The 57,671-nt window shown below is 34.2% G+C and carries 42 protein-coding genes, 1 tRNA gene and 6 pseudogenes (1 of these 49 cut by a window edge); 15 read left to right on the forward strand and 34 right to left on the reverse strand.

Annotated features, from left to right (window positions below):
• Positions 1–213: 213 nt before the first annotated feature.
• The 3 genes and pseudogenes from OPR42_RS08780 to OPR42_RS00990 form a co-directional block, all read right to left on the reverse strand.
• Positions 214–648, reverse strand: coding sequence for a group II intron maturase-specific domain-containing protein (locus OPR42_RS08780; RefSeq protein WP_395461303.1), 435 nt, complete (start codon positions 646–648; stop codon positions 214–216).
• Between the two features lie 102 nt (positions 649–750).
• Positions 751–1,684, reverse strand: a pseudogene (locus OPR42_RS08785) (reverse transcriptase domain-containing protein); the annotation flags it as partial.
• A complete protein-coding gene (locus tag OPR42_RS00990; protein WP_264376161.1) occupies positions 1,650–1,778 on the reverse strand; it encodes a hypothetical protein in 129 nt (42 codons plus the stop codon). The gene OPR42_RS00990 and the pseudogene OPR42_RS08785, both read right to left, overlap by 35 nt.
• A 118-nt stretch (positions 1,779–1,896) precedes the next feature.
• Between OPR42_RS00990 and OPR42_RS00995 the strand changes: the two are divergent.
• Positions 1,897–2,707 (forward strand): annotated as a pseudogene (locus OPR42_RS00995) (IS630 family transposase).
• Between the two features lie 70 nt (positions 2,708–2,777).
• Here OPR42_RS00995 and OPR42_RS01000 read toward each other — a convergent pair.
• Positions 2,778–6,437, reverse strand: coding sequence for an ankyrin repeat domain-containing protein (locus tag OPR42_RS01000; RefSeq protein WP_265041546.1), 3,660 nt, complete (start codon positions 6,435–6,437; stop codon positions 2,778–2,780).
• Positions 6,438–6,895: 458 nt separating this feature from the next.
• On the opposite strand from OPR42_RS01000, the gene OPR42_RS01005 reads away from it, so the two are divergent.
• The 5 genes from OPR42_RS01005 to OPR42_RS01025 all read left to right on the forward strand — a co-directional run bounded on the left by OPR42_RS01005 (position 6,896) and on the right by OPR42_RS01025 (position 14,962).
• Positions 6,896–7,918: an IS110 family RNA-guided transposase gene (locus OPR42_RS01005; protein WP_264375440.1), complete on the forward strand. Its 1,023-nt coding sequence runs from the start codon at positions 6,896–6,898 to the stop codon at positions 7,916–7,918.
• A gap of 770 nt (positions 7,919–8,688) precedes the next feature.
• On the forward strand, positions 8,689–10,128 hold the full coding sequence (locus OPR42_RS01010; protein WP_264375774.1) for a hypothetical protein: 1,440 nt from the start codon (positions 8,689–8,691) through the stop codon (positions 10,126–10,128).
• A gap of 250 nt (positions 10,129–10,378) precedes the next feature.
• Positions 10,379–11,656 carry an IS4 family transposase gene (locus OPR42_RS01015; RefSeq protein ID WP_265041416.1) on the forward strand — a complete coding sequence of 426 codons (1,278 nt, stop codon included), beginning with the start codon at positions 10,379–10,381 and terminating at the stop codon, positions 11,654–11,656.
• 200 nt (positions 11,657–11,856) lie between these two features.
• Positions 11,857–13,815: an ankyrin repeat domain-containing protein gene (locus OPR42_RS01020; RefSeq protein ID WP_265041547.1), complete on the forward strand. Its 1,959-nt coding sequence runs from the start codon at positions 11,857–11,859 to the stop codon at positions 13,813–13,815.
• A 322-nt stretch (positions 13,816–14,137) separates the two neighbouring features.
• Positions 14,138–14,962, forward strand: coding sequence for a hypothetical protein (locus OPR42_RS01025; protein ID WP_264375772.1), 825 nt, complete (start codon positions 14,138–14,140; stop codon positions 14,960–14,962).
• A 61-nt stretch (positions 14,963–15,023) separates the two neighbouring features.
• On the opposite strand, the pseudogene OPR42_RS01030 reads toward OPR42_RS01025, so the two are convergent.
• Positions 15,024–15,155, reverse strand: a pseudogene (locus OPR42_RS01030) (IS256 family transposase); the annotation flags it as partial.
• 105 nt (positions 15,156–15,260) lie between these two features.
• Between OPR42_RS01030 and OPR42_RS01035 the strand changes: the two are divergent.
• Positions 15,261–16,096 (forward strand): annotated as a pseudogene (locus tag OPR42_RS01035) (IS982 family transposase).
• A 14-nt stretch (positions 16,097–16,110) separates the two neighbouring features.
• On the opposite strand, the pseudogene OPR42_RS01040 reads toward OPR42_RS01035, so the two are convergent.
• Positions 16,111–17,106: pseudogene (locus OPR42_RS01040) on the reverse strand (IS256 family transposase); the annotation flags it as partial.
• Between the two features lie 219 nt (positions 17,107–17,325).
• On the opposite strand from OPR42_RS01040, the gene OPR42_RS01045 reads away from it, so the two are divergent.
• A complete protein-coding gene (locus OPR42_RS01045) occupies positions 17,326–18,348 on the forward strand; it encodes an IS110 family RNA-guided transposase (protein ID WP_264375440.1) in 1,023 nt (340 codons plus the stop codon).
• 123 nt (positions 18,349–18,471) lie between these two features.
• Here OPR42_RS01045 and OPR42_RS01050 read toward each other — a convergent pair whose 3' ends face one another.
• The 12 genes from OPR42_RS01050 to uvrA form a co-directional block, all read right to left on the reverse strand.
• Positions 18,472–18,600, reverse strand: coding sequence for a hypothetical protein (locus tag OPR42_RS01050; RefSeq protein WP_265041548.1), 129 nt, complete (start codon positions 18,598–18,600; stop codon positions 18,472–18,474).
• Positions 18,601–19,240: 640 nt separating this feature from the next.
• Complete coding sequence (locus OPR42_RS01055) at positions 19,241–20,734, reverse strand: recombinase family protein (RefSeq protein WP_265041549.1); 1,494 nt, start codon at positions 20,732–20,734, stop codon at positions 19,241–19,243.
• Positions 20,728–21,162, reverse strand: a complete 435-nt coding sequence (locus tag OPR42_RS01060; protein WP_264375437.1) for a DUF2924 domain-containing protein — start codon at positions 21,160–21,162, stop codon at positions 20,728–20,730. Before OPR42_RS01060 ends, OPR42_RS01055 begins: the two co-directional genes overlap by 7 nt.
• Before the next feature lie 4 nt (positions 21,163–21,166).
• Positions 21,167–21,631, reverse strand: a complete 465-nt coding sequence (locus tag OPR42_RS01065) for an ankyrin repeat domain-containing protein (RefSeq protein WP_264375436.1) — start codon at positions 21,629–21,631, stop codon at positions 21,167–21,169.
• Between the two features lie 32 nt (positions 21,632–21,663).
• Positions 21,664–22,368: an ankyrin repeat domain-containing protein gene (locus OPR42_RS01070; protein WP_264375435.1), complete on the reverse strand. Its 705-nt coding sequence runs from the start codon at positions 22,366–22,368 to the stop codon at positions 21,664–21,666.
• Positions 22,369–22,535: 167 nt separating this feature from the next.
• Positions 22,536–23,696, reverse strand: a complete 1,161-nt coding sequence (locus OPR42_RS01075; protein WP_265041550.1) for a phage tail protein — start codon at positions 23,694–23,696, stop codon at positions 22,536–22,538.
• 29 nt (positions 23,697–23,725) lie between these two features.
• Complete coding sequence (tnpC, locus tag OPR42_RS01080; protein WP_264330462.1) at positions 23,726–25,078, reverse strand: IS66 family transposase; 1,353 nt, start codon at positions 25,076–25,078, stop codon at positions 23,726–23,728.
• 206 nt (positions 25,079–25,284) lie between these two features.
• The gene (locus OPR42_RS01085) at positions 25,285–26,034 is read right to left on the reverse strand and encodes an AAA family ATPase (RefSeq protein WP_265041551.1); all 750 of its coding nucleotides are present in this window, start codon (positions 26,032–26,034) and stop codon (positions 25,285–25,287) included.
• A gap of 117 nt (positions 26,035–26,151) precedes the next feature.
• Positions 26,152–26,643, reverse strand: coding sequence for a hypothetical protein (locus OPR42_RS01090; protein WP_265041552.1), 492 nt, complete (start codon positions 26,641–26,643; stop codon positions 26,152–26,154).
• Between the two features lie 298 nt (positions 26,644–26,941).
• Positions 26,942–27,901, reverse strand: coding sequence for an ankyrin repeat domain-containing protein (locus OPR42_RS01095; RefSeq protein ID WP_265041553.1), 960 nt, complete (start codon positions 27,899–27,901; stop codon positions 26,942–26,944).
• A gap of 494 nt (positions 27,902–28,395) precedes the next feature.
• Positions 28,396–29,100, reverse strand: coding sequence for a ComF family protein (locus OPR42_RS01105; RefSeq protein WP_264682192.1), 705 nt, complete (start codon positions 29,098–29,100; stop codon positions 28,396–28,398).
• Between the two features lie 51 nt (positions 29,101–29,151).
• Positions 29,152–31,965 carry an excinuclease ABC subunit UvrA gene (gene uvrA / locus OPR42_RS01110; protein WP_265041554.1) on the reverse strand — a complete coding sequence of 938 codons (2,814 nt, stop codon included), beginning with the start codon at positions 31,963–31,965 and terminating at the stop codon, positions 29,152–29,154.
• 325 nt (positions 31,966–32,290) lie between these two features.
• On the opposite strand from uvrA, the gene OPR42_RS01115 reads away from it, so the two are divergent.
• Together OPR42_RS01115 and OPR42_RS01120 are read left to right on the forward strand one after the other, a co-directional pair.
• The gene (locus tag OPR42_RS01115; protein WP_265041555.1) at positions 32,291–33,613 is read left to right on the forward strand and encodes an ankyrin repeat domain-containing protein; all 1,323 of its coding nucleotides are present in this window, start codon (positions 32,291–32,293) and stop codon (positions 33,611–33,613) included.
• A 60-nt stretch (positions 33,614–33,673) separates the two neighbouring features.
• On the forward strand, positions 33,674–34,672 hold the full coding sequence (locus OPR42_RS01120; RefSeq protein ID WP_265041556.1) for a pyruvate dehydrogenase complex E1 component subunit beta: 999 nt from the start codon (positions 33,674–33,676) through the stop codon (positions 34,670–34,672).
• 2 nt (positions 34,673–34,674) lie between these two features.
• Here the strand turns inward: OPR42_RS01120 and OPR42_RS01125 are convergent, their stop codons facing one another.
• Positions 34,675–35,031, reverse strand: a complete 357-nt coding sequence (locus tag OPR42_RS01125; protein WP_007302624.1) for a TrbC/VirB2 family protein — start codon at positions 35,029–35,031, stop codon at positions 34,675–34,677.
• Between the two features lie 199 nt (positions 35,032–35,230).
• Between OPR42_RS01125 and lepB the strand changes: the two genes are divergently transcribed.
• Positions 35,231–36,016 carry a signal peptidase I gene (gene lepB, locus OPR42_RS01130; protein WP_007302623.1) on the forward strand — a complete coding sequence of 262 codons (786 nt, stop codon included), beginning with the start codon at positions 35,231–35,233 and terminating at the stop codon, positions 36,014–36,016.
• A 3-nt stretch (positions 36,017–36,019) separates the two neighbouring features.
• Here lepB and OPR42_RS01135 read toward each other — a convergent pair whose 3' ends face one another.
• Genes OPR42_RS01135 through iscU form a run of 4 tightly spaced genes read right to left on the reverse strand, consistent with a single transcriptional unit; the run spans position 36,020 to position 39,125 of the window.
• On the reverse strand, positions 36,020–37,921 hold the full coding sequence (locus OPR42_RS01135; RefSeq protein WP_265041557.1) for an Hsp70 family protein: 1,902 nt from the start codon (positions 37,919–37,921) through the stop codon (positions 36,020–36,022).
• Positions 37,899–38,357, reverse strand: a complete 459-nt coding sequence (locus OPR42_RS01140) for an iron-sulfur cluster co-chaperone HscB C-terminal domain-containing protein (RefSeq protein ID WP_265022219.1) — start codon at positions 38,355–38,357, stop codon at positions 37,899–37,901. Before OPR42_RS01140 ends, OPR42_RS01135 begins: the two co-directional genes overlap by 23 nt.
• Positions 38,350–38,736 (reverse strand): HesB/IscA family protein, encoded by a 387-nt coding sequence (locus OPR42_RS01145; protein ID WP_006012614.1) that lies wholly within the window; start codon positions 38,734–38,736, stop codon positions 38,350–38,352. Before OPR42_RS01145 ends, OPR42_RS01140 begins: the two co-directional genes overlap by 8 nt.
• Before the next feature lie 5 nt (positions 38,737–38,741).
• Positions 38,742–39,125, reverse strand: coding sequence for a Fe-S cluster assembly scaffold IscU (gene iscU / locus OPR42_RS01150; protein ID WP_007302620.1), 384 nt, complete (start codon positions 39,123–39,125; stop codon positions 38,742–38,744).
• A 176-nt stretch (positions 39,126–39,301) separates the two neighbouring features.
• Here iscU and ftsY point away from each other — a divergent pair, with 176 nt between their 5' ends.
• A complete protein-coding gene (gene ftsY, locus OPR42_RS01155) occupies positions 39,302–40,213 on the forward strand; it encodes a signal recognition particle-docking protein FtsY (protein WP_265031077.1) in 912 nt (303 codons plus the stop codon).
• A 1,062-nt stretch (positions 40,214–41,275) separates the two neighbouring features.
• Here ftsY and radA read toward each other — a convergent pair.
• A complete protein-coding gene (gene radA / locus OPR42_RS01160) occupies positions 41,276–42,619 on the reverse strand; it encodes a DNA repair protein RadA (RefSeq protein WP_010404970.1) in 1,344 nt (447 codons plus the stop codon).
• Between the two features lie 66 nt (positions 42,620–42,685).
• Positions 42,686–43,957, reverse strand: a complete 1,272-nt coding sequence (locus OPR42_RS01165) for an MFS transporter (RefSeq protein ID WP_265041559.1) — start codon at positions 43,955–43,957, stop codon at positions 42,686–42,688.
• A gap of 650 nt (positions 43,958–44,607) precedes the next feature.
• On the opposite strand from OPR42_RS01165, the gene topA reads away from it, so the two are divergent.
• Positions 44,608–47,058 carry a type I DNA topoisomerase gene (topA, locus tag OPR42_RS01170; RefSeq protein ID WP_265041561.1) on the forward strand — a complete coding sequence of 817 codons (2,451 nt, stop codon included), beginning with the start codon at positions 44,608–44,610 and terminating at the stop codon, positions 47,056–47,058.
• 185 nt (positions 47,059–47,243) lie between these two features.
• Here topA and OPR42_RS01175 read toward each other — a convergent pair whose 3' ends face one another.
• The 8 genes from OPR42_RS01175 to OPR42_RS01210 all read right to left on the reverse strand — a co-directional run bounded on the left by OPR42_RS01175 (position 47,244) and on the right by OPR42_RS01210 (position 55,524).
• Positions 47,244–48,128, reverse strand: a complete 885-nt coding sequence (locus tag OPR42_RS01175) for a P44/Msp2 family outer membrane protein (RefSeq protein WP_265041562.1) — start codon at positions 48,126–48,128, stop codon at positions 47,244–47,246.
• 100 nt (positions 48,129–48,228) lie between these two features.
• Complete coding sequence (locus OPR42_RS01180) at positions 48,229–50,247, reverse strand: type IV secretory system conjugative DNA transfer family protein (RefSeq protein WP_265041564.1); 2,019 nt, start codon at positions 50,245–50,247, stop codon at positions 48,229–48,231.
• 30 nt (positions 50,248–50,277) lie between these two features.
• Complete coding sequence (gene virB11 / locus OPR42_RS01185; RefSeq protein WP_019236952.1) at positions 50,278–51,270, reverse strand: P-type DNA transfer ATPase VirB11; 993 nt, start codon at positions 51,268–51,270, stop codon at positions 50,278–50,280.
• A gap of 1 nt (position 51,271) precedes the next feature.
• Positions 51,272–52,783 carry a TraB/TrbI/VirB10 family type IV secretion system protein gene (locus OPR42_RS01190; protein ID WP_010404940.1) on the reverse strand — a complete coding sequence of 504 codons (1,512 nt, stop codon included), beginning with the start codon at positions 52,781–52,783 and terminating at the stop codon, positions 51,272–51,274.
• A gap of 16 nt (positions 52,784–52,799) precedes the next feature.
• Positions 52,800–53,591, reverse strand: coding sequence for a P-type conjugative transfer protein VirB9 (gene virB9, locus OPR42_RS01195; protein ID WP_254230093.1), 792 nt, complete (start codon positions 53,589–53,591; stop codon positions 52,800–52,802).
• Positions 53,578–54,258, reverse strand: coding sequence for a VirB8 family type IV secretion system protein (locus OPR42_RS01200; protein ID WP_007302609.1), 681 nt, complete (start codon positions 54,256–54,258; stop codon positions 53,578–53,580). Before OPR42_RS01200 ends, virB9 begins: the two co-directional genes overlap by 14 nt.
• Before the next feature lie 72 nt (positions 54,259–54,330).
• The gene (locus tag OPR42_RS01205; protein WP_149168819.1) at positions 54,331–55,416 is read right to left on the reverse strand and encodes a GTP cyclohydrolase II; all 1,086 of its coding nucleotides are present in this window, start codon (positions 55,414–55,416) and stop codon (positions 54,331–54,333) included.
• Between the two features lie 20 nt (positions 55,417–55,436).
• Positions 55,437–55,524: transfer RNA gene (locus OPR42_RS01210), tRNA-Leu, on the reverse strand.
• Positions 55,525–55,714: 190 nt separating this feature from the next.
• Between OPR42_RS01210 and OPR42_RS01215 the strand changes: the two genes are divergently transcribed.
• Together OPR42_RS01215 and OPR42_RS01220 are read left to right on the forward strand one after the other, a co-directional pair.
• Entirely contained in the window at positions 55,715–56,950 is a 1,236-nt protein-coding gene (locus tag OPR42_RS01215) for a metallophosphoesterase family protein (protein WP_007302607.1), read from the forward strand.
• Between the two features lie 15 nt (positions 56,951–56,965).
• Positions 56,966–57,306: pseudogene (locus OPR42_RS01220) on the forward strand (transposase); the annotation flags it as partial.
• Between the two features lie 155 nt (positions 57,307–57,461).
• Here the strand turns inward: OPR42_RS01220 and dcd are convergent.
• A protein-coding gene (gene dcd / locus OPR42_RS01225) for a dCTP deaminase (RefSeq protein ID WP_006012513.1) crosses the window boundary here: on the reverse strand, positions 57,462–57,671 show its 3' portion. Its footprint extends 348 nt past the window's final position; the window shows 210 of its 558 coding nt (coding positions 349–558); its start codon lies beyond the right edge, outside the window — the gene reads right to left on this strand; its stop codon occupies positions 57,462–57,464.

Consider the following 57,671-nt stretch of genomic DNA (forward strand, 5'->3'; position numbering starts at 1 on the left):
CCTCTCCCCACTCGACTTCAAAACCGGACTTCCCATCATCCGGCTTCTCTCTAATTTGGTATACATACTTCCATGTAATTGATCGTGGCAGTGCTTATGAAGCAAGGATAGATTTTTCATGTTATTATTGCAATCTTGATGATGTACATGTGTTAAACCTAAACCAAAGATAACAATAATTACATTTACCTTGCTGTAACTTCAGTAATTTTATTACTCGTGATCTGGTAATTTACTTAAACGATTTCCCCAATATGGCCAATCTCCATCATACGGAGATCTATTTCCATTTACTTTGATATGTCGTTTAATAGCATGATCCCTATGTCTAATAAGATATAATTTGTTATTTACCATATATCTCCAATTGTCGTTACCATACTTTTTAAAGTATTTTCTTTTAACCCAACACCTTCTTTTGTCATGGTGTCTATAGACAGCCCATTTCCAAAGTTTGTTATGCATAGAGTAGTCTAATAAATTAAAGACTTTGCTTGAGACTACCGAGATGTAATATTGGCTCCAACCCCTTATTATTGGATTAAGTTCTTTTATTACAGTTTCTTGTGGCGCTGCTCGCAACTCTTTAAGCTTATGTTTTATAGATAACAAGTGTTGACTTATAGATTTACGACTTGGTTTAATCAATAACTTGTAACCTCTCTTATTTTGACGTGTTTGATAATGCCTTATTGAAAATCCAAGAAAATCAAATCCTGGCTTTTCCCCATTTAGGGATTTCAGTGTATGTGCAATTCTTGTCTTTGATGACTTTAATTCTAGTCCAACGGGTTTTAGCCATTTTTCAGTTAGAACCTTTGCCTTCATCACAAGTTCCTCGCTCTCGTGTAATACCACAAAATCATCAGCGTACGTAATTACACTAACTGAATTTTGCGCCTGCTTGCGAGACACCCTGCTATATTTCTTTTTCGCATATTGGAAAAGTTCTTCCTTAAGTTCTTCTTTGATATTCTGTTCTAGTCCATATAGTGCTACACATGCAAGTAATGGAGAAATTGCTCCACCTTGAATTGTGCCACGTTTGGTAGGACTGAACTTTCTATCTTCCATAATGCCTGCTTTCAACCATCCTTTTATAATTCTCTTTAAAGTTGGTGTGGTATTAAGTTTTTCAAGCAGTACAGAATGTTTCAAAGCATCCGGAAATATCAGCATCTAGTATAAATGCTGTTTTCTGACCAAGTGCGATAAATATAGCTGCTATTGCATCATGACACGATCTACCAGATCTAAAACCGTAAGTGTTAGGCTCAAACTTTGCTTCCCATTCCGGTTCTAGTGCCATTTTAACAAGTGTTTGCTTTGCTCTATCTGCTATTGTAGGAATACCGAGCGGGCGATACTCCGATGGCCTATCAGATTTTGGGATCCATACCCGTCTTGATGGCTTTGCCTTCTCTCTTATATTTAAGGAATTTGCTAATAGCAATCTTTCCTTTTTATTAAGATTAGACTTTCCATCAATGCCTGAAGTCTTTTTCCCTTTGTTATCCTGAGTTACCCTTCTAACAGCGAGCATTCTTGCACTTGTTGACTTTAGTAATAACCTCTGAAGATTATGCATCTTCATATCATTACATTGTGAAGCTCGGTAAATTCGTTTTTGTAGCTTAAATGAAGATTTCTCAAGCTTGCGCCAAATTCCATTCATACTTAACATTTTGTTGGCTCATAACATATTCACTACTATTCACAACTTTACCTTCCAAATTAAAGTGTTTACGTCTGCATATCCCAAATATTACTTTAGGCATTAGCTTCTTAAACAATCCCTCCACATAGAAGCATTTAGTGGGCCACCTTCTTAGTTATAGCTCTTTTCATAATAGTCCAAACGAGGTAAAATAAGGTTTTATAGTAGTGAAGGTAAGGATGCCAGCAGCATATAGTTATAAAAAAAGCAATGGAAGCACTAGAAGAAGGAGAAAGCAGGGAAACGGTGGCAGCAAGATTTAAAATTGGAAGAACTACGTTATGGGAGTGGCAGCAAAGAAGAAAAGAAACAGGAGATTTTCAGTCAAAAAAACTTGGAAATGGAGGTTATAATCACAAAATTACTGACTGGAATAAATTTACTGAATTTGCTAAAAAATATGGTGGTATCGGAAATGGCTAAGCTTTGGAGCAATGTTAGTATCCCAACGATCCATCGAGCTCTTAAAAAAATTGGACTCACACGCAAAAAAAGACATATGGATACAAAGAAAGAAACGAAGAAAAACGCGCTGAATTTTTGAAAATTATAGCAACAAAAGAACCTCAAAACTTAGTTTATATAGATGAGTCTGGACACCGAGTTATGGATATTGCCAGAAGGGACAGAGGTTTTATGCTCTAAAATCTGGTAAAAAAATTCAACGAATCAGTATGATTGCAGCCTTAAACGGCAGAAAAATAGTTGTTCCGTTAACATTTGAAGGCCACTGTAATATGGATATCTTTAATAAATGGTTTGAGCAGTTTCTGACACCGATTTTGAAACCTGGACAAACTGTTATCCTTGATAATGCTACTTTTCATAAGTCTAATAAGATTTGCTAAAGGAGTTGGCGCAGAAATTTTATATCTACCGCCTTATTCTCCCGATTTTAACAAAATTGAGCATCATTGGTTTGCTATAAAAAACAGAGCTAGTCCTCTATTCACATCTTTTCGTCATGCTGTTGATTCCGCTTTTCTATAAGCTTTTCGGACTATTATGAAAAGAGCTATACTTCTCCTTTGATGGAATTTCTTCATATTTTATCATACCCTCAAATTACTCCATAACCATTACTAAATACAAAGCCTTGATCTGGAGTAGAATGTTTTAAAACAGAAACATCACAAAGATCTCCCTTAGATTGAGAGTTTTCTTTAGCACGTTTTAGTTTTTTAAATATTTTAGTGTTTTTATCTATATTCTTCTCAGCATAATCATATAAAAGATGCAGTAACTTTCCACCAGCGTTAATGGCAATTTCAATAGTCGTATTTTCATCATTACCATCTGGAGAGTAGTTTAAGCTTGGTTTGAAACCATGTTTCTTCTTTGATTCTAGTAACTCTTTTATCTCTTTGAGTAATTTATCTAGCTTACGCGTATCCTTTTCATTTGCCGCTTCTTTTACCTTATTAAACAACTCACCATCTTGAACTCTTTTTATAACACATTTTCTTTTATCTCCTTCATTTTTAACGGATTTGAGATCTATACAACCAATATTAATATTTGGGTCAGCAAGCAGAAGGTCAATAATCTTGGAATAGCTATTTTTTAGTGCTAACGACAAAGGAGTGTTACCTTCCTCAGTCTTAGCATTAATATCAGCTCCATAATCTAGGAGAAGTTTAACTGTTTCAACAGAACCAGATAATGCTGCTAAGTGTAAAAAAGTAGCATTTTGTATCCACTTAGCATTAACATCAACTCCATAATTCAGAAGAAGTTTAACTGTTTCAACAGAATCAGATATTGTTGCTAAATGTAGAGCAGTATATTCTTTGTACTTTCCAGCGGTCTTAGCATAAACGTCAGCCTTATTATTCAGAAGAAGTGTAACTACATTCCTAGCATCCCTGTGTGCTGCAAAATGCAAAGGAGTAAAATCTTGATAGTTTCCAGTAGCTTTATAATCAACATTTGCCCCATGCTTCAGAAAGAATTCAACTACATACTTATAATCCTTTCCTGCTGCAAGATGTAATGGAGTCTTACCTGAATCATCTTTAGCATTAACATCAGCTCTATAATCCAGAAGAAGTTTCACTATATCAAGGTGATTCTTTTCTGCTGCAAAATGTAAAGAAGTATATCCTGCATATTTTCCAGTAGCTTTAGTATGAATGTCAGCTCCTTTCTCTAGAAAAAGTGCAACTATATCATAGTGACCACCCACTACTGCCGCATTTAAAGGAGTAAAATCTTCCCTATCAATTTTAACATTAATCTCAGCTCCATTACTCAGAAGAGAGTGAACTACTTCATAATAACCATTTTCTGCTGCCCAATGTAAAGCAGTACTACCTATCTTATCTCTAGCATGAACATTAACTCCTTGCTCAATTAATCTTTTAGCCTTTTTCGGATTTTTATTTCTTAAAGCTAAAAATAATTCCTTTGTATTCTTTTCTAATCTTTTTGATTCCTTTTCATCATTTAGATCCTGATTATGCCTTACATTCTGAGGTTTTTTACTCTGACTAGTACTATCTTCTAAAGAAAGCTGTGGTTCCACCTCTTGAACTTGATGGCGTTTTTTAGCTTTCTTCTTTTTGTTTTTATTATGTCTACTTTCTTTACTCTGAGGTTTGCTAATATCATCTCCTTCATGTTCTGAGCTTTGTGAAGACCTAGAACTTATATCACTCTCTAACACTGAATTTGCACGCTTGTTTTTATCTAAGGCCTGATCCTTTTCATGATCTCTATTAGCTTTCAACGCATTCGTAACCTCTTCAGCATATTCTCTTTTTCCTTCCTTTTGCAATTTTGTTGCTATACGTTCAGCTTGCTCTATGTTTCCTTTCTCTATTAACTCTAGTGCCTTCTTTCTCCATTCCTCAGGACTCGATTTTTCTTGCTCAATATTTACATTATCTTCTTCCCCTGGTTCTATTATTTTCAATAAATTACTTTTATCATCTATAATGTAGACATTACTAGCAGCACGAGTAACTCCAACATACAGAGCGTTCATATAAAATTTATATTTCTCCAAAGACTTATCTTTCTTATCCTTATTTCTTGAAGTGTTAACTTCCTTTTCATTGTATGAATCACGAATTCTATTAATAGTATTATCTATCTCCCCGTCACTTTTATCCGTACATGCTATCTTCCATATTTCATTATAAGCTTTACATGATGTAAACTTGTAAAGAATCACATTTTCAAATTCCAAGCCTTTGGCTTCATGTATATTAAACACAAGTGGAGTATCAAATAACTGACGTGCACTTTTTTTACTTTCATCATTCAGAACTAAAACAGCGCAATTTATAGATTCATTTACTTGTTTTGCTATTTCTTCTTTTTTATCATCAGTAATAAAGCCAACGTTCCCTTTCTTCTTAGTCTCACTCTTCATGAAAAAAGCGTTGTCTACTGTTATTTTATCTTCTGAAGCAAAACAATAATTCTTAAGATGTAGTATACGATTGGCGAATTCAATAACTTGCTCACTATTACGATAATTCCTCTCAAGGGTATAAAAAACTCCCGATCCTTGGCTCATTATATATCTATTTTGACAAAGAAAAGATTTTAACTTAGATAAAGAGAAAAAACTTGGATGTATTACTTGATTAACATCACCACATAGTAAAAAGTTACTCTTATTCTCATCTTTTAAACTCTTTAACACCAGATCTAATGTGCTCTCAGTTAAATCCTGAACTTCATCTACAACAATCGCATCATACATTCCTTCTGTAATGCATTGATGAGTAACAAGATTAGTATCATAATACTCTGAATCTTTTTCTATAAACTTCCTGTACTCTTTAAAAAAATCATAAATATTACTCCTTTCATTCTCAGGAAACATAGATTCTCTCTTTCCTAATTTCTCATATAGGTCTTTTCCGTTCTCTCCTAATAAGCCTTTTCCCCCTATTACAGCTGTAAATTCTTCGAATATTTTATCTCCGTCTTTTTTATACTCCTTAAATTTATCTTTCTTGCATATTTCATCGAACCATGAAAAAAACTTATTTCTATCAATTGGCTTCTTTCCTTTTATATCTTCTGCTTTCTTTTCAAGAAACTCATGAAGAGATAAGAACTCAATTCTTTCTGGAATGCCAATCTTGAATTCACCAGCAATTTCATCATAGTATTCGTATTCAAATAATTCTTTTGATTGTTTTATAAGATTTTCAGACTGGGTAATATATAGAACTTTTCCTTCCTCGAACTTCTCTTTTATCCTTTTTAGGCTCTCCAAAGCCACTGATGTCTTTCCACTACCAGCAGCTCCATTGATAACTAAAGGCAATTCAATCCTTTCAACTATATCTTCCTGCTTTGCACTAAAAGTAATAAATTTACCGAGATAACTAACTTGTGGAGCATCTTCAATCTCTACTGTATCAGGAACTTCTTCACCTATTATTTTTATGTTTCTTATTTTCTCTCTATTCGTTAAAAATTTAGACTTATGATAATCATGATTCAGAATTACTTCTAAAATAACAAAAGCATCTTTGTCATTATGTTTTCTCCTCGTAAATAGTAATCTGTCACTATCACTTAATTTAGCTCGAAAATATTCAATATTCCCATCACCTTTTATTAACTTTATATTTCCTTGGCTTGTACTGTTGTTTTCCTCTAAATCTTTAATTATTTCATTGAACTTTTTCCTTAAAGGAGTTTTACCATTGTCTAAATCACAGTCATTAAACTCTTCACAATAAAATACAATACTCATAACTTTTATTAACTATTTAATTATATTAAGAATATAATAATATTATTAATGCGTCAATATATTTATTACTAGATTAACCTTTATTATTTATTAATACGTAATTCTTATCTTGTAATTAGATAAGTAATGAAATAAATTTATACTTGTTTGGTATTAAATGACCTGAGTAATTTGATCGTCTCTAATAACTAAAACCGGCTAGTGAGAGAAGAGTTTGTTTTGGGATGCGTTGGTCTTGTATCTTGTAAAAAGCATCTAATGTTTTAAGCTTAAGCATTAGATGGAGAAGAGAAGAACTCTGTCAGTGGTCTTAGATATAAAATCTGTAAGGTAGATAAGAGTTCTCTTCTCAAGAGTACAGGCTGGACGGTATCGTAGAAAAACCTAAATGGTTCTAATTCTGTATTCACAAGACTAGCCTTACTTTTCATTTTTAATGGTAACGCATGGGGTTATATATGATCAACAACTTTTTAGGTATAGATGTATCGAAAGATCGCTTTGATGTTTTTCTCTCGTTCATAAGCAAAAAAGGAAGATGTGAAACTAGAAAAAGGAGTTTTAAAAACGAGGATTCTGGGTTTCAAGGTTTACTTAGCTTTCTACAAAAACATAATGTAGAAGAAGTAAAAGCCTGCATGGAGGCTACTGGTTGTTATAGCGAAGCTTTGGCTGAGTTTCTGCACAACGCTGGACATTCTGTTAGTGTTGTAAATCCTTATTGCATAAAATCTTATGCAAGGAGTAAGCTGATACGACAAAAGAATGATCAGACCGATGCAGAAGTTATTGCTGATTATTGCCAAAGACAGGAACCTTCTAGTTGGACACCACCTTCTCCTGAAATGAAAAAATTAAAACATCTTTATCGTTGCTCAGTTGCGTTAAAAGATGAGTTAACATTAGTAAATAACCACTTAGAAAAAAAAGAGAGACTGCTTAAAGAAGTTGCAAGTGCTTGGGAAGACCTTGCAATGAATATAGCTCAAAAAATAGAAACAATAAAAAACTCCGTACGTGAACTATTAAATCAACATAAAGAATTGTTGGAAAATTTTCAACTTCTATTGACTATTCCAGGAATAGGAGAAGAATCAGCAATAGCTATTTTAGCTGAAGTTCCTGACATAGAGGTTTTTAGAGATGCCAGGCAATTGGCAGCATATACAGGAGTTATACCACGAAATATGACGTCAGGTTCCTCTGTATATGCCAAACCCAGATTAAGTAAATCCGGTTCACAAACATTACGTAAAGCACTTTTCTTTCCTGCTATAGTAGCTAAGAATCACAATCCTATCATTATTAGTTTTTGCCAGAGATTAAAGGAAAAGGGTAAGCATAATATGGCTATCGTTGGTGCTGCAATGCGTAAGCTACTCCATATCATTTTCGGTGTTCTAAAATCCAAAAGTGCTTTTAATCCTGACCATATCAAGAATTACAGGGCAAAGCGGTTGGAGGAGAATTTAGTACTTTAAAATCAAAAAATGCGTACTTTCTATCTTATGTAAAATAGCATTTTACACAAATTTATTTAATGTAGTTGGTTAGTGTATATGTTGATAGAAAGTATTTTTTGATTTCGTAATACAGCTTAAGATTCAATTTCTATAATTTTCTTGTTGACTGACAAGACGGTATCTACCATGTGTACCATACGAACTTTTTAATATAGTGATTTCATTATACGCTAAAACTATCCATATTAGCGCATTTCATCCATATCTATATACGAACTATTTTGCCTAAGCTTATGAAAATAATTTAAATCTTCTATTTTTATAACCTTATTTTTACACGGCTTGTTCTCACAAATATACAACCTTTTTTGCAATCTTAGGAAGAGTCAATAATTCAATTCTTTAGCTAGCATGGTATCTTCACTAAAATATTTTTTGAAAAAGTTAGTTGACTTATAAATAATTCTCTACTAATACTGGCATGTGTTTGTTTATTCTGCTGAAGTGGCTCCGCAGGTTACTGTATAAGCTTCAGCAGTTTCCGTACTCCTTTAAAGCATCATATTCCTATATATTCAATATAGCTGGTGTTCTCAATTTTGTTGATCTATAGTAAAATTGGCTAAAACTTCCAGTAATAAACAACTTTTAACCTATCTACATACTCCATTGTTACTCACCATAAAAACTTAACAAAAATATGAGTAGTAAAAAGATTGTGTTGAAATTAGCTTGACCAATATTATATATTGTACATAATATATTCTATATCTAGGCTAGGAGGTAGTATGGTTACAGAGTCAGTAAAATATGTTGTAGAATCTATCAGTGAACAAAAGCTAGGAGAGGAATTAAATACTGAGCCATGGCATTCAAAAATTGAGCGTAATAGCAATGAGGGACCAACTCCTGAAAATGACGTAGCAGATTTAGGTGATTATAGTTTGTTTTTCCAAGGAATAAGTAATCGTTCGGAATGTTATGACCTTGATCAGAGACATGAAACTAGGGAGGCTGTTGACACATGTGTAAAACATACATTGTCGTATCAGAGTAAAACTGATGATATTGATTTATATTGGAAAAATTACCCTATTAGTCCAAGAGACTCTGCTTTAATTAAGCTAGATCTACCACTGACTGAAAGTGAGAGAAGTCTAATTGATGAATTTCGTAAAGAGTTAAAAGATGTAGTAGCAAAAAATGATCAAGGTTATAGGGATAAGCATGAAAATTTTACAAACACTGCTTTAGAGCGTATAGAGTGCATAACAAATAAATATTTGCAAAAAGGGATAAGACTCAATTCAAAATATAACGATGATAAGTATACTATAACAAGTTTAATTTTTAAGGAAATAAGAAATATCCCTGATAGAATACGACAGCATAAGGGATTACCACCTTATGAGAGTTTATCAGACGATAGTGAGACTATAACAAGTTTAGTTTCTAAGGGAATAAGAGATATTCCTGCCTACGAGGGTGTATCAGATGATAAAAATATAGGTATTATACGCAATATCATGAGTAATTTACTATTAAAAGGTGGAAGAGTAAAATGCAGTTCCTTTTATGATGATAAGTTATTGTATGCAACTTATGGGTTCAGTTATGAGATTTTTGCAGAACGTGAAGAAATCGATAACAAGCTAAAAAGTGTAGCAGATGAAGGTATTATAAACAGTAGTGCCCAAGGCAAAGCTTTACACGTAGAAATGGATAATGGATATTTTTATGTAAAATATTCGCAAGATAGCACTGTTGAGGTTGCAAAAGTTATAAATAATCCAAAAGTGAAAGATTTAAGTTTTAGACATCATATATTTCATGTTGGAAAGAGTATAGTAAGAGTTGAAAATGTAGGAGGAAAAAGAAATTATACAGACGTTTTAGAAGGTGGCATTGAAATGTCTTTTACTACTGAAGTAGGAAAGATTAGTATTCATCTACGTTCTAGTGATAAAGACAACAATAAAATTGAAGTAAAGATAAGTGACGATGACAAGAAGAAACTTGATCAATTAAAAGATAAGGAAGAAATAGGAGAAAATTGCTTACTTGGTGGATATTCAGTACATGATGCGATTAAACGAGGATATTTTGAAAAACATGAAACACTACGTCAATCTTCTGAAAAAATTACCTTATCTAATGAAAAGAAAAAAAATAGTTGGTGTGAGATAGTAACAAATTCAAAACAGACAACAAGCCGTACTGTAGGGTAAATGCTAAACTGCTTGATTGTCTAAAGATCTTATATTACTCACCATAAAAACTTAACAAACGACATAAGTAGTAAAAAGATTATGGTTATTGACTTAATGTTACATATCGCATATAATGTATTATGTATCTTAGAGGGGTAAGTATGGGTCACTGCCATTAAGTTAAGGAAAAGTGATGAACTGTATTATAAAATCAGGTAAGATTCACAAATTAAAAGAAGTAATGACATGAGTAAAAAAAAGAATAATCATGTTTATAAAAAATAAATTGATGAGTTTAAACTTTATAAACGCACACAGAGCATCCTCAAAAGACTTCTCACGAAAAAGAAAGCTGCCCTTCGTTAATGTATTTCTCCTGATTTTTAGAAAGAGTGTAAAGTCATTACAAGTGATGCTTAATGAGTTTGTTCTGCATACAAGAAAAGATTATACAATTACGGCAAGTGCATTTACTCAAGCAAGAAAGAAGCTAAAACATACTGCGTTTTCAGAGTTAAATGATGATATAGTTTCCCTATACTACCAAGATCAGGAATTTAAAACCCACCATGGCTTCAGAGTACTTGCATTTGATGCTTCAATACTGATTCTGCCAAAGAGCGACAAAATAATAGGTGAGTTTGGCTCAAGAGCAGTATGGAATGGAATCCAGAGATTTGAAGACTATACAAGTGCAACCTTTGAAGTTTGCTACGATGTGCTAAATAATATTGCAATAAAATCTGTGCTAAGTAGAGGTGACAGCTATGAGGTTGATTTAGCAATCGGTATGCTTGAATCCATAAAATCAGACGATTTGTTAATCTGTGATAGAGGATACGTATCTTATCGATTTCTTGCTGAGCTTACAGGAAGGAAAATCAATTATATAATTCGCTGTTCAAGTTCGTCTTTCAATGAAATAAACACTATGTTTAAGCCGGAAAGCCCATCTAGTACGGTGGTAGTGTCTACCGCACCTATTAAAGTAGCAAGACAGCTACGAAAGCTAGGATTACCTGATGAGATGAAATTCAGGTTAGTCAAAATAATACTTTCTTCTGGCGAAGTTGAAGTGTTAGTAACATCTCTGTTAGATGAGAAACGTTTTACAGTTGAAGAGTTTGAGAGATTATATTACTTGCGCTGGGGAGTAGAAACATTTTTTTCTAGGCTGAAGGGAAGATTAAATTTAGAGAATTTCACAGGAAAAAGTATTGAAACTATCAAGCAGGATTTTTGGTCAACTATCTTCATCAGTAATCTAGAAAGTATCATGATAGAAGATGATGAAGAGACATTGAGCTCACAGAATAGTAAACTAAAAAAAAGCATCAATAAATCTGTCTCATTTAATGCGATTAAAAACTTAGCCTTTGATATTTTTTCTACAGAGTCAGACATAGACTGCATTATGTATCGACTATCACAGTTATTTTTGATGAACACTTTAGTGGTGAGAAAAGGGAGAAGAGTTGATCGTCATAAGATATCTGATATTCGTTCACTCAACTACCAGAAAAGAGCTAGAAAACATGTGTTTTAAATTCAAGATATCTTTTCAGTATCATTGCATTAGTACATTCTTTGCAAAATAACCTGCAATTATTACTTTTTTAAATAACTTGCACTTTTCAGACTCCCTTTTCTTAAAAATTCACCCTAGTATTTACCATAATTATCAATCACTTCAAATTTTTTGTCCAATCTTAACTTCTCTTTCCCTTAACTTAATGGCAGTGAAGTATGGGTGAGTCTACTGGGATAGTAAAATCTATCATCAATCTACTAAAACCAAAATCCAAACCAGAGCCATCTGATTTTGAATATGAATCAATTATAGAACATCTATCATCTAAAGAGCATTTATTAAATGAGCTGATGAATGATATGTGGTACTCAGGAGATTTACCATCAGTTAGAAATCATAATGAACTACCTTCTTTAATAGATAGCAAACTTGGACTAAATGAACAAATTTGTGTTTGGTTTGCTCTGGACCACGATCTTACGCCAAGTCAAAAAAATTTAAACAAGAAGTTACTTAGTGCTCTAAAATGTTTAGCTTCTAACTGTGGTTCATTTGATAATACTGAGCCCCTTGAAGAATTCTTACATGATAATAAAAACAATAAAGATTTAAAAGTAATTCTTAACCTCAGAAGAGGAGAATCTCAATCAACAGTATTGCATGCAATTGCAGGAGCAAAGATTGGTGGATTTCGTCGCATAGGAAATCAGGCTATAGATTTACTCTTAGAAGCAGGCGCAGATCCTAACATACAAGATAATAAAGGAAAAACACCATTATGCCTTGCTGCTGCCAAAGGTCATTACGATAATACAAACTCTCTCCTCTCAAAAGGAGCTAACCCTAATATCACAAGTAGAAAGGGTAAAACTCCACAACAAATAGCAACTAATAAACTCTGCTATAATATAGAAGAATTATTTTTAACTGATAAACAGAAAAAGATGAATAAGGAATTGTATGACTTACTTGCACTAGATTCAGACTGCACTAAAAATTTAAAGGAGTTTTTAAGTAAGCATAAAAGAGACTCAGACCTAAAAGTGGTGCTAAATATTCGGCACGGAATGGGTGAGTCAAAAGTGTTCTCATATGTTGAACGTTTTGCTTGGGACAATGAAGATCTTGCTCAAGAGTTAAGAAAAATATTTCTAGAAGCAGGAGCATTAGATTATGATAAAAATATTATTTATCGTCAGCAAAAGAAAGGACAGGTCAGCAAATTACTCGTTAATTTAACCTCAAATCAAAAGGAGAAGTTAAATAAGTTTTCTGATAAGGTGTTTCAAGCTCAAAATATGGCTGAACTTGAAGAGATTGTAAGCGATGCTATAAAGTCTGGTGTACGATTAAACTATTCTCTTTCACAAGATTTCTTTTCAGGTAATGAGTACACTTTTACCGATTATGTGATGAAAAAAATCAGTGAATTAGAAAAGAATCCTAAAGTTGCTAGTAATATAATATGTCAATTAGTATCAAAAGGGGCAGTGTTTGGTAATACAGTTGATGCTAACACACTGACATCAGAATTTAAAGAGCATAAAACTAACCTAAAAAAAGCTTATAGAGATTATATTAGCAATTCTCATAAGTTTATTGAAATCGCAAAAAGTGCAACCAATAGCGAGCTAAAAGATGCAAGAGTAGACAACTCCGTTTTTTACTTAGAATATTCTAAAGATAGTAAAATAGACATTATAAAGATAACAGATGGGGCAAGGGATTTAGGTCTAACAGATGGAGATGTAAAGTGTGGAAGAAATATAGTAAAGATCGGTAATAGTGAAGTAGAAATTAAAATTGAAGATGGCATAAGGAATTACACAGATCTTACAGAAGGCAGCGATATAGTATTAACTTTCTATACCAGTTTGGGAAATGTAGACGTTAGGCTGTATCCTGACGTACAGAATAAAAGCAAAATTATAGTAGAAGTGAGTAATAGAGAAGAAATATTAGAAAAATTCAAAGGTCGCGAAGAAGAGTTAGGCAATGATTGCGAGCTTGGTAATTACTGGGTCTACGATGCTATTGAACAGGGATATTTTGAAAGATCTGGTGGATTAATGCGTCCTGAAGTAATAAGCGAGTCTAACAACAAAAAGGTTTCATGGGCAGAACGTGAAGAATTAAGAAGGGTTTCTAATTCGAGGGAAGAAATTGCTAGGTAGAAGGTATTAAATATTAACTAAGATAATTAGCAATCTAAGAAACGAATTATCTTAAGCTCTACACAAATCACTCGCTCTTTTTTACAATTAATTTGGTTTATAGAACTACTCGTAGTAATCAAAATAAGATTTTTTCTTATAGTCAAGTTATAGTAAAATGAAATGCGATAAAGTTGCATTATTCTTTCTACAGCTAAATTTTTGCCTTAGCGTATTTATTATACAGGTAGTACAAAGCCATCGTTACACTTATATATCGTCAATAATCTATTAACAATTCCTATAGTATAATTAATTTTGAAGGCTTTAGTAAGGGGGAAGTATGACAGAAGCAAATCCAATAGTTACATTAAAGGCTAAAATTAAAGAATTTGGTTTTAATAAATTAAGAGCTAAAGATAATAAAAGCGCAAATTCTGGTGAGCAAGCATATAAAGACATTAATAGAATGGATTTCATCATTAACGGAGAGAATATAGATAGGGATTTTGTTGACCGATTATATAAAAAACATATTAGCTTGGTTAAAAATAATAAAGATGGAGAAAAGAATTATCGTTCATTTGCAAAAGAGGTTTTTAAGGAGATGTTTCAACATTCTAGAGCAGAAGCTCCAAATGATCATATTCTAGAAGAGTTAGCTACTAATTGCAATCAAGCAGGATATGAACATATATATGGACCATTTATGATGGAACTTTACGAGAAACATAAATTATTTATGAATGTCAATAGTGGTGTTGATAGAAAAGTGTACATTGACTGCAAAAATCCAAATTCTGTAAAAGTTGAGTGTAAAATCCCCAAAGCACCTGTAAAGCTTCTAGATTTTCCTGAGAAAAAAATATGTGATATATTATTTTCAATGGAATTTACACTTGAATCTCAGAATGGTAAAGAGGGTCTAATATATAGAGACGGTAAGTTATTACTTGATGTTCCTGAGGAGTTAAAAAACTATCAAGATGGCGATAAGAGTTTATTTGATATTATAAGAGAATATTTCGAAAAATTTTGCAAAATATTAGGATTTACGTTTGCAACAAAAATAGAGCACAACTTAGGAAATGAATTGAAAGTAGACAGTCATGGCTATCTGGAAAATGTGGAACCTCCTGTCCGGAGCAATAATCATGCTCATGGTTAAAAAAGTATGCTCTATAAGCTCAATGAGGGGGATGTTCAAAAAAGTGTGTCAAACCGAATTTTTAATTCAACTCAATCTTTAATCTACTAGGGAAAAAAATATCGAGTTGAGATATAGATAATGCCCAATCATGTACAGGCATCGTCCATTTCTCCTCCACCTTTCTTATAGCACAATATACCAGCTTGTACAACCCCAACTATGGATTAAATAAAGAGATAAAAGTGCAGCTAAGAAGAGGAAAACAGGGTAAGCTCGAGTATTTTAGCAATAATTAAGAGGTTACCCATGAAGAAAGATATTTTACTGTTGCGTCGAGGATTTTTGTCGCACAGTCGATGATAATTTTGCTAATATGCTCCTATCAAAAGGCAGAAAACCCACTAGAATACCAGACTTCGGAAATTCTCACCATAATTCTATTATATCATCAATCCCCTTGCAAAAATTTCAAAGCTTTTTACCTACTTTATCTGCCGCTTTATAAATCTGAATTTTCTAAGTTGCCAACATATGACCGATTTATCGCTCTTAAATCACGAGTTTTATGGTATTTAGCATTACTTTTGCAATGGTTCTGTAAACAAGCAAAAATGACCGGTATTTCCTACATAGACACTTCTACAATCGCTGTTTGCCACAAAAAAAGGATCTCCAAGAACAAAGTTTTTGATGGTTTGGCAGAAATTGGTAAGAGCACGTATGGTTGGTTTTTTGGCTTTAAATTGCACTTGGTGATTAACGAAATTGGAATCACTTACTCTAACTAAAGGTAACGTTGATGACAGAAAACCTTTGCCAATTCTTACTAAAAGACTGACCGGACTTTTGTTCGGAGATAAGGGCTATATAAAGAAAGAGCTCTTTGAGAAACTCTTCGATAGAGGCCTAAAACTCGTCACTAAAGTAAAAAAAGGCATGAAAAACGTACTCATTTCACTTAAAGAGAAGATTTTACTAAGGAAAAGATCGATTATTGAGACTGTTTTCGACTCCTTGAAAAACAAATTTGAGATTGAGCACACAAGACACAGATCGCCAACAAATTTCCTAATTCATGTTTTTTCTGTTCTGATTTCCTATTCCATGCAGTCGAAAAAGCCCTCTATTTCTATGCCTTTCTTTGCTGGCTAATCCATAGTTGGGGTGTACAAGGCATTTATGCTGGTAAATGAGCCTTTGGTCTTGGTGAATTTTCTAATTTGCCTGTGTAGTCCCTCTATCGGATTAGTGGTGTAAATTACTCTCCTCATTGGATCAGAATACTTGAAATAACTAGACAAATTTTCCCAATTATTCTGCCAAGATTTCACAACTAATGGATACTTTTCGCCCCATTTTTCCTCCAGCTCAAGCAAATAATTTTCTGCAATTTCTTTACTTGTAGCGCGGTATATTTTTTTCAAATCATTCATGAAAACTTTTGCTTGATACGTATTTCAGAGAGTTCCGTATTTGATGCACTACACATAGCTGTACTTCCACATTAGGAAATACGCTATTTATAGCTGCAGGAAAGCTTTTTAACACAAGCTATCAAAATGTCTTCTATTCCTCTCTCTTTCAAGTCATTTAATACGCCTAACCAGAAGCTAGCTCCCTCGCTTTCTGCTAAGTAAAAACCCAGTACTTCTTTTCTGCCATTTTGCTAATATATTATACATGCACTTGCTTACACAGCGTCCGTCCTTTTTTACTTTAAAGAACATTCCATCCATAAAAACTATCGGATAAACTGCCTGTAAAGGACGACTGCGCCATTCGTTAATCACTGGCAATAATTTATCAGTAATACTGGATATTTCAGCAACCGATATCTTGTTGTCATAAATTTCTTCGACGTGTGACATTATGTCTCTATATCTCATACCGCTGGCAAACATGCTCAAAATCTTTGTTTCAAGTTCTGTTGTTTGCCTTTTTTTCACTATCTGTGGTTCAAAACTTCCCTCTCTGTCTCTTGGTGTCAATAGTTCAAATGAACCTGCACTTGTTTTCAAAGTTTTTCCATTCCTTCCGTTTCTACGATTGTTTTCTTCGCTTTCAGTAGATAAATGATGTTCTATTTCACCCTCCAAGCTTGCTTCAAGTAGCCTTTTTACAAATGGCGTTAATGCACCATCTTTTCCCATTAATGGTCTTGTATCTTGTAAAAAGCATCTAATGTTTTAAGCTTAAGCATTAGATGGAGAAGAGAAGAACTCTGTCAGTGGTCTTAGATATAAAATCTGTAAGGTAGATAAGAGTTCTCTTCTCAAGAGTACAGGCTGGACGGTATCGTAGAAAAACCTAAATGGTTCTAATTCTGTATTCACAAGACTAGCCTTACTTTTCATTTTTAATGGTAACGCATGGGGTTATATATGATCAACAACTTTTTAGGTATAGATGTATCGAAAGATCGCTTTGATGTTTTTCTCTCGTTCATAAGCAAAAAAGGAAGATGTGAAACTAGAAAAAGGAGTTTTAAAAACGAGGATTCTGGGTTTCAAGGTTTACTTAGCTTTCTACAAAAACATAATGTAGAAGAAGTAAAAGCCTGCATGGAGGCTACTGGTTGTTATAGCGAAGCTTTGGCTGAGTTTCTGCACAACGCTGGACATTCTGTTAGTGTTGTAAATCCTTATTGCATAAAATCTTATGCAAGGAGTAAGCTGATACGACAAAAGAATGATCAGACCGATGCAGAAGTTATTGCTGATTATTGCCAAAGACAGGAACCTTCTAGTTGGACACCACCTTCTCCTGAAATGAAAAAATTAAAACATCTTTATCGTTGCTCAGTTGCGTTAAAAGATGAGTTAACATTAGTAAATAACCACTTAGAAAAAAAAGAGAGACTGCTTAAAGAAGTTGCAAGTGCTTGGGAAGACCTTGCAATGAATATAGCTCAAAAAATAGAAACAATAAAAAACTCCGTACGTGAACTATTAAATCAACATAAAGAATTGTTGGAAAATTTTCAACTTCTATTGACTATTCCAGGAATAGGAGAAGAATCAGCAATAGCTATTTTAGCTGAAGTTCCTGACATAGAGGTTTTTAGAGATGCCAGGCAATTGGCAGCATATACAGGAGTTATACCACGAAATATGACGTCAGGTTCCTCTGTATATGCCAAACCCAGATTAAGTAAATCCGGTTCACAAACATTACGTAAAGCACTTTTCTTTCCTGCTATAGTAGCTAAGAATCACAATCCTATCATTATTAGTTTTTGCCAGAGATTAAAGGAAAAGGGTAAGCATAATATGGCTATCGTTGGTGCTGCAATGCGTAAGCTACTCCATATCATTTTCGGTGTTCTAAAATCCAAAAGTGCTTTTAATCCTGACCATATCAAGAATTACAGGGCAAAGCGGTTGGAGGAGAATTTAGTACTTTAAAATCAAAAAATGCGTACTTTCTATCTTATGTAAAATAGCATTTTACACAAATTTATTTAATGTAGTTGGTTAGTGTATATGTTGATAGAAAGTATTTTTTGATTTCGTAATACAGCTTAAGATTCAATTTCTATAATTTTCTTGTTGACTGACAAGACGGTATCTACCTTCTCGTATAGACGACAAGATATTTGTTTCTAATTCTTTATAATCTACCAAACCAGTAGTTCTATCTGCTATTCTTTGACTCATATCAAACCTCCATTTTTATCTCAATTATATTTTACTTCTCGGTTTGACACACTTTTTTGAACATCCCCCAAATGAGAAGAAATTACCTAATTTAAAAGTTTTACTTGATAATTATGGATTTTCTCAACTGCGCAGGATTCAAAGAAGGCTGGATAATAGACCTACTCAAGTTTAGTATTCGGCTTTGTAGCATTATACAACGCAAAACCCATACACCACATCTACTGCCACTGCGAAATAAAACATAAAACGCAACACAGCTCACCAATAATAACGCACCAACAACACCAGCCGCAATTGGTTGGTTTGATGATTTTTCGTATATAGGGATTTCCTTCACTATAAAAACATGGTTCTATTTCAGCAGATAAAGGGTTGTTCTGTGAGTTTGACTCTTGCTCAATAGTTTGCTCTGGTTTCATATGTAAATTGAAAATCTTTACTATTTATATTAATATACTCATATAATTTAATGTCAGTTTTTGTCACACTGGTTTACGTCAAGACTATTTTTAACCTCTTCAACATCTGTTGGTGCATTAGAAGTCCTTCATATTTTGCAATAGTGGTTTCCTTATAAATCCTTGAGTTTTTTTGCAACAGCTTTTCCTATTCTCTTCGATGTTTTCATCTACTCTTGTTAAACAATGCAATCAAGACCATAAAACTTCTCTAATTGCTCACTCCACAGCATCGGTATTTCTCTCAAATCAACTAATTTCAAATCTCTTGGCTGTCTCCCATTTACTATGTCTTCTTTAATCTTTGGTGCTAAATAGTTCAACCTCAAAATTTGCTGTATACGTCTTGTACCTATATTAATTTTGGCACTCAGCTCTTTCACACTTGAGTATTTTCCCTCTTCTAGTTGCCGTTTCCAGGAATGGGCTCTTACCACTGCTTTCAGTAATGCATTGTTTGTTTTACCTTCTGGTTCTACTACCGTGCATTTATTTCCTTTCTTCTTTATTGGTATAAACTTTTCCTCTGATTCAGAACTCACTTCTATTCCATCTTCCTTAACCATTACTCCCTTTATTAACTTTTTCACTACTTCTTTCTGCTTTCCAAAACTTAAATTTTTCCATTTTTCTTCGGTCTTTTCTTTCCAATTTTCATATAGCTGTTCAGCTTTCTTCATCACTTCTTTTTCCACTTCTCCAGCAACTATTGTTCGGTTCACTGATCCACAATCCTTCCCCCTTAAATGGTTATTGCACACATAATATCGGTACCTTTTATTTTCTTTTTTTGAGTATGTCAGCGTCATATTTACATCACAGCTCTTGCACTTAATTATTCCCTTTAGTAGCGCTTCCTCGTATTTCGCCTTTCTATATGGTTGATTCTTTATCAATTCCTGTGCTTTTTGCCATTTTTCTTCTTCTATTATCGCTTCATGTTTTCCTTCATACTCTTTCTCATAATGCCGTATTTTTCCCATATATATTGGATTTGTTATTATTCTCCTTACCGTCGCTTTTTTAAAGATATCTGATTTTGTTCTGTAACCTTGACTATTTAGCTCCCTTGCCAATTCTGCCATTGATCTCAGCTCCATATACCTCTCAAATATATACCTTACCACTTTTGCTTCTTTCTCATTTATTATTAATTCTTTATCCTTTACATCATATCCAAGCGGCAAAGTTCCTCCCATCCATAGTCCGTGTTCTTTTGATGTTGCTATTTTATTTTTTACTCTTTCCACTATCATCTCTCTTTCTAGTTGTGCTGCTCCTGACAATACCGTTTGTACAAACTTTCCCATTGGCGTATTATTGTCAAATATCTGCGTTACTGCTATAAAATTTACTCGGTGTCTTCTAAAAAATGATGTTACTTCGATGCTGTCTTTTGTTTCTCTTGATAGTCTGTCTAGTGTGTACACTACTACACAATCTACTTCTCCTGCCTTTACATCTTCAAATAATTCCTTTATTGCTGGCCTTTCTAAATTCTTTCCTGAGAAGCCTCCATCATCGTACCTTTTGGCCAATATTACCCAGCCTTCTCTGCTCTTTATGTACTTTTCACATGCTACCCGTTGTGCATCAAGACTATTAAACTTTTGTTCCAGACCATCTTCATTTGATTTTCTCGTATATATCGCACATCTTACCTCTTTCAGCATTCTTTCTCCTTATCTCTCATTCCAAATAGAAGCGGCCCATTGTAGCTCATTCCCATTATTTTTCCGGCTACTGCTGACAATGACGTGTAAAACTCTTCTCTGTAGATTAAACCCTGATCTGTTACCATTACTGCATGCGTCTCTTCTCCTCTCTCTAGTATTAATTCTGTCCCTTCTACTGGTAATTTATCGCTACTTATTCTTTTTCCCTTTTCTAGCCGATCTGCCAGATATTCTAGTCTTTTTGCTCCTTTTCTTGACATTTTTCCATACGCTTCCTCCTGCATTCTATATGCTAATCTAGGTATCAGATATTTCTTTGAATGTTTAGGTGCCTCTTCCCCAAATACCTTCTTCCACGTTTTTCTCAGCTCACTCAAAGGTTTTCTCTCTAAATTCATTACTTTCTTTTCCATTTCCTTCTCCATATTTTTAGCCCTTCATAAATAGCTTCTCAATTCTGTCTATTTCTTTCTTCAATATTTCAGTGATCTCCTTACTGTTTTTCGCATAATCCATTGCTGTCATTCCAAATTTATCCGCTTGTTCTATTTCTCCTCCAGCCTTCACTAATTCTTTCACTATCTCTTTTTCGCCTATCATGCATGCAAGGTGCAGCGGTGTGCATTTATTTCCATATTCTTCCGCATTTACATTCCCTCCTGATTTTATCAATTCCCTCACGATTTCTAGACGTTTCTCCGTTACCGCTAGATGCAGTGCTGTATATCCTTCTACATCTACTGCATTTACATTCGCTCCTTTTTCAACTAATAAACTCACTGTTTTTGCTTCTACTGCATAATGCAGTTCCTTCTCGTCTCTTGCATAAATATTTTCATGTGAGTTCTCTAATAATTCTTCTGCTGACTTATTAAATTTGCCAAACTTTAACATAATCCACCTCACCTTTTCTTTGACCTTTTTTTTTAAGCTTTCCTTCTCACCACCTCATCTATCATTTCATTCACTTTGCTTATTATCTTGCTTGCTAAATTTTGACATTCTTCCTTTATTAGTGATTTGTCTCTCTTCCTTATTTCTTCTATCTCTATTATTTTTAACTCTGGTAAATAACTCCCATTCAACATGTCTGCTATTTCTCCCACTAGCCTCTCTATTCCATAGCACGTCAGTTCTCTACTTTTTGTTACTCCACCTTTTTCTCTCAGAAATTTGCTCGCCTTTTCACTTTCTTTGCTATCACATAGGCAATACTTTTCACTTTCCCAAATGTAATACATTGGTGTTGCACCATATTTATTCAGTTGATTAACCTCAGCTCCTGCTTTTACTAGCTCTTTTATTATTTCAACTCCTCCTATTTTGCATGCAGAGTGGAGTGGCGTACATCCAGTGACATATTGAGTGGCATTTACTTCTGCTCCCGACCTTAGCAACACTTTTACATTTTCTAAGCTTTTTGCAAATACTGCACAGTGTAGAGGTGTATAACCATTTTTATCTCTTGCATTTACCTCTGCTCCTTTTTTTATTAATAATCTCACCGTTTTGTAATCAGAGATTTCTACTGCTTGATGCAAGATCGTCTCTCCTTCTTCATTTCTTTTATTAATATCGTTACTTGATACTTCTTTAAAAAACTTACTAAAAGATTCTTTGCTAAACTTCATACTTACCTCACAAAACTAGCTTTTCTAGCGCCAGACAAATTTCTTATATTTACCTGCCGCTATTCAAGTCATGTCCTTTTTGGCATGAGAAAGCAAGTCCTTTTCTTTTTATTTCATACATTTTAACCTATTATTAATATAATATATGAGGATCTAAATATAAGTACTTAACTTATTACAGATATCACTTGACTATTTTTCCAACTTCTGTGCAAATGTCGATGTTCGTGCCACTTCAGTACTCCTGGGTAAAATACTAAAATGTGCTTTTCTAACTCGTGTATTGAGTCTTTTTGCTCTAAATCATTTTTATAGTAAACGTTGTGTTCTGCTAAACCATATTTTGTAATCTTCTGATCTGTATAGTTTTCTATTTTGTAGTGGTGAGTAACGCTAAACCTTTCTAAAATTGGCTTGTGTTTTAAACTCCAATGTTGCCCTGAAAGTTTATCGTTTCCCAATACAAATTTATTTCCTTCTTCTTCTATTCTACCAACCGGAAAACAGCTATTTATTTCTCCTAATTTCCAGCTATCTGACAGTACAATCTGCGCTTTTGCAAATTTAATCGATGGTAATAAACTCTGTGGTAATGGATATAGTGCTTTTAAGTTGTACCACAAATGATCTCTTTCATAGATGCCTTTATAATCCCTTGTGTGAGGCTCGGTTTCTCCAAGGATTGCTACATCTAGGCGATATATATCATTGCTTAAAGCTCGTTCATAATGATCGCGTAGATAGTTTTCTATAATCCTAATAACTGGACCACTAGACCTGAAAAAATTTACTCTTCCAAACGATAACACTGGTCCATCTTTTTCTATTTTTACCCCTGAATAATCAGAAAGAAGATCTCCAAATAAACTCTCATCCAATATAAATCTCTGCACATTATAATAATCGTTAAAAATCCTCATTAGTCTGGATCTTACAGGCAGTGATAGTTTTGCCAGCTCTACTACTGCATCTACGAAGAAGTCATTTGGTACCTCTTTTATCCCTACTTGCAACTCAAAAAAGTGTTTACCGGGTGGCTCTTCAATAATTGTAATATCTTCTATATTTGCCCACTTTAGTGCTATTTTGAGTGATGCTGGGGTTCCACGTAGTCTTTGAAATTTTACTCCTTCTACTACGGCTTTTCTTCTATCTTTTACCCAACGCAGTATCTCTTCTAAACCATATTCTTCTATTATCCACGGCAATGTTTCTTCTTTAAGACTAAACTTAAATCCTCTGATACAGCTTGGATCAACCTTATAATCTATTGCATCAACCAGTGCTTGCTCTTGCTTTGTTGCGTTTGGCGGTAATAAATTTTTCATTTGTCTTTGTATCCGTTCAGAGGTGTGGTTTAAGAAACAACAGCTAGCAGGTTTTGAAAAGGGTTTAATTCCTTTTGTTTCCAAGTCAGATACAACGAAATTATCCGCTCAAGAAATCTATTCCCTCGCTCTGACTGTGCAAAATATGAATTCTTACGATAGACAACATAATGCCGTATCTGTCGCTCAACATGGTTATTCGTTAATGGAATATTCTCTGGGTCATCCAAAAATGTCCACATCATTGACTCGGATTTTATAATACCCTTTACCGTTCGTGAAGCTCCTTTTGCTTCAAGTATATAAGATATTTTTATCATGCAGTACTGTATGTATCTTCGTAATTCTTTAGCTTGCTTAGTGAACTTTGAAATACTAATTTCATTTTCTGACAAAGCGTTTTTTAATACAAACAATCCATTAGCTGCGTCTTTTAAACAATGGCCAAGTCTCATTACTTCACTATTCCAACTATGAGATAACCTCTCGAAATTTCTCAATAAGTGAGCCCAACAAATTTGTCGTTTTTCATCACTGAAGTGGTTGTAAACTGCATATCTGTCAGTAATTACCAGGTTTTTGTAATCACAAAATGCACTATTCTTTAAAAATTTCATTCCTCTTGTATCTGCTAACTTCATAAGACTTGCTTTATTGTTGGCAAACATCCAGCACCATCCCAATTTGCCTTTGTTGTAGTGACTGGTTTCATCAATATGCAAAATTTCGCTTGCTTTTATTTCTTCCTCTATTTGTTCATAGGCTTCTTTACATTTTGACGAAACCCTTGCTTCACTATTGGACACACTACCAACACTTATACTCATGTTAAAGATGTCTTTCATAATATTCGCTATTTCTCGCTTTGAATTCTTATAAAACCCACTTAGTGATGCAACTACTGACTTAACTCTAGGACCAAAGGTATCCGGTGTAACTCCTTCTGGTAATTTGCTACTCCTTCTTTTTCCGCATTTACGACAGCGACCATGTTCTAATTGATACTCAACTACGTAAGGCTTAATTTCTGGTAAATCAACTTTTTGATAGACATATGGTTTTTCCGATATTGCGATTTCTTCACCACACTCGCATCTATTTGGTAACTCTACCTTCACCACCTCATCTGCTTCCATTTTAGCTCGGCAATTCCCCTTATGTCCAACTTGACCACCTATCTTCCTGCCGCCCTCTGACTTATCTTCTGGTGTGTCTTTTTTTATTTTGTACAGCTCTTTTGAACTTGGTAAAGATGAATTCCTTGAGTTTAAGCCGAGTCTCTCTCTTAGTTCAGCATTCTCTATTTCTAAGATTTTATTTTTTTCTTCAAGCTTTGCTACTTTCTGCTCTAAGTTTTTACATAACTCTACAATACTGATCAACAATTGAAGCATCTAGCCTTACTTTACTATCAACATTTTGTGTTATTACTACTTTAATATATTATGTCAATTGTTTTTTATCCTTGCCACACCTCTGAACGGATACGTTCAATGACCCTTCTGGATAAAAACTATTGTCAAGCACTGGAATGACATAATTTGAATTGTGTCACTTGCATGGCCAGACTGTGTAGTAATGCTCCTTATTAATTGATTTTCTGCGCATTTCCTTGAGAAAAAACATCACTTAATGAAGAGCTCACTGACGAGCTTCTAGACAAGCTTCTACTAGATAAGCTTCTAGATGAGCCAGATGACAGCCTTGTATCCCTGTTTCGAGCTTTTTCGTTACTATGTTTCTTATTCTGCTTATCTTCAATGTTGCGTTCCTCCTTAAACTTTTTACAGAAAGTGCGAAGATATTTTATTTCGCCTTCCTTTTCTGTAGTTTCGTTTATTTTATCGATTAAGCAAATCAGATTTGCTATTGAGAATCCCTTACTAGCCTGTACAAGAATTTTCATATCGCTATCTTTTAATTTTTCGAGCCGTTCTTGTAATATTTTTCGACGTGTATCGTCTTTATCCAGCCCAGGAATCTCAATACACTCCAAACGACCACCCCTAATAAGCGCAGGATCTAAATGATTCTTATGATTAGTTGCAGCAACTACCGTTATATTTTTTAAGGATAAAAACTCTCGATCCAATTTAGTGAGTAAATGAGTTAAAGGTCCTGCATTCTCATTACCAGTTCGCTTTTTGCCAATGCCGTCAACCTCATCTATAAAAATTACACAAGGACTATTTGTCTCTGCTTGCTCAAAAACTTGATCTATATTCTTTTGATTAGATAAGCAAGATGCAGGAACAGATATAAACGCAAACAGAGATTTAGTTTGATTTGCAATTGCCTTACTAATACTAGTCTTACCAGTTCCTGGTGGACCGTACAAGAGATATCCTCCGCTTTTTGACTCACAAATCCCTTTCAATTTTTCTTTTATGTCATTTGGTAATATAATATCACTAAATGTTGTATTCCACCCTCTTTCTTCACCTTTTGCATAAAATTACATACTCAACTTTTCTTCTACTTCATCTTTTGTTGCAGGACTATTAATTAACCTTGCAGAAAGATCACTAACCTCTTTTTCTAACCCCTCCACTTTATCTTTCGTTACAAAACTATCTGAAATTCTCTCGACTTTTTTTTCTAGATCACTAAGCTTCTTTTTATTTTCTTTAGCCTCTTCATTCTCTAATTCTTCTTTAATTGGAGCTAGCGTATTTTCTTCTTTCCTTGACTCTTTATTTAGCTCTTCAACTTCAGCTTTCGAGTTTTCTTGAGATTTTTTACTTTGTTTAATCATTTTATATGAAAACACAATTACTACTGCAGAAAGCGCAAATAAAATAAAAATAACAGGGGGAGCTATATTTAAAGCTGCAACTAAAGATAAAAATGCAACGTAAGGAGCTACAGCAAAAACTCCAGATGTAATTAATGTAAGAGAAGCAATAGCACCAGCTATAAGAAAAGGTATATTAGTTCTACTAAACATATTTTAGTTTATAGATTAATAGTTAATTTTTAAATAATACAAGCTTTTTATAGTAAAGCAAGACTAACTTAAGGCATCCTTAATCAATCTATAATTGAGGTATTATGAAGTATTAAGAGATATAAGATGGTATGTTGTATTTTTAATTCAGTGTTCTTTTTCTATCATTCCAGGGTACTGGAATGATAGATGCTATGATAAGAAATTCAATAACTTAAAGTAGGTAATTAAAGCCTCTAATTAAGATCTAAATCTATAGTTATTATAAGCAACACTAAAGAAGTGCGGAAGTAAAAATTTACGAAAGAGCATTATGTATACATATGCTTTGTAGTTCTACACTTTGCCACCCTTCTGTTAAGCTTTGCCTCCCTTCCATTACGTTTTGTCGCTCTTTTATTTCTTTTATTTCGTTATCGAATTTTGATATTAGATATTTAGCATAACCAGATGTTAATGCTGTTGATGCAGATACAGCTATTGCTGCCATAACAGATGTTAATGTAATTTCCATTGTCTCGGTTATAAAAAGTGTCGATGCTAAAAAATTCCCGAACATGGCAACTAAGCCACCAACAACAACACTATCTCCTACTACCTTACTTTTCAAAAACCTTTCTATATCCTCTACCGTATCTTCTTGGCGATTTATAATGGCATAATATAAAGGGGTTTTCTGAAAATTATCTTTCTTATAAACATCTGCACCTCTACTTAGCAAAGCATTTACTATCTCCATATAGCCATTTGCAGCAGCATAATGCAAAGGAGTACAACCATTTTCATCTTTTATATTAACATCCGCACCTCCGTATAGTAGAGCATCTACTACCTCTACGAGGTTATTTTTAGTGGCACAATGCAAAGGAGTACAAACATTTCTATCTTTTATATTAACATCCGCACCTCTTTTTAGTAGAGCATTTACTACATCTACACATCCACTATAAACGGCATGATGCAAGGCAGTCTCTCTATTTTCACCTTCTACATGAACATCCGCATGCCTATCTAATAAAACATTCACTAAATCCTTACAGCCAGCTGCTGCAGCTGCAATTAATAATGTAAATTCGGCATCAGGATCACTTTGGATGAATGTATGATTTATACTAAAATTTTTATTTTTCCACTCTTGATACGCTGTTGCATCTTCCCTTTGTAATACCTCTTTTATTTTATTAACTACATTATCTTTATTTACACTTGCATCTTTATCAATTGCACTTAATATTTTTTTTAGATTTTCAAAATTCATCTTTACCTCCTATAACTTTACGATGCAGTTACTACACAATTACAAACAAAAGTAAACACATTTTTAGGAATTATTTAGAAAAAGAAACCATTGAAAAAGTCAGTAATTTACAATAAATAACTGATACATTTAATTGGAAGAAATATGTGATGTAACTATAGCCATTATAAACAACAACAGAAAAAACACGGAAGTAAAAAATTTATGTTGACTGTACAATATCGATTTCTAATATAATCCAGAGATAAAAAAATGTCGGTGCTGAAGTTATATATCTGCCTCCATATTCTCCTGATTTTAATCAAACCATTGGTTTGTTATAAAAAATTGAGCCAGAAAGAATATTCAGCTATTCGAACTATTAGAAAAAGAGCTATAATTATAGACTCAGTATACACTATAACTAGACTTTTTTTTAAGAGGAATGATATAGAAGTTATTACTAAGACACTAAACAGTTTTCAAAAATGAAAATTATACCTTAAAGCTGATTTTCATATAGTTCTTGCAAGCGATAGCACTCTCACTTCTCTTGCACCAGAGTTTAAAATTTCCTGAGAGCAAGACCTTGCGGTTGCGCCAGTTGTTACTACATCATCAACCAATATCACGATTTTGTTTTTGATAATTTCGCTGTTACTTACTTTAAAAGTATTTTTCAAATTTTTTTCACGCTGTTTAAGTGAAAGACCAGCTTGAGGTTTGGTGTGACGAATACGTTTTATTGCAAATGGTGTATAAGATAAATGAGATAACTTACTTAATTCCTTCGCGAGCAATGCTGCTTGATTATATTTACGTTTAAATAAGCGTATTTTATGTAGCGGTATGGGAATTATGACCTCTGCATTTTGAAACATGTCTTTGTTAGCTTTGTACATCCACTTTGCGTAGACTTTCATGTAGTTTAAGTTATCAAAAAATTTAAAATTTATAATCATATTTTTGCTATGTTCATCGTAGGCAAAAACTGATCTTAATACTTTAAATGGCGGAGGATTACTGATGCATTTGCCGCATGTATAAAAACTATCTGGAATTACTACACCACAAACATTGCAATAATGCTTAGTTAAGAAATTGATTTTTTTATTGCATTCACTACATAAATCATAACTTTTATCAATTATACGTTCACAACTTACGCATACGTTTGGAAATATGAGATCTGTAGCTTTTTTTAATAAGAGAAGATTCATGAATTAAATATGTTAGGTATACCTTTTAAAATGCTCCTCATAACCTAATTATTAAGAAATAGTCGATACTTGATCCAATAAATATGTTTTAAGATACTTGCCTGTAACGCTTTTTGGAGTCTGTGCAACTTTTTCTGGAGTTCCTACAGCAACCACTTCGCCACCTTTTACTCCACCCTCTGGACCAATATCTATTATGTAATCAGCAGTTTTTATAACATGTAAATTGTGCTCAATAACTATAACAGTATTTCCTAAATCAACTAGCCTATGGAGTATTTTCAGTAAATTATTTACATCTTCAAAATGTAACCCAGTTGTTGGCTCATCGAGAATATACAATGTTTTCCCGGTAAATCGCTTTGATAGTTCCTTAGACAGCTTTATTCGTTGTGCTTCACCCCCGGACAACGTTGTTGACGACTGTCCAAGCGTTATATAGCCAAGCCCTACTTCCTGTAAAGAAATCAACTTTTCCTTTATCATTGGAAGATTTTCAAAAAAGTCACATGCTTGATCTATTGTCATATCAAGCACATCAGAAATTGATTTTCCCTTGTAAGTAACTTCCAATGTTTCTCGGTTATACCTCTGTCCTCTACATTGCTCACATTTCACATAAACGTCCGGTAGGAAATGCATCTCGATCTTTAAATGCCCATCACCTTTACAAGCTTCACATCTTCCTCCCTTGGTATTAAATGAAAATCGGCCTATATTGTAACCTCGTGCCTTCGACTCTGGGAGACCTGCAAACCAATTTCTGATGTGAGTAAACATACCAACATATGTTGCTGGATTTGATGCTGGGGTCCTACCAATTGGCGATTGATCAACTTCTATAATTTTATCTATATACTCAAGGCCTTCTATTTTGTCGCATTGACCATGCCTTGCAGATGAATGATTTATCTTGTGTGCTGAGTATTTATATAATGTTTCTATCACTAAACTTGATTTCCCTCCTCCTGATATTCCAGTAACACAAATAAAATTCCCTATAGGAAATTCAACATTTATATTTTTTAAGTTGTTCTCACAAGCATTAACTACCTTTATGAACTGAGTTGTTTGCTTTCTTCTTTTTGAAATTGAAATTTCCTTCTTTCCACTTAAATACTGTCCTGTTATGCTTTCTGAATTTTTTTGTACCTGATCTGGTGTTCCTTCTGCAACGATTTTTCCTCCATTCACGCCAGCTCCAGGACCAATATCAATCACATAATCAGCAGCCATTATTGTGTCTTCATCATGTTCAACAACAATCACAGTATTACCCATGTCTCTCAGATTTTTAAGTGTGGTAATTAATCGATCATTATCACATTGATGAAGGCCAATTGAGGGCTCATCAAGCACGTATAGCACTCCTGTTAAACCAGAGCCAATTTGCGAAGCAAGCCTGATCCTCTGGCTTTCACCACCAGAGAGAGTGCTAGATTCACGGTCAAGTGTAAGGTAATTTAGCCCTACATTCTTTAAAAATGTCAGCCTTTTGATTATTTCGTTTAATATTTTATTTGAAATTTGCCTTTGTTGTTCTGTAAGTTTGTCTGATAAATTTCCAAACCACTTAAGGGATTCATCGATGCTGAGCCTTGATATTTCACCTATATGTTTTTCGTCAATTTTCACTGTAAGTGCTTCTTTTCTCAATCTATAGCCAACACATTCTTTGCAGTCAGTAACAGAACAATACCTATCAATAAGTGATGCATCGTAATCCATCTGGCGTTCTAGGATACTGACCAAACCTTGAAATTTCATTTCTCTAGAGCCAAAAAGTATTAAATCCTTCACTTTTTGGTCTATATTCTTCCACGGAACATCAAGGCTAAATTTGCAATTTTCAGCCAGTGATAGAATTGCATTTTTTAGCAATCCATAGTTTGTATTCACTTGACGGAACATTGATCCAATTGGCTTTAAAGCACCTTCAGATATCGAGAGCGTTTCGTCTGGCACTATTAGCTTTGCATCAACACTTAGTTTTTTACCGAGCCCACTGCATGAACTGCATGCACCGTAGGGGCTGTTAAAAGAAAACAATCTTGGCTCTATTTCTTCAAGAGTAAAGCCAGACTCAGGACATGCAAAATTCTCTGAGAAAGTTAAAGTTTGACCATTTTTATACTCGGAATTGTGGTTATCAGGTAAGTTCACTATTTCTGCATACATTAAGCCATGGCCCAGCCTCAATGCTGATTCTATACTGCCTGGTAGTCGATTTCCTATATCATCTGACATGGAGATTCTATCTGCAATAACAAAAATATCATGTTTCTTGTTTTTGTCGAGTTTAGGCAAGTCATCTATATTGTATGTTTCACCATCTATTTTTAGTCTAACGTAACCCTGCTTTTTAATTTCCAATATCTCTTTGAAGTGCTCTCCTTTTCTGCCACGCACAATAGGAGCAAGTATATATATTTTAGTTTCTAAAGGTAATGCTATAATAGTATCTACAATTTGAGATACAGCCTGTTTCGTTATTGGCAACCCAGTTACAGGCGAATAAGGTATTCCCACTCGTGCATATATCAAACGTACATAATCGTAAATTTCAGTAACGGTTCCAACAGTTGATCTTGGATTTTTTGAGATCGACTTTTGATTAATTGATATTGCAGGAGAGAGGCCTGTGATTGACTCAACATCTGGTTTATCTTGAATATTAAGAAATTGACGTGCATAAGCCGATAGACTTTCGACGTATCGGCGTTGGCCTTCTGCATAAATCGTATCGAATGCAAGGCTAGACTTACCAGAACCACTTAGTCCAGTTATAACAACTAACTTATTTTTTGGTATATTGACATCAATACCCTGCAAATTATGCTCTCTTGCACCTTTAACTCTGATCATACTTCATGTACCTTTGACCATTACAGCCTCAAAATACATAAACTCACAACAACTTGCTACTAATTTTTTTAACTGTTATGGAAAACGAAGTAGCATAACTAGTGCAAAACATTTTGCCACACAACTATATGAACATCTGTTTTCGCCAAGTTAGTTCGTACAACAAATGGTGTCATAAAAGTATGTTTTCTACAATCTAATCAAAAGCATGCTTGCCAACTTTTGGAAACAGGAAATCTTATTTTATATAAAATATAGAATTTTGATAAATTTAACTTTTTTGTGAGATTATGCAGTGATAAAAATAAATTGAGAGGGAAAGGTTGTGGCAATAGAGAAGGAGAAGTTTTTTGAAATAATAAATGAGGTAAGTGAAAGTGGAGGTTTGGATGAAGATAATTTACTTGAAAGAATAAAGAATGAGTTAAAAGGAAAAGATGCAGGAGAGTACAACAAGTTTAGTAAAAATTTTAGTAAAGAACATCAATTTAGTATAAAAATTTCAGAAGAAGCTGCAGAAGATTGGACGTTGTTACATCTTGCTACAGCATGCAACAATATGTTAATAGTGGAACTTTTACTAAAAAAGAAAGCAAGTGTTAGCGCTCGAGTAAAAGATGGTTCTAAAAATGATGGGCTAACTGCTTTGCATATTGCTACTTCTTGTGGACATGAAAGCATGGTAAAACAACTACTAAGTGATGATCGAGTGAATCCTTCATTAAAAAGCAAAAATAAGACTCCAAGGGAGGTGGTTGGTAATATAGAAAATAAAGAAGCTATAGTAAAAATGTTAAAGGAAGCAGAACAAAATTTTTGTACAAAGCATGAGAAAAAAACTGCTGCACCAGCAGATGTTATAAATTCTGTGAAACAATATGATACCATACGTAGTGGTGCACAGGCTCCTGTTACGTGCGAAAGTAGTGACAGTGTAGTAAGTGAGCAAGACTTACGTGTTAGTGTTAAGAATATGGTAGAAAAATTTGAGTCACCGCAAAGAAAAAGTGCTACATGTAGTGGTAAACAGACTCCTATTGACGAAAGTGTTAGTAGTGACGACAGCGGTCTAGAACTTGAAACTACATTTAATACCTCTTCCTGCTCCGAAATAAATCACGACGAGGCAGTTGATAATCAAACTTTAGAAAGTTTGCCATCTCAAATTCAGTTGCGAGATAGACAAATTCGGAAGTTAGAAAAGCCAGGTAAAGAATTAAAACATGTTGAGAAAGAACTAGAAAAATTAAAGAGTGACTTAGCTGGACATGAGAATAGGTTAGAAGTACTTGATAAACTCAGTGAAGAGAATCAATCACTAAAACAACAAATACAAGATCTAAAAAGTAAAAATACAACTCTTAATAGTGAATTAAGCAAAACCAAAGCAAATAAAGTATTACTAGAAAAAACAGAAAAAAGACAACTGTCTTTCTTAAAAATTGCTTCTGTAAACTTTGCAATCATGTTGACAGTAGGTGTTGCCTTTAGTATAGCCTTCCAATTACCAATTCTATTGATGATTGCAACTTCTGTGATGTCTTCATTGATAGTCGGTGGAGTTACATACGCACTATCACCGCAACCTACTGAATTAAAAGAAGTAAGTATTCAATGCTCAATGCAACATGATGCTTGTAAAACTTAACTTGTGCGCTTCCTGGTAATTTTGATATAGTTATTTCAGTTGAAATCTACAGGTTTACAAATGGCAATCTTAAGTGTAAGAGAAGCTTTATGCACAGCGATCAGAGAAGAAATGCAAAATGACCCTGATATATTTATCATGGGTGAAGAAGTTGCAGAGTATGATGGTGCTTATAAAGTAACGAAAGGATTACTGAAAGAGTTTGGAGAAAATAGGGTAGTTGATACACCCATTACTGAACATGGATTTGCTGGTCTTGCTGTTGGAGCAGCATTTGCTGGACTGAGGCCAATAGTCGAGTTTATGACTTTTAATTTTTCTATGCAGGCTATCGACCAAATTGTGAATTCCGCAGCAAAAACAAATTATATGTCGGGTGGACAACTTGGATGCCCTATAGTATTTCGTGGACCAAATGGTGCTGCAGCAAGAGTTGCAGCACAACATTCTCAGTGCTTTGCATCTTGGTATTCGCATGTTCCAGGGTTGAAAGTAATAGCACCTTACTTTGCCTCCGATTGCAGAGGTCTGCTTAAAGCTGCAATTCGTGACCCTAATCCGGTAATATTTCTAGAAAACGAGATCGCTTATGGACATGAGCATGAAGTTCCTGACTCTGAGCTATCAAATAAAGATTATCTACTTGAGATAGGCAAAGCTGCTGTTATACGGGAAGGAAAGGATGTAACTATCACTGCTTTTTCATTGAAACTAATGGATGCGTTAAATGCAGCAGATTTACTCTCTAGTGAAGGAATAGAAGCTGAAGTTATCGACCTCAGAACCTTAAGACCACTTGACACTGAAACAGTTATTAACTCTATTAAGAAGACCAATAGATTAGTAAGCATAGAAGAGGGTTGGCCATTTGCAGGAATAGGAGCAGAACTCTCAGCCATGGTTATGGAACAAGGATTTGACTACCTTGACTCTCCGGTTGTACGGGTAACCGGCAAGGATGTCCCCTTACCTTATGCTGCAAACCTAGAAAAGAAAGCATTACCACAAGTGGAAGATATAGTTGAAGCTGTGCACCAAGTCTGCTTTAGAAAGAAATAGTCCTATTGACTCTTTTTTTTATCTCCCGTTCCACATTCTTCCATAAAAGAGGCATTTGTAGAGTTTATACCACCCATTACTTTTATGACAATAGTTTTAGCGCCAAAAAACACAGCGCAAAATACACCGAGGGCGAAAAGAGCAGGCCACGGCATTCTACCAAATATTGCAAGTAAAGCTGCTCCTATTATCACTACGGTCATAAGAGGTCCACCTATTCCCCAAACGTAGCCAATAATATTACATATTACTTGAGCAGTTGTATCGTCATTAGAGTTAGCAGCACTTCCAACATGAGAAAAAGAAATAAATAATACTATAAGTAGAATACAAAAAACCTTTCTAATTGTAGGGTTCATCCCTATACCTTAAGTTTAAATATTATAATTATATCTAAAATAGTATAATTTTCAGTAAAACTAGCATTGTGATTTATACAATATTGCATAGCAAATGATGTCTATTGGTTATCAATCACTGTCAATTACTTGAGAGCTTATTTCGACTTTCGAAAAAGAGCAATAACACCCATGAGTAAAATTTCACATTACCACTTTTATGTGTTATGATAAGCTTAAATTTATAAAGAAAATAAAATTGAAAGAATTGAGAGAGAACCGGATAGCAAGAACGAGAAAGTTTTTATCTTCACTGTTTTTTTTGCTACTAATTGCGCTATCAATACGTAGTTTTTTATTTGAGCCATTTCATATTCCTTCTGGTTCAATGAAAAGCACTCTACTTGAGGGAGATTATATTTTTACTAGTAAATATTCATATGGTTATAGTAAACACTCTTTTCCATTTTCTCCAAACATCTTTAGCGGTAGAATCTTTTATACCCCTCCGGAGCGTGGTGATATAATAGTTTTCAAGCCTACAAGAAATGACAGCATTAGATTTGTTAAGCGGGTAATAGGAATACCGGGCGATAAAGTGCAAATGATAGAGGGGGAGTTATATTTAAATGATCAGAAAGTAAAGCGAAGACAAATTGAAAATTTTTTTGATTATGAGTCAAAGCGTAATATAGCAAGATACATCGAAACACTCCCGAGCGGCAAGGAGCATGAAATTCTAATAGATAATCTTTCTAATAAGTTATCATACAATACTCCAGTTTATTATGTGCCTGATGATCAATTTTTTGTTATGGGAGACAATAGAAATAATTCTTTTGATAGCAGGTTTTCTGAAATTGGGTTAATACCAACTGAAAATATAGTTGGACGCGTAAGCATGGTTGGTTTATCGTTTAAATTAGGCAAAGTTGATTGGTTGCCGTTTGATTTTAGGTTACCTATTGCTCTGAGATTTGACAGGGTACTTCACAAAGTTGTATGAACTCTATCTGTCTGCTGATTCGCATAATTCTAAAGCAGAGTTTTCTAACTCAGAGATAGCATTATTAATGTTGTCTAAGTCATTTTCCTGTAAAGCGTCTTTTGCGTTCTGTAGTAAAATTTTTAACTTTTGCTCAGTGGAAACATTTTCAACTAGATGTATGAGCTTGTTACCGTTAATTTTAGCCTCTGCAAGGGAACGAGCCTTCATATCTTCATCAAAGTTACTTACTGACTGATTGACCATATCTTGAATATCTTCTTCACTTAAGCCAGAGCTTGAATTTATTTCAACTGTCTGTTCGACTCCAGTAGTTTTTTCTCTTGCAGTGACAGTCAATATTCCATCAATGCTAACTGTAAATCCTATTTCAACTTTTGCAGAACCTGCAGGCAATTGTGGTATACCTTTGAGTTCAAATCGTGCTAGAGATTTATTATCTTTTATCATTTCACGTTCTCCTTGACAAACGTGAATTTTCATTGCTGTTTGCCCGTTAGCGTAAGTTGTAAACTCTTTTATTTCTGAAACTGGTAGTGGTGTATTTCTTGGTATAATTTTTTCAACTATTCCCCCCATAGTTTCTATGCCAAGTGATAAAGGCAGCACATCAAGGAGAATATTCCTATCTTTTGAGTTTGAAGTTAAATAATGAGCCTGCAAAGCTGCCCCATTGGCAACTGCTTTGTCCGGATCCACATCATTCAGCACTTTATTGCCAAAGAGTTTGATTAGTGAATTTTGCACTAATGGCACTCTAGTTGCACCACCAACTACAATTACCCCTTTTATATCATCGATTTTAAGATCTATGTTGCTTATAGTACGAGTAACTATATTTATAGTCTTATTAACCAAAGGACTGATTGCTTGCTCGAATTCTTCTTTGGTAATTTTGCACTTAAATAATTCACCATTGATGCTGAATTCAAAAGTGCCAGAGGTATCTTCACTTAGGTACTCTTTTATAGCACGTATATTGCAGATACCAGTTTTAGTGTATGAATGTTGTAATTTGTAGGTAGTTGTATCAGATGGTGTCATTCCAGTGCTTGACACTGGAATCCAGTTCTTATTATATAACTTTCTGGTGTGTTCACTTGCAATCAAACTTTCTGGATCCCAGTGTCGGAGCACCGGGATGACACTAGAGCATTTTTTATTTAAACCTACCTGTTCTCTATACTTTTCAAGCACGATTAAACTAAGTAGATGATCAAAATCATCACCACCAAGTTTAGTATCACCACCAACTGCAAGAACTTGAAACACTCCTTGATGTAATTTTAATATTGAAATGTCAAATGTTCCACCACCGAGGTCATAAACTGCATATATGCCACTGTTATTGTTCTTTTCAATGGAGTAAGAAAGTGCTGCAGCGGTTGGTTCATTAATGAGGCGAAGAACATCTATGCCAGCTAATTTTGCTGCATATTTGGTTGCGTTACGTGCTGAATCATCAAAATAAGCTGGTACAGTAATCACTGCTTTGTTAACTTTCATCCCTGTGAATTTTTTTACCCTCTTGCATAGAGTTTTTAGTATCTCAGCAGAGATCTCAATAGGAGTGAGATACTTTTCCTCTGAGCATTTTACCCTAATAACTTTTTCACTTTCGTTATCTATTTCACAATTGATACCTTCTTTATGCAAGTCTTTAACACTTTTACCCATTAAGCGTTTTATAGAGCAGATAGCATTCTTGCTAACATCGTAGCCTACTTTTAGTACATCCTTTTCATATGAAATGACAGAAGGTAATAGTTCACGACCTTGCTCATCTTTAAATATTTCTACATTGCCAGCTTTATTTACCATGGCAATTAAAGAGTTAGTAGTTCCAAGATCTATACCAAAAACCATCTCATTTGAACTTGGTTCAGAAATTTGAACTGGCCGCATTTTCCTTTATCTCCTCAAATGACTTATATAAATATCTCAATCTAAAAACTTGCGTAGCAGCTTCATCAAAATTTTTTGTAGCAAAAGCATTAATTAGGTTTTTAGTACAATCTTTTACCTTTTCATCAATCATCCTACTTGCAAATTGTAAATCATCGCAGTCTAGAAAGTATTCTCTTATTTCCATTGATTCATTTAATATTTCAGGATCAAGATGCTCTTTTTTGCTTTGTACGTCAAAAAGATCCAACAAATGTTCGGCACGCTTTAGAGGTGACTTCAGTACCTGATAAGCTTTGTTGATACTTTCCATATTTTTGGACTCTCTTTCATTTATATCAGTTTTGCTTAGCTCAATATATTTTTTCTCCAGCTCATCAAAGCTGATGTTAAAAGCCGGTTCAATTCCAAATAATGTGAAATGGTTGCTAGACATGAAAACTCTCTCCACAACCACATTTTCCTTTCTCATTAGGATTTTTGAAAATAAAACCTGATGAGAATTTTTCCTCTACATAATCCATTTCAGAGCCAAGGATAAACATGATAGATTTTGGATCGATCAGCACCTTGACTTTTTGATCATCACTGCAGCTTTCTTCAATTACCGACTCCAAAGGACGAACATCATATGCATATTCAATATCATATTTTAAACCAGAGCATCCTTTTTGCTTAATTAGAACTCTTATTCCTATTGCTTCTTCAAGGTTAGCATGCTTCTTTTTGTCCAATAAAAACCTTACCCTCTCTACTGCATTTGCAGTTAGAGTGATAGGTTTTTTAACAGAATTTACTCCTTGAAATTCACTCATGTTCCTCAATGTTTTTGTTTATTTTGATAATCATGAATAGCAGCTTTTATAGCATCCTCAGCAAGTACTGAACAGTGTATCTTTACTGGCGGCAAAGACAATTCTTCCACTATTTGAGTATTCTTTATCTTTGTTACATTCTCAATAGTTTTTCCTTTGATCATTTCTGTAAGCAAAGAACTTGAAGCTATAGCAGAACCACAACCAAAAGTTTTAAATTTTGCGTCTTCAATAACACCTTTATCGTTGACCTTTATTTGCAGTTTCATTACATCTCCGCATGATGGTGCACCAACTAAACCAGTACCAACATTTGGATCATTTTTATCCAGAGAACCAACATTCCTTGGATTTTCGTAATGATCTAAAATTTTCTCATTATAACTCATAGATTACCCGTAAACCATTACTTACATTATAACATATTTAGGTTAAAAACTAAAGTAAAATACACTAGCAAGCGGTACATTTTACTCACAAAATATATAGGTTACTAGTGTATTTACTTTACAAATACATATAGTGCATGTCATTCTTTATATGGTAATTTTAGAAGGAGTATTTCTTGAGTTTATTCAGTAATCTTTATCAAGGACTATTAAAAACCTCCTCCCGTTTTAGTGATGGAGTAAAAAATATTTTTTCTGGCAAAAAAAAATTAGATCAGTCGCTTTTAGATGATCTGGAAGAGCTGCTGATCAGCATGGACATAGGTCATAAAACTTCTAGATTGCTTATTGATAAGCTCGCAAGTATCAAATTTGAATCAGAAGTTGAACATAACATTATCACACAGCAGTTAATGAGCGAAATAGAAGCAATATTAAACCCTGTTGTGCAGCCGCTCATTTTGAATAAAAAACCACACATAATAATGGTGTGCGGAGTGAATGGTAATGGAAAAACTACAACTATAGGTAAACTTGCCTATAAATATAAGGAAAAAGGAAAATCCGTTATGCTTGTTGCGTGCGACACATTCAGAGCTGCTGCGAGTGAGCAATTAAATATTTGGGCAGAACGTTCTGATTGCTCTATTGTTACTGGAGAGCACGGTAGCGATTCTGCAAGTGTGGCATATAGAGCTGTAAATCAAGCGATAAAAGATAGCGTTGATGTTGTTTTGATTGATACAGCGGGAAGGCTACAAAACAATGTAAATCTCATGCAAGAGCTGTCAAAAATACATAGAACGATAAAGAAATTGGATGATACTGCTCCTCATGATGTTATTTTAGTTCTTGATGCAACTACTGGCCAAAATGCTTATAGCCAATTAGAGGCCTTTAGTAAAATGGTTGGTGTTACCGGGTTAATTGTAACAAAGCTAGATGGTACTGCCAAAGGTGGAGTAGTGATTGGGCTTGCAGAAGCTTATAAGGTGAAATTACACGCTATAGGAATTGGTGAAAGTATAGAAGACCTAAGGGAGTTTACTGGCAAAGAGTTTGCTGAAGCGCTGTTTAAATCTGATTGAAGATTTTTTTCAATTCTTTTATGTGACCAAGCTTAATTATCATGAGAAGCCGTTTTTAGATGGTCTCATTCCAGCATGTGACGCTGGTTACAGGTGATTATTGGGTTGGGTGAGCCGTTAACGTATAAAAATTACTTCCGCATATTTTCAATCTAATTATAATTACAATTAGAGATATTTTAAGAGCTCAAAATCTATCTTTGTCTGCAGACTTTTTAGTTAATTTTTCAATAAAAATGTAGTGTATCTTCTTCAGTGTGCGTGGGTGCACACACATACTTAATCTCTGTCGTATGTGCACTGCATTTTTTTTCTAACTCTTTTTTACACAGGAGGATTTTATGTCCAGAATTCCAGATACTTGACCTTTACTTTAGCTAATAATGGGCGCCTATGGTTTTTATAAAAAAATACGAAAAATAGAAAATCTTTAAAGAAAAGAATCTAACCCATTTTTTGAGTAACAAAAAACCACTTCAGCTTATCACTCATGCTTAAAAAGTGATTATATTAATATAATATTTATACTTGTATGCTAATATAAGTATTAGTTTTTAATTAAGGAGTATATTATGACAATGTCTACCACAAATTAGTGAGAAATTAGCAGCTAGCGCAAAAAGTCTCTATGATGAGAGCGAAAAATTATTGCTTATAGCAGAGGAAATACACAATCAAGATTTAATGTATCTTTAATCACAAAAAAGAAGATATTCTACATCTTCTTTTTTTTATGCGATAATTAGCTACTTGTTTTCGTATTCGTCCAGACAAGGTAGTTATGAGTAAAAACAGCAAATGGTCAGTGCGTGAAACTGGAATCCAGCTAAACACTTTACAATGTTTTTGATGACGAAAAGACTGGATGCCAGTGTCTGGGCACTGGCATGACAACGGAGGACAATTTGAATGACACCCATATTTCAAGCAGGTATGATAGTGTCATTCCAGCGCGTGACGCTGGAATCCAGAAAAAAAGAAGCCAGTGTCAGCTACTTGAATGACATTATGGAAGCTGGGATGACATCCTTCTCACAAGCAAAATGTTCATGCAGATAATATTTAATTGTGATTGAAGATCTCTTTTAACTCTTTTATATGACCAAGCTTAATTATCTCAATATCATGAGAAGAATAATTGCCATTTTTAGGCATAATCGCTTTTTTAAACCCTAATTTTTGTGCTTCCCTTAGCCTGAGATCAGCATGCGAAACATTTCTAATTTCTCCTGAAAGTGCAACCTCACCGCAGATTATTGAAGAAGTTGGTAGCGGTAAATTTACTAAACTTGAAATAAGAGAAGCAGCAACAGCAAGATCAGCTGATGGTTCCTGTATTTTGAGTCCTCCCGCAATGTTTAGGTATACTTCTTTATCATGCAAAAACATTTTACAACGAGCACTTAGAACCGCGATTATCATAGCTAATCTATTAATATCCCAACCAACTACTGCTCTTCTTGGAGTTGCCATATTAGTCCTTGCTATTAATGCTTGCACTTCCATTAAGATTGGTCTTGAGCCTTCAACTCCTGCAAATACGGCGCTGCCAACTACTTCTCTATCATGTACGGTCAAGAATAATGATGATGGATTATCAACAGGCATGAGTCCTGCTTTAGACATCTCAAAAACACCAATCTCATTTGCAGGGCCAAATCTATTTTTAATAGTACGTAAAATGCGATATTGATTACTATTTTCACCCTCAAAATATAGTACTGTATCTACCATATGCTCCAGGGTTTTAGGTCCCGCTATTTGTCCATCTTTCGTTATATGACCAACTATTAAGAGAGAAACACCATATTGCTTTGCAAGAACAGTCAATTCATGAGCGCAGGTACGGACTTGAGTTACAGTTCCTGGTGCTGATGTGACTTTGCTATCATACATAGTTTGTATAGAATCAATTATCAAGAACTTAATACTTTTATTTTTCCTTATTGTTGCTACTACATCAGTTAAAGATACTGTAGATAAAAGCTTAATTTTAGGTTCATTTATCTTAAGACGCTTTGCTCTGAGGCTCACTTGTTCTAAAGATTCCTCGCCAGATACATAAAGACATTCAAAAGAGGAAAGTTGTACAACATTAGCTGCAATCCTAAGCAAAAGAGTAGATTTTCCAATTCCAGGTTCACCACCAATTAAAATGCTAGCACCTTGAACGATACCTCCACCAAAAACTCTATCTAACTCTTCTATTCCTGTTAAAAAACGATCGGGGGTAATAATTTCACTATCTGATAACGCTTTTATTGAAATTGGTGCAGATGTACTTCTCGTTTCTGTTTTTAGTACTATTTCTTCGACAACCGTATCCCAACTGTCACATGCAATACACCTTCCTACCCACCTTCCAGTGCTATGACCGCAGAATTGACATACGTATGCAGTTTTCATAAAAGCCAAAATTATAATTGTAATAAAAATTAGCTAAATAAGTGAAATAAATTTAAATAGAGAAAATTACCAATCACACTTTTTATCTTGTGGTTTTATTTGCAATATTGCTACTAAGCTGACTAATAAGCAAAAAATTACATAAAGCCCAGCAGCAAAGTCTATTTTAGGAAACATTATAGTAAACCAAGTGCATATCATAGGAGTAAATCCTCCATGCAAGGCAAAAGAGATGTTGCGTGATAAGCTAACACCACTAAATCTAACATTAGTAGGAAAAAGCTCAGCAGTAACTATCCCTATAGGATTAATACCCCTCTCGATTATAGAAAGAGCCATAACACTCAACATGATTATAAGATAGCTTTTATAGTAATATGCAATAGATAACATAGGACAACATAATACCATTGTTATCACTATAAATAAGATTGCAGTGCGTTCTCTTCCTGTTTTATCAGCTAAAATTCCAAGTACTATTGAAGATATCGGCATTAATATACTGGTTATAATGAGTACAACTTCGTTGACATACGTTGTTACATAAGTTTCAACAGACACTATTTCTTTTGCAATTGTTCTAAGAAATATGGTAAATCCAACAGCAACATTAACAGGTACAGATATTAAAATGGCAAGTATCAGGGCTCTCTTATAGCGTTTTGTAAGCTCTATTATTGGTAAATTAGGTAAATTTCTTTGTTCTCGATTTTTTTCATACGCTGGAGTTTCTCCTAGTGTATATATACTATATGCGCTTATTAATCCTAAAATGGCTGAAAAAATAAACGGCAGCCTCCAACCCCAAGCGTTAAAATCAGTGGTTTTTTTACAAATGATCACTGCAACCACAGAGAGCAATATGCCAATGGAGCGACCAAAACTTATTATTCCAAAAAACATTCCTAGTTTTTTCTTATTAGGTAAATGCTCTATGAGATAAACAGAGCTACCTCCTTGCTCAGCGCCAAGTGCAACCCCTTGTATCAGATGGATTGTAAGAAGCAACATAGTAGAGGCTATTCCTATTTTACTATAACTTGGAATAAACGCAACGAGACTAGAAGGAATCGATATTAGCAAGATAGCAATCGTTAACGCCATTCTCCTTCCATACCTATCACCAATATGACCAAATACAGATGCACCAAGTGGTCTTACCATTGCACCCATTCCTGCAATTCCAAACAATTGCAATATGCTGTAGTAGATATCTTTTGCATAACAAAATTCTCTACTAATTATATTAACCAGATCAATAAAGAGCATATGGTCATACCATATTGCGATTCTACAGAGTATTGTTGCAATCAATACTCTTGTTTGTTGATTGTACACTTAGTTTAATTTGTAAATGTCTACTTATTTTTATTTTGGCTGCTTTTTAGAACTTTGCAACCCAAGCGTATGGCTTATATGTAAATATTATTAAAATTGGAACTTGCATAACCAGCCAGTCTGGGATCAAATAAAAAAATCTGGTCATCCGCTGGAATGACATGGTGGAATGTGTCATTCCAGTACTCCTTTTCTTGTCATCCCAGTGCTCCGACACTGGGATGACACCTCTCTTAAATTACTTTAGCTACAAACATCAAGAAATTTACCAAGTAGAAAAAAGACAAAAGAAACCCCCTATTAGCTAGTTGTGACTCCTGAAAATTGGCCTGTCTTAAACAGCCCGTTTCAGCTTATATGGTTAAAAAACTGGAAGTTTTGTAAAGAAATAAGATGCACATAGTGCAAAAAATTAAAAATAAGACGACAACTGCGTTATGCTTTTGTCGTTTAATCTCCACAGACGAAGATAAATAGTATAGCGTTATCCTTATGGTAAGGGAGTTGGGAAAATTTGTAAAGTAGGCTCTTTCATTAGGTTTTTTGCTAACATTAAAACAATTCACTTAAAAAACTGAGAAGACCATTAAAATATTTTTTTACTTTTTATTCTATATATTTCAACATATTACCTTTAAGTACTAATAATTATGGCATTATTGATAGTTGAGTCGCCGGCAAAGGCAAAGACGATAGGTAAATATTTGAGTAAAGAATTCAAAGTGGCTGCATCCTTTGGCCACGTCAGAGATCTGCCAGCGAAGAATGGTTCTGTTGATCCTGATAATGACTTTGCCATGAAGTATGAGATTATTGAAAAAGCAGAAAAGTATGTAAAAGAGTTAGTCAAGGAAGCTAGTAAAACATCAGATATATACCTTGCAACAGATCCAGACAGAGAAGGGGAAGCAATAGCTTGGAATGTGATAGAGGCACTAAAGGAAAGAAAAGCAATCAATGATGAAAGCAACATTCATAGAGTAGTCTTTAACGAAATAACAAAAAGAGCAGTGCAAGAAGCTATAAAAAATCCACGTGAAATTAATATGGACTTAGTGCGTGCACAGCAAGCACGCAGAGCTTTGGATTATCTAGTTGGATTTAGCTTGTCACCGCTGCTGTGGACAAAATTGTCGGGAAGCAAATCTGCAGGGCGAGTGCAGTCTGTTGCATTAAAGCTTATATGCGAACGAGAGGATGAAATCAGTAAGTTTATAACACAGGAGTATTGGAGCATAAAGGCAGAAATGCAAAATAGCAAAGATGAGGCTTTTTTTGCTATGCTAAGCCACTATGACAATAAAAAGCTAGAAAAATTTGATATTAAGAATGAAGAAGAGGCAAAGAACTTAGTCAGGGAGATCGAGTCAAGGCAGTATGCTGTAAGCACAGTAGAACGCAAGCAAGTTAAGAGAAACCCGCTTCCTCCATTTATCACCTCAAGTCTTCAGCAAGATGCAGTGAATAAACTGTATTTTAATGTGAAAAATGTTATGCGAGTAGCGCAAAATTTATATGAAGGTATCAATATTGGTGGTGAAACCGTAGGGTTGATAACTTACATGCGTACAGATGGGTTTCATATTGCAGATGAGGCTATAAACTCAATCAGGGGATCAATTAAGTCATTATATGGTGATAAATATTTACCGCAGTCTCCTCGTAAATATGTAAAAAAGGTCAAAAATGCTCAAGAAGCACATGAAGCAATCCGGCCAACTGATATTAATAGAACACCGGGTAGTATTAAGGATTACTTAACGCCAGAGCAATTTAAATTATACGATTTAATCTGGAAAAGAACCATCGCAAGTCAAATGGAATCGGCGATTCTTGATCAAGTGGTAGTTGAAATTAGTTCTATTGACCAGAAAGTGATTCTGCGAGCAAGTGGATCAAGTATATTCTTTGATGGTTTTTATAAAGTTTATCAAGATAACATAGAAGCCGAAAATGAAGGCCTGCTACCTGCCATGAAGGAAGAGGAAGCGTGCAAGTTGATTTCTGTTGATCCGAAACAGCATTTTACTCAACCGCCACCTCGTTATAGTGAAGCGAGTATAGTAAAAAAAATGGAAGAAGTCGGTATAGGTCGCCCATCAACTTATGCAACAATTATTTCGGTATTACAAGATCGTGAATATGTTTCATTGGATAACAAAAGATTTATTCCAAGCAGCCGCGGTAAGATCGTGACTATATTTTTGGAAACTTTTTTTCAGCGTTGTGTAGAGTATGACTTTACAGCACAAATGGAAGAAAGGCTTGATTCAATCTCAAATGGACATGCAGATTGGAAAAAAGAACTAGGCTATTTTTGGGTGCCATTTTTTAATCATGTAAATTCTGTTAAGCAAATGACACATGATGAGATTTTTAGTGGTATTCATGATTTGGTAGTCAATTGGTTTTGCTCAGAGGAAGGAAAGGAAGAAATAGGTAAAAAATGTCCTAATTGCTCTGGTGGTATATTGAAATTAAATTTTGGAAAAGCCGGTGTGTTTCTTGGATGTTCTAACTATCCTGCATGCAATCATACAAAAGAAATTACGGGCAGTAATGACAATTCAGAATATCCAAAAAGTTTGGGTATAGATGATGTGACAGGCCAAGAGATAATGATCAAAAAAGGTCCTTTTGGACTTTATCTGGAGTTTAATAGTGAGTCAGAAAAGAAAAAAAAGATTTCTGTACCAAAAGATATAAATGTTAATGATATTGATCTAAATACCGCCACTCGATTACTTTCCCTGCCGAAAATAATCGGAGAACACCCAGAAACTGGAAAGGAAGTAAAAATAGGTCTTGGACGATTTGGGTACTATATTCTCTATGATGGTCGATACTTTTCTCTTAAAAAAAGCTCTAAGGAGGTATTAGACACACAATTAAACGAAGCTATACAAATTATTGAGAGCAGCCCACGCAAAGAGCTAAAATCTCTTGGTTTTAATGAAAAGGGAAAAGAAGTTTTTATCTGCAACGGTAGGTACGGATTCTATATAAAATGCGGTAAAACAAACGTTGCTTTGGGCAAGAATGCAGATATTGAAAGTATAGATCTGAAGAAGGCTTTAGAGTTAATTAAGAATAAAAAGTAGACTTCTTGCATAACCATTCTTTATATGTTCTTTATTGTTGTTCCAGCGCTACACGCTGGAACTGAGAAAAAAAGAGCCTGAATTACAAGAAAGAAAATATTCAGATAACGAGAAAGTTGTCATCTGGTTAGCAGCTACAGTCGTGTGACGCAGACGTGCTAACAGGAAAATAGTCTCTATCAGAGTTAAGCTTTGCTGGCAAAATGAAAAGTAAGACCAGCTTCTATACCGTGTGTGTGAAACACTTGATTGCCTATACTGATACTTTCTTTGTGTAACTTCTGGTCCGATGGTTTTTGATTTTTATTCAATTCTAATATCTTTTTTCCATCTGAGTTTACCTGTTGCTTTGCTTTCATTTCTCCTAACACCTCTGCTTCAAAATCAACATTACTACCAAGAACACCAAAACCTCTATATCCGATGTGCATATTTACATCTTCGTTTATACGATAATCAAAGCCAGCTTTCAATTGACCTGCAGGTCTTATTGACGATTTTTCAAACATCGTCATTCTTGTTCCACCAACTCCAATACCAACATAAGGAGAAAAAGAAAAACTATCACTTTTCCAATAATGATAAACATTTGCCATTACAGATGCGTTTTCTACTTGGTCATGATTAATTACAGTTTTATACATATAAGTTTTTTTATTAGTACTCTCACCAACGTCTTTTAGATACGAAACAGTTACTTGATTACTTGATAAACCAATATTATCTACTTTTACAGAAGAGTACATCCCTTCCAATTCAGCTCTATAGCTATTATTGCCTAGTTCTCCTGTGTAACCAAACGTTACATTTGCAGCAAAAGGTGGGTTATAATCTCCTTTATACTTACTTATTAACTGACCTTCTGTTCTCTGAGCGTCTATGTCATTTATAGATACACGGTTATCATCTGTAGCATCTTTGCCTCCAATTTTTGCTTTCAACTTACCCAAGTTCAAATATTGACCGTAATATCCACCACCAAAGTAAAATCCTTCCGTTTCACTTGCAAAAGATTGTTGTGACAACAATAAAGCAAGTGCTGTAACTGCTAATGTTTTTTTACTCATCATGACTATTCCTCTAGTTAAAATAGCTAATCTAGTACTAATTAATTAAAAATGATTTAATATGAAAAAACTAATTATTTTCTAAGCTAAAAAATAGGTAAAATTAACCTCTATCCTCGATTTTATTGCCGTCTAGTTTGTCCTCATCTTCAAATTCATCATCATCGTCAAATTCATCCTTACTGTCTTCATCATCAAACCCATCATCGTCTTCCTCATCATCAAACCCATCACCACCTTCAAACTTATCATCAATATCCTCGTCTTCAAATCCATCTTCAATCTCTGGCTCATCGTATATTGCATCTTCAGTTTTAGCTTCAACAGGATAATCAGCAGCTTCAATAGCATTACTCTCTTCTTCATTACTAATCTTATCTTTGTTAGCAGCAGAAAAGACCTTGTTTGGATCATATGGCTCTTGTGTAGGCACACGTGTTGGTTTAATCAGCCTTCTTGTGAATGTGCTATCACTATAGTACAAAATTTTCTTTGACTTAATTGGATAAGTCGATTCTATCAAAATTATCTGATCATCACGTGGCAGCATAATAATTTCTTGAGGTAAGAGCAATGCTCTCTGTGTTTCAGAGATATGCAATGATCTTGATGCAGGATTCAAGTCTAAAAATTTAGGTTTGTTTAATGATTCTTGTTGTACAGTTTTGTTTCCTATAAGCTGAGATATCAAATTAGCCGTTTCAATATTATTGGCTGCAAAAGTTATTCTATAGGTTGAGTTTGATAAAAAGGAGTTCATTCCTGCTTCTTCATATATTCCTTTAAGCTGTTCAGTATCTTGAACAATTAAAAATAACCTTACTCGATAGCCACGAAAGTATGCGATGCCCGTTTGAAATTGCTCCATTTTTCCAAGTGTTGGAAACTCATCCATTAAAAATAATACGCCGTAAGGCTCGTCATCCGATGGCAATTTTCTACATAAAAACTCAGTTGCCTGTTGGTAAAAAACCTGCATTAAAGGCCTGAGCCTAGTTAAGTTATCAGGAGTTAAACCAACATAAACTGTAGTTTTCTTCCTTTTAAAATCCAAAATATTAAAATCACTTGATGCAGTTGCAGTATCGATCAATGGGTTTGCCCACAATTCAAGAGACGAGTTCATAGTTGACACAACACCTGATCTTTCTTTGTCAGCCTTTTGCAAAAAAGCTGCAATGTTCATATACGCTACCGGATGTATTATTTTACCCATTGTGTCCAAAACTACAGCAAGATTGTAAACTACGTCATCGCTACGCATCGTACGCACAACCTCACCAAAAGATTTAACTTTCTCTGGTGCAGCAAGTAAATATAGTACCACCCCAACAAATAAGCTTCTTGCTTCGTTTTGCCAAAAATCTTGTTCAGGCATGATTAGGTTAGCTATTTTTTGCACATCGTCAACCATCTGTCCAGGTTTTTCACTAATCCATTCCAGTGGATTATAACAATGGCTTACCCCATCTGGCTGCGCTGGGTTCCATACATATACTTTTTGTCCTTGTCGCTCTCGCCAACCACTTGTTATTTCATAGTTTTCTAATTTTATATCATGCACAATTACCGAATCATTCCAAAATAACAAATTAGGAATTACAAAACCAACACCTTTACCAGAGCCTGTAGGTGCAAAGAGCAATGCATGCTGAAACCCATCAGCAATAAAATATCCTCTCTTATCTTTACCAAGCAATAGACCTTTTTTGCTTCTTAATCCCGCTTTTCGTATGTCTTTCTCTGATGCCCACTGTGAATCTCCATGAAGTGATTCTTTCTTTTTAAATGGCCGCCACTCAATTAGTCTTTCTCTCACATTCCACAAAATAATCATCAAAACAATTTGAGGCAGTACAGAAGATACAACTAATTTAATTTTGAGCTCAAAGCTATATAGCTCTGGATGATGCCAACAATATTGTATATGATCAAAAATTGTCGGCCAGAGAGCTTGAGGAAAAGGTGTCAAGCTAGGATTAATTGCTCTAAAATCTACACCATCTGGACCGTCAACAAACAGGTAGAATAATATACCAGACAAATAGAAGCAAAATTCAAATATGCTAAAAGATACTACACCTCCTATGAGAATATTGCGTAGGTGATTTCCATTACTCATAAACTACTTTTTCTTAACTTACGTATAAATTTAAGTATTTTCATTTGAAGATCTAGTAAATAATATCTCAGAAATGCTTCTTTTGCCTCCACTGGTTCTTTTTAGCTGAATAACAATATCAATTACATTTCTAATGTATGGTATGATCTGATCTGGGGGAATTCCAAGATTTGCTTGCATAACCATAAGTTTTATTTGCTCAAGAGCCATTGCCGGACTATCCGCATGAAGAGTTGATATTGACCCTGGGTGGCCAGTGTTTATTGCTCTAAGAAAACTAAAAGCTTCTGCTCCACGCAGCTCACCAACTATTATTCTATCTGGTCTTAAACGTAAACATGCCTCTATCAAATCTTGAGTGGTCACTTTTGCCCTGCCTTGCCCTCCTTTAGAAGCAATTAAATGGACTTTATTGGGATGATCATTCAAAACTATCTCTCTTGCATCTTCAACAGTAATAATTCTTTCTTCAGATGGAATAGCACGCAAAGTAGCATTAGTAAAAGTGGTTTTACCAGTGGAAGTTCCACCACTAATTATGATATTTTTCTTACTTATTACAGCATATTCTAAAAACTCTTTTATTTTTTTTTGTTTCAGTAGCAAATCTAGGTGACGATCTACTGGATTATCGGTCACTCCTATAACAGTTTCAGAAAAAGCCCCCATTTTTTCATAATCATCCAATGCCAATTGCATAGAAGAAGGTTTACGAATTGAAATGACTACTTTATCAGGCTCACATGCTGGAGGAAACACTATCTGTATACGATAACCATTTGGTAATGTAGCTGAAAGCAGCGGTGTCTCTTCGCTCAGTTTTTGTTCTGTAGCTTGAGCAATCAACCTGCTAAGAGATTTTAAATGATTAAGATCAAATATTTCTAACTTTTCGCATCTTATTTCACCGCGATTTTCAATCCATACTTCCTTCGGTTTATTTATTGATATTTCATTTACACCTTCCTCTTGAAATATCCCTTGTAATGGCTCCAAGTATGTATCAAGTGCAGCATAGTTCATTTCAGTTATTTAATATTGACTGTGGAGGAAATACTATATCTTGGTTAACAAATACTTTCAATGCAGTTCCTTGATTAACATAAATAGTTGGTTTTTTATCTACACTCCTATCAACTATATCTCGCATGTCTTTGGAAAAATCATTGATTGACTTCCCAATTGCTTCATCATAAACAGATTTGCTTCTTTTCTGAGTTTGCCTCAACAGTTGACGTACATCGTCTAAAGTTATACCGATATTGTCACTAGTAATTGTATCAACTCCACTAGCTCCAGAACTTTTTATCACACTTACTATTTCTTCCTTTATTATTCTCAGCAAATCCTGATCACTTTTAGCATTTCGAATTTTTTCAATAGCCCTAATACCCAATTTCCATTTTTCGTCTCCTACCTTCCCAACTTCAGTTTTTATAGAATTCTCCAATCTCTCAACAATAGCCCCTTTGAGAGAAGAAATATCTATTTCAGTTGCAGTAATAGACTTCACTGCATCCATGGCAGTTAGCGCATCGATAAGATTAGAGGCTTTTTGTCCTACAACAGCTGAACCAATCGAAACACCAGCAAGTGCCACTGAAGAGAATAATGCACTTGCTATTTTATTATCAACTATTCCAGCTATCCCTGCCCTTCCAAGCTCATCGGTACCAGATGATGCAATAGCAACATCTATACCATGAGGAAGAATGATCCTATTCCAATTTATGTTCACGCGGGCTTTTGCAACATTTGAGTCGAATGAATAACCACCTATTAACCTTGAACCTTTTGGTATTAAAATTGTATCACCAGTTTCTGCATAAACGTCTCTACTAACAACAGCACGGAGCATTCCTTGTAAGTCAGAACTTATTGCAGTTTCAAGAATAGCGTCAATAACCTTACCTTGAATAATCATTAAACCAAGCTTTCCAGCTTTGGTAGCTTTGCTCGATTGTGCTGAGGTATTGGATAAAACAGCATCTGTAGCTTTACCTTCCCCACTACTACCTGAAATTGCTAACATTTGTGCACTACGTCTGTCTCTAGGATAACCGCCACCCCCTATTGTAGGAAATGAAGTAGGCAAATTGCTAATAACATTACCAGAAGGAAAATTTTGCTTTGGTAAAACAGGTATATTTGACAAGGGAATTTCTTTTAGTTGCTCTTCTTTTTTTGTCACTTCCTCTTTTTTGATTTGTTTTACTTCTGGTATGACTTGTGGAATAGGAAGAGGAGGTAAGGGTGGCAAGAGATCAGTTACTACTCTTTCGGAAACTATTGCATTATCTGGAACTTGTTCTAACTTTCCTTTCAATTCTTGAATGTTTTGCTTTGTTTCCTCTTTTTTAACAATCTCTGGACCCTCTTTATTAGAAGGACTAAAATAAAGATAGTACACTCCACCAACTAAGAGCGCTACCATAACTATCATCAATGCCTTATAACCTTGATTAGAGCCAACTGTTACTACCTTGCTTTCTATCTCTGATTCATCTTCTACACTATTATGCCTTTCTTTACTCATATTATATGTACCAGAACTAAAGTGACCTATTTATAACTTCAACTTCACTACCTTCATAACGCATTAATAGCTTTTTATGTACTCCTTTTATTACAACATAATCATCAAATAACAGCCTTTTACAGGATTCGCCTTCTATAAAAATCTGAGGAATTTTATTACTATTTCTAAACTTTAAATAGGTTAAATAACCATCATCGAATAACTCAATTGGAACTATATCTACGTTACCACCTTCATCAATATATGTATAGTTGTACCTCGTATTATTTTCTTGTATTATTTTTTCTGGCTTTTCTGTAATGTATTGCATTTGAGTAGGTAAAGAAACCTCATCTAAATCAACATCAAATTCATCTTCTTCTTGAGGATAATAAAAACGTATTACGTAAGATATATCCTTTTCAACGGAATAATCATGATCCACTTTTTTAGCATCAGCATCTGGGTATTTATCGTAATTTGGTCTTGAAATTAGATCAAAAATGTAATTTCTCTTTTTAGTTGTCGTAATAATCATGTTAGTGCGACTACTGACTTCAAATGGCATGACAAGCAGTTTATTATCATAAGGATTAATTTTCCAACTTGATGCATCACCAACAGCAATATTTTTGACTTTTTCCCCTTCTGCAAACTCAATATAAGAATAGTAACCTTGACTAAAAATTACTGTAAACACCTCATTAGGGCTATATACAAAAGTCTTTATTCTACTATCTACAGAAATAGGTTTATTATTAATAGATGCATTTAAGTTGCCACTTATTAGTAAAGCTAAAACTAACAATATCCTACACATATTCATCATCTACTCTATATGAAATAACTTGAAACCCTAACGGGTTAATATATCTTTGCTGATCATTCATTTCAAGCGATGCATATTTATACGACATCACAACTATCTTATTTTTCCTTGAGGAATTTCCATCTTTTCGTGTAAATTCTATAGAAAATCTCACTTGAAGAGCATCATTACCTAATTTTTGAATTGAACGAATTTTCAACTCACCTTTAGCATCTGAATATAAATTAAAAAGGTCATTCATATTCTGCGATTTTATATAATTGCTAAATTCACTATATACACTAGGCGAAGAAAACAACCTTACTTTTGTATAATAATTATAATTATAATTATATGGGTCAAAAACCTCCCTTGCTTTTATATACTCTGAAATAAAATAATCGTTCAGCGTTTCATTTGCAGAATATTGTTTTACTGTAACAGGATCAACCAATTGCACTATTCCTGATTTTTTATCAATTTCTATAACGAATGGCTCAATAGTGCTACTTGTGCTAATTTTAAATATAGCTAATATGCTTATAGAAATTGCAACTAGTAATATTAATGTAAATAAAAGTAAAGTATTTCTCTGAGCAACAACTGTGCTATAGCGACTTGAATTCCAATTTATATCCTTATCCAATGACTCATTACTTTTTTCTTGTTTTAAAAATTTCAGCATCTCAATATTCTTAAAAATCTTAACTTATATTAATTAACATAGCAAGCTAACAAAGTAGTTATAACAAAAAAGCTAATAAACCCTTAATCCATGGCCTAACTTGCCAAATTTTGTTTCCATATATGAATCATTATATTCATTGCGTTCCATAATAAGTGGTATACACTTTGTAACTTCTATACCGTTATTTTTCAACTCTGATAACTTTCTACCATTGTTTGTAAGTAATTGTATTTTGTTAATGTTCAATTTCTTAAGTATTTTAGCTGCAACAGCAAAGCTCCTTTCATCATCTTCAAAACCCAATACTCTATTTGCATCAACAGTATCAAGATTATATTTTCTTTGCATACTGTATGCTCTTAACTTATTAGTTAAACCAATGCCTCTCCCATCTTGCATCAAGTATAATATAATGCCATTCCCAAAGTCGGTCATTATTTGAATCGCTTGATGTAACTGGCTTCTGCAATCACATGATAAGCTGTCTAATAAGTCTCCTGTATAGCATGAAGAATGAATTCTCACTAATGGCTCATTATCTTCATCTGGATTGCCAATGATAATTGCATAATGTTCTCTTCCGCCACTTTTGGTTCTATAAGATATGATATCTACTTCTTGAGTCTGTTTTAAAAATAATGATGTTTTGCACACTTCATACACACTATGATTTTGTTGAAAATCATTCACAAGTAACGTATTTAGTGCAATAATGTCATTTTCTTCACACCAATTTCGCATTTCATGTTTATTCTCAAAAGTCATATCAGCCACTAACGCGTATGGCAATAATTCTGAGAACTTAAGCAAGGCAACAGCATACGCATCTATTGTCTTTGAGCATTGCAACTCTTTTATCCAATCTTCCTTTGAACAGTTTATTAAATGGAGCAGTTCATCAAAATTGCTTATCAACAGACGTTTGCTACTATGTTCTTTACTCTGACATATGTATTTTACCTTACTTGCAGTCAAAGTAACATACACATTACCTGATATAAGCTTATATTGACTAAATAAATTTTTTTCTAAAGTTTCAGCAGCAGCAAGCAATAGATAGTTATTTTCATCATCATATATTAAAATTGGAAGACCACGCCTGACTTCACTGATGGCCCTTTCTACTTTATTTCTACTTTGATTTCCTATAAACATTTCACCTACACCAAACAACTTGGTGCGGTCGAGAAGACTTGAACTTCCAAGGCTTTGTGAGCCACAGCGACCTCAACGCTGCGTGTCTACCAATTCCACCACGACCGCACTTTATTCTAGTTTCTATATAATTACTTTAAATTACTTAATCATTTTAGGGTTTTTCATCTAAAGTGTCAATCTGATACTAGGATAATTTAGGAAATGCCTGTATAATTTAGCTATGAATTTTATGGTTACAAACTTTAATCATTTAAGATAATCTTAATACTAATTCTTAATTTAGGTCTTTATACAAATGAAAGTAGCTAATATCTTCATTTTTTTAATTCTATCTCTTACAATTAGCTTTCACTCCACTCATGCACAAATATTGTACACATGGTCTCAAATCATTCCAGAAAATAAATTAAGCATACGTGCAATTATAGACAATAACATGTGTCCCATTGCTTACGTCGATAATAAGGAAGTAGAAATGCTAAGTCGCAGCTCAATTAACAATACCGAAACAGTTTGTGAACTGATAGTAGAAACAAATGCTCAAAACATTAGTATTGACAATATAAAAGTTCCCGTATTAGCGGAAAAGATCAGCAAAATTGCCTTCATTGGCGATACAGGATGTAGAATAAATATGTTATTTCAGCAAGAATGTAATTCTGTAGATAGCTGGCCTTTGAAAAAAAATTTAGATTCAATCGCTTTTCATAAACCAGATTTAATTATCCATGTTGGTGATTATCATTATAGACAAACAAAATGTAGAAACACAAAAAAGTGCGGCGATATTTATGGATATAGCAAAGAAGCTTGGTACGCTGATTGGTTTGAGCCTGCAAAAGATATTTTAACACAATCTCCTTTTCTTTTTGTTCGTGGAAATCATGAGAGTTGTAATAGAGCTTATGAAGGATGGTTCAGATATTTAGATTCATACCCCTTTTCCCCTCAAAAATGTGAAGATCTTATTTCCAGTTGGTTCTTAGATGCTGGGCCGATGAAGTTTTTTATCTTCGACTCTTCATCCGGTGAGGAAATTTTTACAACCCAAAGCACAGTTGATGCTTTTGAGAGGCAGTTTGATAAATTGATACAAGATAAGCCCACGTGGTTTTTGACTCATAAACCACTTTGGAGATCTCCAAAAAAAGAATTTTTGACATTAAAAAGCCATGGTAATCTTACACAAATTGAAGCTTTTGGAGATAAATTTCCAAGCAATGTTACTACCATAGTTTCTGGCCACATTCATATAGCCCAGATTTTATTAATGGATAATGTTCCAGATCAGATTATAGTTGGAAACGGCGGTGCATTATTACACGCTCAAGATCAAGAACCTGTTTATCAAAACGTAGAATTTAACTATCCAAATAGTAGAAATTACTTAGCACACGAAGTTAGAAACTTTTTCGGCTTTGGCTTTGCAATATTAGGTTTAGACGATCACAAATTTACTTTCTATAACCAAGATAATAAGGAAATGTATTCTGCAAACCTAACGAAAGACTTTAAACTTAAAACAAATTAAAATTAGGACTATTTAAGGACGCAGAAAAAACGTGCTGAGCTTAAAAAACTCATAGCAACAAAAAACACTGAAATTCTTGTATATATCGACTAATCTGGAATTGATAACACAAAAGTCAGCGTATTAGTATGATTGCAGCTTTGAATAAGGGAAAAATTATGGCGCCTATGATTTTTGAAGGCTACTGCGATACAGACGTTTTTAATAGCTAGTTCAAACTTTTTGCTGGGTGATTTTGGATAATGCAACTTTTCATAGAAAACAAGTGAATTTGTTAAAAGTGTCGGTGCTGAAGTTATATATCTGCCTACACATTCTCCTGATTTTAATCAAATCATTGGTTTGTTATAAAAAATTGAGCCAGAAAGAATATCCAGCTATTCGAACTATTAGAAAAAGAGCTATATATAAGCATGTTTTAGCACAGACATTATTTTTGTAACTAGGCAAATGCAATCAGTGTTAGCAGCTTGAAAGGATATCAATTAATAAAGAAATGCATCTAAAGTAATCACTTAACTAACGGCAAAGTGATACCATGTTGGTTCATATATTTTCCTTTCATATCATCATATGATTTCTCACACTCACTTTCGCCGCTTAAAAACACAAATTGGCATGCGCCTTCATTAGCATAAATTTTTGCAGGAAGTGGAGTAGTGTTTGAGAATTCAAGTGTGACATGACCTTCCCATCCAGGTTCTAAAGGTGTGACGTTTAC

Origin of the sequence: Wolbachia endosymbiont (group B) of Melanostoma mellinum (genome assembly GCF_947251465.1) — a bacterium.
Taxonomy (GTDB): Bacteria; Pseudomonadota; Alphaproteobacteria; order Rickettsiales; family Anaplasmataceae; genus Wolbachia.

Coding starts and splice junctions, on each gene's coding strand:
- OPR42_RS00990 (WP_264376161.1), bottom strand. CDS start 1,778: ATGCCTAAAGTAATATTTGGGATATGCAGACGTAAACACTTTAATTTG.
- OPR42_RS01000 (WP_265041546.1), bottom strand. CDS start 6,437: ATGAGTATTGTATTTTATTGTGAAGAGTTTAATGACTGTGATTTAGAC.
- OPR42_RS01005 (WP_264375440.1), top strand. CDS start 6,896: ATGATCAACAACTTTTTAGGTATAGATGTATCGAAAGATCGCTTTGAT.
- OPR42_RS01010 (WP_264375774.1), top strand. CDS start 8,689: ATGGTTACAGAGTCAGTAAAATATGTTGTAGAATCTATCAGTGAACAA.
- OPR42_RS01015 (WP_265041416.1), top strand. CDS start 10,379: ATGTTTATAAAAAATAAATTGATGAGTTTAAACTTTATAAACGCACAC.
- OPR42_RS01020 (WP_265041547.1), top strand. CDS start 11,857: ATGGGTGAGTCTACTGGGATAGTAAAATCTATCATCAATCTACTAAAA.
- OPR42_RS01025 (WP_264375772.1), top strand. CDS start 14,138: ATGACAGAAGCAAATCCAATAGTTACATTAAAGGCTAAAATTAAAGAA.
- OPR42_RS01045 (WP_264375440.1), top strand. CDS start 17,326: ATGATCAACAACTTTTTAGGTATAGATGTATCGAAAGATCGCTTTGAT.
- OPR42_RS01050 (WP_265041548.1), bottom strand. CDS start 18,600: ATGAGTCAAAGAATAGCAGATAGAACTACTGGTTTGGTAGATTATAAA.
- OPR42_RS01055 (WP_265041549.1), bottom strand. CDS start 20,734: ATGCTGAAAGAGGTAAGATGTGCGATATATACGAGAAAATCAAATGAA.
- OPR42_RS01060 (WP_264375437.1), bottom strand. CDS start 21,162: ATGGAGAAGGAAATGGAAAAGAAAGTAATGAATTTAGAGAGAAAACCT.
- OPR42_RS01065 (WP_264375436.1), bottom strand. CDS start 21,631: ATGTTAAAGTTTGGCAAATTTAATAAGTCAGCAGAAGAATTATTAGAG.
- OPR42_RS01070 (WP_264375435.1), bottom strand. CDS start 22,368: ATGAAGTTTAGCAAAGAATCTTTTAGTAAGTTTTTTAAAGAAGTATCA.
- OPR42_RS01075 (WP_265041550.1), bottom strand. CDS start 23,696: ATGAAAAATTTATTACCGCCAAACGCAACAAAGCAAGAGCAAGCACTG.
- OPR42_RS01090 (WP_265041552.1), bottom strand. CDS start 26,643: ATGTTTAGTAGAACTAATATACCTTTTCTTATAGCTGGTGCTATTGCT.
- OPR42_RS01095 (WP_265041553.1), bottom strand. CDS start 27,901: ATGAATTTTGAAAATCTAAAAAAAATATTAAGTGCAATTGATAAAGAT.
- OPR42_RS01105 (WP_264682192.1), bottom strand. CDS start 29,100: ATGAATCTTCTCTTATTAAAAAAAGCTACAGATCTCATATTTCCAAAC.
- uvrA (WP_265041554.1), bottom strand. CDS start 31,965: ATGATCAGAGTTAAAGGTGCAAGAGAGCATAATTTGCAGGGTATTGAT.
- OPR42_RS01120 (WP_265041556.1), top strand. CDS start 33,674: ATGGCAATCTTAAGTGTAAGAGAAGCTTTATGCACAGCGATCAGAGAA.
- OPR42_RS01125 (WP_007302624.1), bottom strand. CDS start 35,031: ATGAACCCTACAATTAGAAAGGTTTTTTGTATTCTACTTATAGTATTA.
- lepB (WP_007302623.1), top strand. CDS start 35,231: ATGTGTTATGATAAGCTTAAATTTATAAAGAAAATAAAATTGAAAGAA.
- OPR42_RS01135 (WP_265041557.1), bottom strand. CDS start 37,921: ATGCGGCCAGTTCAAATTTCTGAACCAAGTTCAAATGAGATGGTTTTT.
- OPR42_RS01140 (WP_265022219.1), bottom strand. CDS start 38,357: ATGTCTAGCAACCATTTCACATTATTTGGAATTGAACCGGCTTTTAAC.
- OPR42_RS01145 (WP_006012614.1), bottom strand. CDS start 38,736: ATGAGTGAATTTCAAGGAGTAAATTCTGTTAAAAAACCTATCACTCTA.
- iscU (WP_007302620.1), bottom strand. CDS start 39,125: ATGAGTTATAATGAGAAAATTTTAGATCATTACGAAAATCCAAGGAAT.
- radA (WP_010404970.1), bottom strand. CDS start 42,619: ATGAAAACTGCATACGTATGTCAATTCTGCGGTCATAGCACTGGAAGG.
- topA (WP_265041561.1), top strand. CDS start 44,608: ATGGCATTATTGATAGTTGAGTCGCCGGCAAAGGCAAAGACGATAGGT.
- OPR42_RS01175 (WP_265041562.1), bottom strand. CDS start 48,128: ATGATGAGTAAAAAAACATTAGCAGTTACAGCACTTGCTTTATTGTTG.
- OPR42_RS01180 (WP_265041564.1), bottom strand. CDS start 50,247: ATGAGTAATGGAAATCACCTACGCAATATTCTCATAGGAGGTGTAGTA.
- virB11 (WP_019236952.1), bottom strand. CDS start 51,270: ATGAACTATGCTGCACTTGATACATACTTGGAGCCATTACAAGGGATA.
- OPR42_RS01190 (WP_010404940.1), bottom strand. CDS start 52,783: ATGAGTAAAGAAAGGCATAATAGTGTAGAAGATGAATCAGAGATAGAA.
- virB9 (WP_254230093.1), bottom strand. CDS start 53,591: ATGAATATGTGTAGGATATTGTTAGTTTTAGCTTTACTAATAAGTGGC.
- OPR42_RS01200 (WP_007302609.1), bottom strand. CDS start 54,258: ATGCTGAAATTTTTAAAACAAGAAAAAAGTAATGAGTCATTGGATAAG.
- OPR42_RS01205 (WP_149168819.1), bottom strand. CDS start 55,416: ATGTTTATAGGAAATCAAAGTAGAAATAAAGTAGAAAGGGCCATCAGT.
- OPR42_RS01215 (WP_007302607.1), top strand. CDS start 55,715: ATGAAAGTAGCTAATATCTTCATTTTTTTAATTCTATCTCTTACAATT.